General features: G+C 62.4%; 51 protein-coding genes (2 of these 51 only partly in view). 24 read left to right on the top strand and 27 right to left on the bottom strand.

Features of this window, described 5'->3' with window-relative positions:
* A protein-coding gene (locus L6639_RS03565; protein ID WP_237858955.1) for a MarR family winged helix-turn-helix transcriptional regulator crosses the window boundary here: on the bottom strand, positions 1–186 show its 5' portion. It extends 321 nt beyond the left edge of the window; 186 of the gene's 507 nt are visible here — the first part of the coding sequence; the start codon lies at positions 184–186; the stop codon falls past the left edge of the window.
* A gap of 256 nt (positions 187–442) precedes the next feature.
* Between L6639_RS03565 and L6639_RS03560 the strand changes: the two genes are divergently transcribed.
* The 3 genes from L6639_RS03560 to L6639_RS03550 are packed head-to-tail and all read left to right on the top strand — an operon-like array spanning position 443 to position 4,403.
* Complete coding sequence (locus L6639_RS03560) at positions 443–2,761, top strand: bifunctional salicylyl-CoA 5-hydroxylase/oxidoreductase (RefSeq protein ID WP_237858954.1); 2,319 nt, start codon at positions 443–445, stop codon at positions 2,759–2,761.
* Positions 2,762–2,777: 16 nt separating this feature from the next.
* Entirely contained in the window at positions 2,778–3,956 is a 1,179-nt protein-coding gene (locus L6639_RS03555; protein ID WP_237858953.1) for an acyl-CoA dehydrogenase family protein, read from the top strand.
* Between the two features lie 18 nt (positions 3,957–3,974).
* The gene (locus tag L6639_RS03550; protein WP_237858952.1) at positions 3,975–4,403 is read left to right on the top strand and encodes a RidA family protein; all 429 of its coding nucleotides are present in this window, start codon (positions 3,975–3,977) and stop codon (positions 4,401–4,403) included.
* Here the strand turns inward: L6639_RS03550 and L6639_RS03545 are convergent, their stop codons facing one another.
* From L6639_RS03545 to L6639_RS03525, 5 genes are read right to left on the bottom strand one after another with little or no spacing between them, the layout of a single operon-like run.
* Positions 4,404–5,168, bottom strand: coding sequence for an ABC transporter permease (locus L6639_RS03545; protein ID WP_237858951.1), 765 nt, complete (start codon positions 5,166–5,168; stop codon positions 4,404–4,406). It abuts the gene before it with no gap.
* Positions 5,165–5,929 (bottom strand): ABC transporter permease, encoded by a 765-nt coding sequence (locus tag L6639_RS03540; RefSeq protein ID WP_237858950.1) that lies wholly within the window; start codon positions 5,927–5,929, stop codon positions 5,165–5,167. The genes L6639_RS03545 and L6639_RS03540 overlap by 4 nt, the downstream gene beginning before the upstream one ends.
* Positions 5,926–6,732 (bottom strand): ABC transporter ATP-binding protein, encoded by an 807-nt coding sequence (locus tag L6639_RS03535; RefSeq protein WP_237858949.1) that lies wholly within the window; start codon positions 6,730–6,732, stop codon positions 5,926–5,928. Before L6639_RS03535 ends, L6639_RS03540 begins: the two co-directional genes overlap by 4 nt.
* Positions 6,729–7,433, bottom strand: a complete 705-nt coding sequence (locus L6639_RS03530; protein WP_237858948.1) for a GntR family transcriptional regulator — start codon at positions 7,431–7,433, stop codon at positions 6,729–6,731. The genes L6639_RS03535 and L6639_RS03530 overlap by 4 nt, the downstream gene beginning before the upstream one ends.
* An 11-nt stretch (positions 7,434–7,444) precedes the next feature.
* The gene (locus L6639_RS03525; protein WP_338076521.1) at positions 7,445–8,341 is read right to left on the bottom strand and encodes an ABC transporter substrate-binding protein; all 897 of its coding nucleotides are present in this window, start codon (positions 8,339–8,341) and stop codon (positions 7,445–7,447) included.
* Between the two features lie 138 nt (positions 8,342–8,479).
* On the opposite strand from L6639_RS03525, the gene L6639_RS03520 reads away from it, so the two are divergent.
* Both L6639_RS03520 and L6639_RS03515 read left to right on the top strand, forming a co-directional pair.
* Positions 8,480–9,469 (top strand): fumarylacetoacetate hydrolase family protein, encoded by a 990-nt coding sequence (locus L6639_RS03520; protein WP_237859431.1) that lies wholly within the window; start codon positions 8,480–8,482, stop codon positions 9,467–9,469.
* 37 nt (positions 9,470–9,506) lie between these two features.
* Entirely contained in the window at positions 9,507–10,283 is a 777-nt protein-coding gene (locus tag L6639_RS03515) for a cyclase family protein (protein ID WP_237858945.1), read from the top strand.
* Positions 10,284–10,311: 28 nt separating this feature from the next.
* On the opposite strand, the gene L6639_RS03510 is transcribed toward L6639_RS03515, so the two are convergent.
* Genes L6639_RS03510 through L6639_RS03490 form a run of 5 tightly spaced genes read right to left on the bottom strand, consistent with a single transcriptional unit; the run spans position 10,312 to position 15,209 of the window.
* Entirely contained in the window at positions 10,312–11,409 is a 1,098-nt protein-coding gene (locus L6639_RS03510; protein WP_237858943.1) for a Gfo/Idh/MocA family protein, read from the bottom strand.
* Positions 11,410–11,429: 20 nt separating this feature from the next.
* Entirely contained in the window at positions 11,430–12,563 is a 1,134-nt protein-coding gene (gene nagA, locus L6639_RS03505) for an N-acetylglucosamine-6-phosphate deacetylase (RefSeq protein ID WP_237858941.1), read from the bottom strand.
* Positions 12,563–13,588, bottom strand: coding sequence for an SIS domain-containing protein (locus L6639_RS03500; RefSeq protein WP_237858939.1), 1,026 nt, complete (start codon positions 13,586–13,588; stop codon positions 12,563–12,565). The genes nagA and L6639_RS03500 overlap by 1 nt, the downstream gene beginning before the upstream one ends.
* Positions 13,585–14,340, bottom strand: coding sequence for a GntR family transcriptional regulator (locus L6639_RS03495; RefSeq protein ID WP_237858937.1), 756 nt, complete (start codon positions 14,338–14,340; stop codon positions 13,585–13,587). The genes L6639_RS03500 and L6639_RS03495 overlap by 4 nt, the downstream gene beginning before the upstream one ends.
* Positions 14,331–15,209 (bottom strand): glucosamine kinase nucleotide-binding domain-containing protein, encoded by an 879-nt coding sequence (locus L6639_RS03490; RefSeq protein WP_237858935.1) that lies wholly within the window; start codon positions 15,207–15,209, stop codon positions 14,331–14,333. The genes L6639_RS03495 and L6639_RS03490 overlap by 10 nt, the downstream gene beginning before the upstream one ends.
* Before the next feature lie 93 nt (positions 15,210–15,302).
* Here L6639_RS03490 and L6639_RS03485 point away from each other — a divergent pair, with 93 nt between their 5' ends.
* From L6639_RS03485 to L6639_RS03460, 6 genes are all read left to right on the top strand, one after another.
* Entirely contained in the window at positions 15,303–16,247 is a 945-nt protein-coding gene (locus tag L6639_RS03485) for an N-acetylmuramic acid 6-phosphate etherase (protein WP_237858933.1), read from the top strand.
* A gap of 1 nt (position 16,248) precedes the next feature.
* Positions 16,249–17,511, top strand: a complete 1,263-nt coding sequence (locus L6639_RS03480; protein WP_237858931.1) for an ABC transporter substrate-binding protein — start codon at positions 16,249–16,251, stop codon at positions 17,509–17,511.
* A gap of 132 nt (positions 17,512–17,643) precedes the next feature.
* Positions 17,644–18,594 carry a carbohydrate ABC transporter permease gene (locus L6639_RS03475; protein ID WP_377802675.1) on the top strand — a complete coding sequence of 317 codons (951 nt, stop codon included), beginning with the start codon at positions 17,644–17,646 and terminating at the stop codon, positions 18,592–18,594.
* A gap of 9 nt (positions 18,595–18,603) precedes the next feature.
* A complete protein-coding gene (locus tag L6639_RS03470; protein ID WP_237858929.1) occupies positions 18,604–19,437 on the top strand; it encodes a carbohydrate ABC transporter permease in 834 nt (277 codons plus the stop codon).
* 9 nt (positions 19,438–19,446) lie between these two features.
* Positions 19,447–20,535, top strand: a complete 1,089-nt coding sequence (locus tag L6639_RS03465; protein WP_237858927.1) for an ABC transporter ATP-binding protein — start codon at positions 19,447–19,449, stop codon at positions 20,533–20,535.
* Between the two features lie 10 nt (positions 20,536–20,545).
* Positions 20,546–21,124: a histidine phosphatase family protein gene (locus tag L6639_RS03460; protein WP_237858925.1), complete on the top strand. Its 579-nt coding sequence runs from the start codon at positions 20,546–20,548 to the stop codon at positions 21,122–21,124.
* A gap of 893 nt (positions 21,125–22,017) precedes the next feature.
* Here the strand turns inward: L6639_RS03460 and L6639_RS03455 are convergent.
* From L6639_RS03455 to L6639_RS03430, 6 genes are all read right to left on the bottom strand, one after another.
* Complete coding sequence (locus tag L6639_RS03455) at positions 22,018–23,379, bottom strand: FGGY-family carbohydrate kinase (RefSeq protein ID WP_237858923.1); 1,362 nt, start codon at positions 23,377–23,379, stop codon at positions 22,018–22,020.
* A 76-nt stretch (positions 23,380–23,455) separates the two neighbouring features.
* Positions 23,456–24,571 (bottom strand): autoinducer 2 ABC transporter substrate-binding protein, encoded by a 1,116-nt coding sequence (locus tag L6639_RS03450; RefSeq protein ID WP_237858922.1) that lies wholly within the window; start codon positions 24,569–24,571, stop codon positions 23,456–23,458.
* 49 nt (positions 24,572–24,620) lie between these two features.
* Complete coding sequence (locus L6639_RS03445; protein ID WP_237858921.1) at positions 24,621–25,613, bottom strand: ABC transporter permease; 993 nt, start codon at positions 25,611–25,613, stop codon at positions 24,621–24,623.
* Entirely contained in the window at positions 25,610–26,587 is a 978-nt protein-coding gene (locus tag L6639_RS03440; protein ID WP_377807478.1) for an ABC transporter permease, read from the bottom strand. Before L6639_RS03440 ends, L6639_RS03445 begins: the two co-directional genes overlap by 4 nt.
* Before the next feature lie 5 nt (positions 26,588–26,592).
* Positions 26,593–28,134 (bottom strand): sugar ABC transporter ATP-binding protein, encoded by a 1,542-nt coding sequence (locus L6639_RS03435; RefSeq protein WP_237858919.1) that lies wholly within the window; start codon positions 28,132–28,134, stop codon positions 26,593–26,595.
* Between the two features lie 2 nt (positions 28,135–28,136).
* Entirely contained in the window at positions 28,137–28,949 is an 813-nt protein-coding gene (locus L6639_RS03430; RefSeq protein WP_237858918.1) for a DeoR/GlpR family DNA-binding transcription regulator, read from the bottom strand.
* 185 nt (positions 28,950–29,134) lie between these two features.
* Between L6639_RS03430 and L6639_RS03425 the strand changes: the two genes are divergently transcribed.
* On the top strand, positions 29,135–31,231 hold the full coding sequence (locus L6639_RS03425) for a bifunctional rhamnulose-1-phosphate aldolase/short-chain dehydrogenase (protein WP_237858917.1): 2,097 nt from the start codon (positions 29,135–29,137) through the stop codon (positions 31,229–31,231).
* Positions 31,228–32,526 carry an L-rhamnose catabolism isomerase gene (gene rhaI / locus L6639_RS03420; RefSeq protein WP_237858916.1) on the top strand — a complete coding sequence of 433 codons (1,299 nt, stop codon included), beginning with the start codon at positions 31,228–31,230 and terminating at the stop codon, positions 32,524–32,526. The genes L6639_RS03425 and rhaI overlap by 4 nt, the downstream gene beginning before the upstream one ends.
* A gap of 53 nt (positions 32,527–32,579) precedes the next feature.
* On the opposite strand, the gene L6639_RS03415 is transcribed toward rhaI, so the two are convergent.
* From L6639_RS03415 to L6639_RS03400, 4 genes are read right to left on the bottom strand one after another with little or no spacing between them, the layout of a single operon-like run.
* Positions 32,580–33,695: an SbmA/BacA-like family transporter gene (locus L6639_RS03415; protein WP_237858915.1), complete on the bottom strand. Its 1,116-nt coding sequence runs from the start codon at positions 33,693–33,695 to the stop codon at positions 32,580–32,582.
* On the bottom strand, positions 33,688–34,638 hold the full coding sequence (locus L6639_RS03410; protein WP_237859427.1) for a 1-phosphofructokinase family hexose kinase: 951 nt from the start codon (positions 34,636–34,638) through the stop codon (positions 33,688–33,690). The genes L6639_RS03415 and L6639_RS03410 overlap by 8 nt, the downstream gene beginning before the upstream one ends.
* Position 34,639: 1 nt before the next feature.
* A complete protein-coding gene (gene glk, locus L6639_RS03405; RefSeq protein ID WP_237858914.1) occupies positions 34,640–35,614 on the bottom strand; it encodes a glucokinase in 975 nt (324 codons plus the stop codon).
* Positions 35,611–36,945 (bottom strand): GH1 family beta-glucosidase, encoded by a 1,335-nt coding sequence (locus L6639_RS03400; RefSeq protein ID WP_237858913.1) that lies wholly within the window; start codon positions 36,943–36,945, stop codon positions 35,611–35,613. The genes glk and L6639_RS03400 overlap by 4 nt, the downstream gene beginning before the upstream one ends.
* Before the next feature lie 185 nt (positions 36,946–37,130).
* Here L6639_RS03400 and L6639_RS03395 point away from each other — a divergent pair, with 185 nt between their 5' ends.
* A complete protein-coding gene (locus tag L6639_RS03395) occupies positions 37,131–38,471 on the top strand; it encodes an agarase (RefSeq protein WP_237858912.1) in 1,341 nt (446 codons plus the stop codon).
* A gap of 16 nt (positions 38,472–38,487) precedes the next feature.
* Here L6639_RS03395 and ppsA read toward each other — a convergent pair whose 3' ends face one another.
* Positions 38,488–40,899: a phosphoenolpyruvate synthase gene (ppsA, locus tag L6639_RS03390; RefSeq protein ID WP_237858911.1), complete on the bottom strand. Its 2,412-nt coding sequence runs from the start codon at positions 40,897–40,899 to the stop codon at positions 38,488–38,490.
* A gap of 61 nt (positions 40,900–40,960) precedes the next feature.
* On the bottom strand, positions 40,961–41,647 hold the full coding sequence (locus tag L6639_RS03385) for a CBS domain-containing protein (protein WP_237858910.1): 687 nt from the start codon (positions 41,645–41,647) through the stop codon (positions 40,961–40,963).
* A 229-nt stretch (positions 41,648–41,876) separates the two neighbouring features.
* On the opposite strand from L6639_RS03385, the gene L6639_RS03380 reads away from it, so the two are divergent.
* Both L6639_RS03380 and L6639_RS03375 read left to right on the top strand, forming a co-directional pair.
* Positions 41,877–42,698 carry a universal stress protein gene (locus L6639_RS03380; protein WP_237858909.1) on the top strand — a complete coding sequence of 274 codons (822 nt, stop codon included), beginning with the start codon at positions 41,877–41,879 and terminating at the stop codon, positions 42,696–42,698.
* 25 nt (positions 42,699–42,723) lie between these two features.
* A complete protein-coding gene (locus L6639_RS03375; RefSeq protein WP_237858907.1) occupies positions 42,724–42,906 on the top strand; it encodes a hypothetical protein in 183 nt (60 codons plus the stop codon).
* Positions 42,907–43,121: 215 nt separating this feature from the next.
* Here the strand turns inward: L6639_RS03375 and L6639_RS03370 are convergent, their stop codons facing one another.
* Positions 43,122–43,643 (bottom strand): Hsp20/alpha crystallin family protein, encoded by a 522-nt coding sequence (locus L6639_RS03370; RefSeq protein ID WP_237858905.1) that lies wholly within the window; start codon positions 43,641–43,643, stop codon positions 43,122–43,124.
* Positions 43,644–43,809: 166 nt separating this feature from the next.
* Positions 43,810–45,432 (bottom strand): chaperonin GroEL, encoded by a 1,623-nt coding sequence (gene groL, locus L6639_RS03365; protein ID WP_237858903.1) that lies wholly within the window; start codon positions 45,430–45,432, stop codon positions 43,810–43,812.
* A gap of 247 nt (positions 45,433–45,679) precedes the next feature.
* Between groL and ftsH the strand changes: the two genes are divergently transcribed.
* Positions 45,680–47,482, top strand: a complete 1,803-nt coding sequence (ftsH, locus tag L6639_RS03360) for an ATP-dependent zinc metalloprotease FtsH (RefSeq protein WP_237858901.1) — start codon at positions 45,680–45,682, stop codon at positions 47,480–47,482.
* A gap of 77 nt (positions 47,483–47,559) precedes the next feature.
* On the opposite strand, the gene L6639_RS03355 is transcribed toward ftsH, so the two are convergent.
* Positions 47,560–47,898, bottom strand: a complete 339-nt coding sequence (locus tag L6639_RS03355) for a hypothetical protein (protein WP_237858899.1) — start codon at positions 47,896–47,898, stop codon at positions 47,560–47,562.
* Between the two features lie 176 nt (positions 47,899–48,074).
* On the opposite strand from L6639_RS03355, the gene L6639_RS03350 reads away from it, so the two are divergent.
* Both L6639_RS03350 and L6639_RS03345 read left to right on the top strand, forming a co-directional pair.
* Positions 48,075–48,254: a hypothetical protein gene (locus tag L6639_RS03350; RefSeq protein ID WP_237858897.1), complete on the top strand. Its 180-nt coding sequence runs from the start codon at positions 48,075–48,077 to the stop codon at positions 48,252–48,254.
* 187 nt (positions 48,255–48,441) lie between these two features.
* Positions 48,442–48,654 (top strand): DUF6894 family protein, encoded by a 213-nt coding sequence (locus L6639_RS03345; RefSeq protein WP_237858896.1) that lies wholly within the window; start codon positions 48,442–48,444, stop codon positions 48,652–48,654.
* A 167-nt stretch (positions 48,655–48,821) separates the two neighbouring features.
* Here L6639_RS03345 and L6639_RS03340 read toward each other — a convergent pair whose 3' ends face one another.
* Complete coding sequence (locus L6639_RS03340; protein WP_237858895.1) at positions 48,822–49,697, bottom strand: ferritin family protein; 876 nt, start codon at positions 49,695–49,697, stop codon at positions 48,822–48,824.
* Between the two features lie 164 nt (positions 49,698–49,861).
* Here L6639_RS03340 and L6639_RS03335 point away from each other — a divergent pair, with 164 nt between their 5' ends.
* The 5 genes in view from L6639_RS03335 to L6639_RS03315 are tightly spaced (at most 17 nt apart) and all read left to right on the top strand, a layout consistent with a single transcriptional unit that may run on beyond the window.
* The gene (locus L6639_RS03335) at positions 49,862–52,123 is read left to right on the top strand and encodes a NosR/NirI family protein (protein ID WP_237859425.1); all 2,262 of its coding nucleotides are present in this window, start codon (positions 49,862–49,864) and stop codon (positions 52,121–52,123) included.
* A 17-nt stretch (positions 52,124–52,140) separates the two neighbouring features.
* Complete coding sequence (gene nosZ / locus L6639_RS03330) at positions 52,141–54,090, top strand: TAT-dependent nitrous-oxide reductase (protein ID WP_237858894.1); 1,950 nt, start codon at positions 52,141–52,143, stop codon at positions 54,088–54,090.
* A gap of 13 nt (positions 54,091–54,103) precedes the next feature.
* Complete coding sequence (locus tag L6639_RS03325; RefSeq protein ID WP_237858893.1) at positions 54,104–55,465, top strand: nitrous oxide reductase family maturation protein NosD; 1,362 nt, start codon at positions 54,104–54,106, stop codon at positions 55,463–55,465.
* The gene (locus tag L6639_RS03320) at positions 55,462–56,373 is read left to right on the top strand and encodes an ABC transporter ATP-binding protein (protein WP_237858892.1); all 912 of its coding nucleotides are present in this window, start codon (positions 55,462–55,464) and stop codon (positions 56,371–56,373) included. Before L6639_RS03325 ends, L6639_RS03320 begins: the two co-directional genes overlap by 4 nt.
* Positions 56,370–56,702: the 5' portion of an ABC transporter permease subunit gene (locus L6639_RS03315; RefSeq protein WP_237858891.1), read on the top strand. 495 nt of this gene lie beyond the right edge of the window; 333 of the gene's 828 nt are visible here — the first part of the coding sequence; its start codon is at positions 56,370–56,372; its stop codon lies beyond the right edge, outside the window. Before L6639_RS03320 ends, L6639_RS03315 begins: the two co-directional genes overlap by 4 nt.

The following is a 56,702-nucleotide window of genomic DNA, read 5'->3' as shown; positions in this document are numbered from 1 at the left end:
GGCGAGAACATCGAAGCGCGGCATCGTGAAATCGAACTCTTCGCGAAACCGGCGCCGCAGCTCGCCCTCGATCAGAGTTGTGCAGGCGAGCAGCCGGAGCCAAACTCGCGTTTGAGCCCTGTACTCAGCTTCCTGATCCGCCCCATTCTTGGCCGAAACAGGCGTGGGCTCCTTCGCGAGTGCCAATCGAATCTCCCGGGCTTCGTGGCCATTTGAAAGCTGGAGCAGCTCTCATGGACATGGGCAAGATAGTTCGTGCCAAAAGTAAATTCAAGGCGGAGCCCGAGGGTCTCGGAATCGGCGCCGCTGCTGCGGCTTTGAGCTGCCGCGTCGGGTCATCGCAGAACCGCCTTGACAATGCATGCGCCGACGAAATACTTTATGCTTAAAATAATTTGAGTGAGAGCTCGACACACGGCGCGACGCGCGAAAGCGAGGGATCATGCGCATAGTCTGTATCGGCGGCGGCCCGGCCGGCCTTTATCTGGGCCTGCTGATGAAGCGTCGGCATCCAGAGCACGTCATCACGGTCGTCGAGCGCAACAAGCCCTACGACACGTTCGGCTGGGGGGTCGTGTTTTCCGACGCCATGATGTTGGCGATGCGCGTTGCCGATCCCGAGAGCGCCGCCGAGATCGAGGATGCCTTCAATCACTGGGACGACATCGAGCTGGTCTTCAAGGGGACTCGCCAGCGTACCAGTGGCCATGGCTTCATCGGCATTGGCCGCAAGCACCTGCTCAACATTCTCCAGAGGCGCTGTGAGGCGCTGGGTGTCGAGCTCGTGTTCGAGCGCGAGGTCGAGTCCGATCTCGAATTTCCTGACGCCGATTTGATCGTTGCCTGTGACGGCGTCAATTCCAGGATTCGTGCCCGCTATGCCGAGCAATTCCAGCCAGACATGGTGATCCGGCCGAACCGCTTCATCTGGCTCGGCACAAAGAAGGCGTTCGACGCCTTCACGTTCGATTTCCAGAGGACCGAGCATGGCTGGTTCCAGGCGCACATCTACAAGTTCGATGCGGAGACCTCGACCTTCATCGTCGAGACCACGGAAGAGACCTACAACGCCCACGGGCTTGGCGAACTCGATCAGCAGGGGTCGATCGAGTTCTGTGAGAAGATCTTCGCCGGGACGCTCGACGGTGCAAAACTCCTGACCAACGCACGCCATCTGCGCGGCTCGGCCTGGCTGAATTTCAGCCGCCTGATCTGCGGCAAATGGAGCGTCTTCAATGGCAAGTCGCATGTCGTTCTGATGGGCGATGCCGCGCACACCGCGCATTTTGCCATCGGCTCGGGCACCAAGCTCGCGCTCGACGACGCCATCGAGCTCGCCAATCAGTTCGACCGCCATGGTCACGGTCGCGAGGGCATCCCGACTGTTCTGGAGGCCTATGAAGAGGTGCGCCGCGTCGATGTCGCGCGCATCCAGAATGCTGCGCGCAACGCCATGGAATGGTTCGAGGTGGTCGGCCGGCGCTATGCCGACACGCTCGAGCCGCCGCAATTCTTCTATTCGATGCTGACGCGCTCGCAGCGCATCAGCCACGAAAACCTGCGTCTGCGCGACCGCACCTGGCTGGAAGGCTTTGAGCGCTGGTTTGCTGCGCGCGCAGGGATCGCACTCAAGGACGGCGAACGGGTGCCGCCGCCGATGCTGACGCCGCACCGCGTGCGTGGCCTGTCGCTGGCGAACCGCATCATGGTCTCGCCGATGGCGATGTATTCGGCGCAGGACGGGCTCATCAACGACTTCCACATCGCCCATCTCGGCGCGCGCGCCATGGGCGGCGCGGCGCTGATCTTTGCCGAGATGACCTGCGTCTCGCCGGATGCGCGGATCACGCCGGGATGTCTCGGGCTCTGGAACGATGCGCAGGCTGAGCAATGGCGCCGCCTGGTTGAGCTCGTCCACAGTGTTGGACATGGGAAGGTCGGGATTCAGCTCGGCCATGCCGGGCGCAAGGGCGCGACCCGAGTGCCGTGGGAAGGAATCGATCAGCCGCTGGCATCAGGAGATTGGCCCCTGATGTCGGCCTCGGCCTTGCCGTATCTGCCCAACAGCCAGTTGCCGCGGGCGATGGACCGCACCGACATGGACCGTGTGCGCGACGATTTTGTCGCAGCGACACATCGTGCCGCTGCCGCCGGCGTCGAGTGGCTCGAGCTGCATTGCGCCCACGGCTATCTGCTGTCGAGCTTCCTCTCGCCGCTGACCAACCGCCGCACGGACGACTACGGCGGCAGTCACGAGAACCGGGCGCGCTTTCCGCTGGAGGTGTTCAAGGCCATGCGCGCGGCGTGGCCCTCCGATCGGCCGATGTCGGTGCGTCTGTCGTGCCATGACTGGACCGACGGCGGCAACATTCCGGCCGACGCGGCGATCTTCGCCGCGATGTTCAAGGAAGCGGGGGTGGACGTGATCGATTGTTCCTCGGGGCAGGTCTGGAAGGAGGAGCGGCCGATCTATGGACGCCTGTTCCAGACGCCCTTCGCCGATCTGATCCGCAACGAGGTCGGCATCGAGACGATCGCCGTCGGTGCGATCTCCGAGGCCGATCACGCCAACTCGATCCTAGCTGCCGGCCGTGCCGATCTCTGCGCGATTGCGCGGCCGCATCTTGCCGATCCGGCCTGGACGCTGCACGAAGCCGCGCGTATCGGCATCACCGCGGTGAGCTGGCCGAAGCAATATCTGTCCGCCAAGGGGCAGTACGAAACCAACCTGGCACGCGCCGCCGCGGCGGCCGCCCCATGAACGGAGGAGATGACAAATGAGCTCCGTTGCGAAGGTCATCAGGCGCGACTGGCTGGACTGGCCGTTCTTCGAACAGCGCCACCACACGATCGGCGAGAAGCTCGATCGCTTCGTGCAATCGGGGGCGCTCGACACGGTCGACCACGATGATGTCGACGGCGCCTGCCGCAGCCTCGTGCGCGCGATGGGCGAGGCGGGGCTGCTCGATTGCGCGGTCGCGCCACCCGATGGCGATGCGACCACGATCGATTCGCGTTCAATCTGCCTGTCGCGCGAGTCGCTCGCCTATGCCGATGGCCTTGCCGATTTCGCCTTCGCCATGCAGGGGCTCGGCTCCGGCGCGATTGCGCTCGGCGGCTCAGTTGAGCTGCGCAAGCAAGTGCTGCCAAAAGTTCGCTCCGGCGAATGGCTCGCGGCCTTCGCGCTGTCCGAGAAGGAGGCGGGGTCTGACGTCGCGGCGATGTCCTGCACCGCGCGCGCCGACGGCGACGATTATGTCATCGACGGCGAGAAGACCTGGATCTCCAACGGCGGCATTGCCGACGTCTACACGCTGTTTGCCCGAACCGGCGAGGCGCCGGGCGCCCGCGGCATCTCGGCCTTCGTCGTCTTTCCCGACGATCCCGGCTTCGGCATCGCCGAGCGCATCGATGTCATCGCGCCGCATCCTTTGGCTACGTTGCGCTTCACCAATTGCCGGATTCCGGCGAGCCGTCGGCTCGGCGCGCCCGGCGGCGGGTTCAAGCTTGCGATGCAGACGCTGGATATTTTCCGCGCCTCGGTCGCGGCCGCGGCTCTCGGTTTCGCCCGGCGGGCGCTCGACGAAGCCCTGTGGCACGCGCGCAGCCGGCACATGTTCGGTGCGACCTTGGGGGATCTCCAGCTGACCCAGGCCGCGCTCGGCGACATGGCAACCGACACCGATGCCGCCGCACTGCTGACCTACCGCGCGGCCTGGCGCCGCGACGTCCAGAAACTTCCGACGACGCGCGAAGCCGCCATGGCGAAGCTGACCGCGACCGAGACCGCGCAGCGCGTCATCGATCGCGCTGTCCAGATGTTCGGCGGTCGCGGCGTGCGCAAAGGAGAGGTCGTCGAAAGCCTCTACCGCGAAATCCGGGCGCTGCGCATCTACGAGGGCGCGACCGAGGTCCAGAAGCTGATTGTCGCTCGCGAGCTGTTGAAGCCGCGCTGAGAAGATAGAGAGTTCCGCATGAGTACGATGAGAAAACCGGAAGCTGTCGCGACCGGTCTGCAAGTGCTCCAGCCCAGCGGCTGGCCGCAGCCGAAGGGATATGCCAACGGCATCATGGCCGAGGGACGCCTTGTCGTGACGGGTGGTGTCGTCGGTTGGGATGTCGCGGGGCGGTTTGCCGACGGGTTCGTCGCGCAGGTTCGCCAGACGCTCGAAAACATCGTCGCGATCCTGGCCGAGGGTGGCGCGCAGCCGCACCATCTCGTGCGCCTGACCTGGTACGTCGTCGACATGGACGAGTACGTCACGAATCTGAAGGCGCTTGGGAAGGCCTATCGCGAGGTGATCGGCACCCACTATCCAAGCATGGCGCTGGTGCAGGTCGTGCGTCTCGTCGAGCCCTCGGCGCGCCTCGAGATCGAAGCGACCGCCGTCGTCTCAAGCTGATCAGCGCATCGACTGCCAGGCCAAGAGCCTGCGCTCAGCCAGGGACATGGCAACCGACGTCACATAGCCCATTGCCCCGAGCAGGATCACGCCGGCAAAAAGATCAGCCGAGCGGAATGCGCGCGCTGACAGCAACACCCAATGGCCGAGGCCGTCGAGCCCGGCCAGCACCTCGCACACCACCGAGAGGATCAGCGCGACGGTGAGGCTCAGCCGCATGCCGGCGAGGATGTCGGGCAGGGCTGACGGCAACGCGATCTTGAAGACGACCGCGGGCCTCGACATCTGCAACGCGCGCGCGACTTCGTAGAGGCGCGGCTCGACGGCGGCAAAACCGTGAATGGTCGCAAGCATGATTGGCCAGATCGCACCGAAGGCGATCACGAACAGGGCCATGCCCTCCGTCAGGCCGAACAGCGCGATCGCGACGGGGATGATAGCGGAGACCGGCAGCGGGCGCAGAAATTCCAGCGATGGCGCGATGTAGGTGCGCATCAGGCGAGACGATCCGATCAGAGCGCCGAGCGCGATGCCCGCGATCGAGGCGGCGAGCCAGCCATAGGCCATGTGCTCCAGCGTGCCGACGAGCTTGCTTGCGAGATCGCCGCTCGCAAAGCCACGTACCAGCGCGGTCCAGGCGCGGTCCGGGCCGGGCAGAAACACAGGCGAGACCAGCTTGAGATTGGCGATGAGCTGCCAAAGACCGACAAAGCCGGCGGCGACCGCAAAGCTTGCCATGCGCCAGATCATTGCGGTGGCGCTCATGACCCGGCTCCGGCGGTCGCTGCACGGCCGAACAAGCGGTGCTGGACGACGATCAAAGCGAGGTTGAGTCCATAGCCAATGGCACCAATCCAGACGAGATAAGCGAGCATCAAATCGGGTCGCAGCGCCTGCTGGGCCAGCATGATGCCGGCGCCGAGGCCGAGCGGATTGATCGCGATCTCGACCGTCACCGCGACGATCAGTGCAATACCGGCGGACAGCCGGAACGCGACGAAGATACGCGGCAGCGCGGCCGGAATGATGATCTTGATGGTCCGCTGCACCGGCGTCAGGCGCAACGCGCGTGACACTTCCATCAACCGTGGCTCGATGCCGCGGACGGCGGTGCGGCTCAGGATCAACATCGGCCAGACGCAGGCAAAGGTGACAATCACGATCTCCATGCGATAGCCGAAGCCGAGCGCGATCAGTGCGATCGGCAGCAGCGCGATCGACGGAATCGGCCGGATCGCCTCGACGGTCACTTCCATGAGACGATCGAGCATGCTCGAAACGCCGAAAGCGATCCCGAGCCCGAGCCCGATGATGCTGCCGATCGCGAGCCCCGCAAACGCCGCCAGCAGAGTGTCACGGGTGGCAATCGGGATCGTGAGGTCGGCGAGTGCTGCGACCAGAGCGGCGAGGACCGCACTCGGAGGCGCCAAGCTGTCGCTCTGCAAATGGGCAAGGCGGATCCAGAGCTCGAAGGCGAGAAGTGCCGCCAGCGGCAGCAACAGCGGCTTGGTGCGCGCGAGGCTCAATGTTCGGTCGCCTTGATGAAGTCGAAGAGTTGCCGGCGCAGCCGCAGGAATTCCGGGTGCTCGCGGGTGGCAAGCTGGTCGCGCGGGCGCGACAGGTTCACGTCCAGCTCGATTCCGATCCGCCCCGGATGCGGCAACAGACCGACGACGCGGTCGCCGAGATAGATCGCCTCGTCGAGATCGTGGGTCACGAAGATGACGGTCGTGTTTGTCGCCGCCGTCAACGACAGCACCTCGTCCTGCAGACCTTGCCGTGTCATCGCATCGAGCGCACCGAACGGCTCGTCCATCAGAAGCGTGGTTGGCTCCTGTGCGAGACAGCGCGCGATCTGCAATCGCTGCTGCATGCCGCCGGACATTTCCGCCGGATATTTCTCGGCATGGGCGGGCAGGCCGACCTTGCGTAGCAACTCAGCGATCCGGCCGGGTCGCTCGCGCGCGGGAATCCTAGAGGCCTCCAGCGCAAGCGAGATGTTGCCGGCTGCGGTTCGCCAGGGCAGCAGCGCCTTGCCGTAGTCCTGGAATACGATCGCGACCTCGCGGCGCGGTTCGAGCATCGCCTGGCCATCGAAGGTGACGGCGCCGCCGGTCGGACGATAGAGGCCCGCCGCGAGACGCAATGCAGTGGTCTTGCCGCAACCGGAGGCACCGACAATGCAGAGGAATTCGCCGGGACGCACCGTGAGATCGAGATTTTCGATAATGGTCTTGCCGCCAAGCCGGAGCGTTGCGCCATTGAAGCTGATCAATGGCTTTTGCTGCCGCGCCGCCTTTGCGTCGTCAAGTCTTGCAAGAAGGATCATCGGTTGCTCTCGCTGGCGGGCGGATAGACGAAGTTGATGGTCGAGTGTAGGTGTGCTTCCAGCATCTTTTGTGCACCTGGCACGTCTCGCGCCAGCACGCGGTCGGCAAGCATTTGATGGCTACGGATAAAGTCCGCACCGCTGTCAATTCCGCTCATCATCACGCGGCGGTAGCGATAAGCCTGGTCGTAGAGGTCGGAATGCGCGCCGAGCATCCGCCCCGAACCGCAAGCCGCGAGGAGGGCGGTGTGAAAGCCCTTGTGCAGGCGGTCGAAATCGGCGGCGCCCTCGCGGAATTCGTTGCCGGTGCGCTCGATGTGGCGACGCATCTGGTGCAGCGCGCTGACGATGCCGGCCTCCCATGCGTCATCCCCATGGATGATGGCTAACCGGATTGCCTCCTTCTCGACGGCGGTGCGCATGCAGGTGATGTCGGCCAGGTCTTCGCGGCTGACGTCGGCGACGCGAAAGCCACGTTGGCCGATGCCCACGATCAATCCGCGTGACATCAGGCGCGATAGACCCTCGCGGAGCGGCGTGGCGCCGATTTCATAGCGCTGCACGAGATCGACGATGCCAAGCCGCGACCCCGGCGCCAGGCGTCCGGCGAGAATGTCTTGCTCGAGGAGGGTAGCCGCGCGCTCGCTCAAGGTGCCGGCTTCGCCGTTCGGACGTTCGACAGGGCGTTCGGAAGCCGGCATCGCAGGGGTCCTCAGTTCAGCACCAGTTTGCTTGTATCGAGCTTTGATTGCAGCATCTTCTGCGACGACATCACCTCGATCCACCAGGAGAGGTTCTCCGGCTTCAGGCGTGGCTCGGACTGATTTGGAGGCGTCGCCTTGACGAGATCGAGCGGCTGTTTGGTGAACTTTGCGATCGAAGCGGAGGCCTTCTCGCGGTCGCTGTTGACGATCACTGCCGCTTCCGCGATCGCATCGCGAAACTTGGTCACGGTCGCGGCGTTCTTCTCCGCCCATTCGCGCGAGGCCGCATAGAAGATGATCGGGTCGGTGCGGGCGAGCTCGACGGCGTAGCGTGCGCCGACCGAGCCGAGGCCCGCATTGGTCATGCGGGTGACAAATGGCTCGGCGGTGAGAACGGCATCGACGCTGCCGGACTTGATGATGTCGGCCATCGTCGGGAACGTCACCTCGACGAACTTGACGCTCTTGGGATCGACACCTTTCTCCACCAGCCACTTCACGAACAGCACATGCAGGAACGCGTTAAGGCCCGGTGCGCCGACTTTCTTGCCGACGAAGTCCTTGGGCTCGTTGATGGTGATGCCGTTCCGGACGAAGGCCGTGATGGCGTTGTTCGACGTCGTGTTCATCACGGAGGCGCCGGCAATGCCGACCAGATCGAGGCCGCCGTCAACCGCCTGGAGGAAGACGGTCGAGGTCGGTCCGCCAATCTGGATGGAGTTCGACAGGATCGCGGCAGGGATGTTCGAGTTGATGGCGATCGGCGTCATCTCGACGTCGAGCCCGTGCTTTTTGAAAATGCCTTCGTCGACCGCGACCATGGCGGACGCACAGTCGGAGGTGGCCGTGCAACCGATCTGGATTTTCGCTTGTGCCGCCGCCGAGCCCGCCAATGCGCAAGCCATCTGAAGCGAAATTCCGAGCGTGATCGCCAATCTTGCCAACTGCCTCTTCAAACTATCCTCCCAAGGCGCATTTTTTTATCTTGATTATCGATATTTTATTCGATCATATATTTTCAATCAGAGCAAGGGGTGTCCAAGGTGAAACTCGCTACATTCAGGTCGGCTGGTCAGGACAAGATCGGCATCGTGCATTCCAAGGACGGTCGGATATTCGACATCGCCGCGTCCGCTGCGCGCGATGGTCAGGATCATCCGGCCTTCGCCTCGATGCTGGCGCTGATCGACGCGGGGCCCGGCGCGCTGGAGCAGGCGGCGGCGCTGTTCGAGAAGCACGGCGCGGATCCGGCGCTGTCCTCGGCGACATCAGCGGTGGACATCCTCGCGCCGGTGCCGGAGCCCCGGCAGATGCGCGACGGCATGTCGTTCCCGCTGCACATCCTCCAGGCGCCGCGCGGGCAGCGCAAGCTCGCGGCGCGCGCCAAAGGCGACATGGAGGAGCTGGCGCGGGTCGACGCCGAGCCGCTCGGCGAATTGCCCGAGGTCTATCGCAAGCAACCGATCTTCTACATCACCAACCGCTTCAGCGTTCGCGGCACCAACACCACCGTCAAATGGCCGCGCTATAGCAAGGTGATGGACTACGAGCTCGAATTCGGCATCATCACCAAGAACAGGGGCGCGAATATCCCTGCGGCGAAGGCGAGGGATCACATCTTCGGCTACACCATCTTCAACGATTTCTCGGCGCGCGACGCGCAGCGCATCGAGATGGAAGGACGGCTTGGCCCCGCCAAGGGCAAGAGCTTCGATGGTGGCAATGTGATGGGGCCGTGGGTCGTGACGCCGGATGAGATCGGCGATCCCTACAAGTTGAAGATGGAAGCGCGTGTCAACGGCGAGACCCGTTCAACCGGCGTCTCAGACGGGATGCTGTTCTCGTTCGAAGAGATCATCGCCCATGTCACGCAGGACGAGACGCTGATGCCGGGTGAATTCATCGGTTCAGGCACGGTGGGCAATGGCTGTGGACTCGAGCTCGGCTGGTATCTCGAGCATGGCGACACCGTCGAGCTCGAAGTCGAGAAAATCGGCGTCTTGAGGAACAGGGTCGAGCGGCAGGACGCCTGAGCTCGCAACGGACTGAAAAAATCAACGAGGAATCACCATGGCGCGCAAACTGATCGATATCTCCGTACCGCTGCAAAACGACGTGCCGGCCGATCCGCCGGGCAACCATCCGACCATTCAATACATCGATCATCAGCAGGGCTTGCCGCGCATGCTCCAGTTCTTCGATGGGCTGAAGGCGGAGGATCTGCCCGACGGTCAGGGTTGGGCGGTGGAAATGGTCAATCTGTCCACCCATAACGGCACCCATCTCGATGCGCCCTGGCACTTCCATCCCACGATGAACCGTGGCGAGCGCGCCTGGACGATCGACGAGGTGCCGCTGGAATGGTGCTTCCAGCCCGGCGTGAAGCTCGACTTCCGCCATTTGCCCGACGGATATGTGGCGACTGCAGGCGATGTCGAGGCGGAGCTGAAGCGGATCGGGCATACGCTGTCGCCGCTAGAGATCGTCGTCGTCAATACCAGCGCCGGCGCCAAATACGGGCGGCAGGACTACGTCACCTCGGGCTGCGGGATGGGCTATGAGGCGACCATGTATCTGCTCGAACGCGGCGTGCGGCTGACCGGGATCGATGGCTGGAGCTGGGACGCGCCCTTTGTCTACACCGCGAAGAAATATGCCGAGACCAGGGATGCCAGTTTGATCTGGGAGGGTCACAAGGCCGGACGCCACATCGGCTATTGCCACATCGAGAAGCTGCACAATCTCGAGCTTCTGCCCTCGACCGGCTTCATGGTGTCGTGCTTCCCGGTGAAGATCGAGCGGGCATCCGCGGGCTGGACGCGGGCGGTGGCCATCGTTGACGGCTAGAGGTCGCAAGCGTTCGATCGGTGTGGATCTACAGGCGTACGACTTCCCCCGTTCGAACGCTCTCGTCGGCGGCAAAGACGATGCGGAGCGAGTTGATCGCGTCCTCGTGATGCTCGGACAGATCGATTTCGCCACGGATCGCACTCAGAAACATCAGCTGCTCGCGTTCGCAGAGTTCCTGATGGCCGGGCTCATCGGCGGTCGAGATTATTTCGTCCGGCTTGGCAAAGCGGTCTTCGCTGTCACGCGCCGCGTGATGGACGCGAAGCGCGTTGGTGCGTGTATGCGAGTCATGTTCCGCCGAACCGGCGCCCGCATCGCCGCTCTCTTTCGCGACGATCGACACGCTGCCATCAGGGCCGATCATGTCTTTCACGAAATGGGCGGTCTCGCTCATCATCGGACCCCAGCCGACCTCGTACCAGCCGACCGAGCCGTCGTCGAACATGATGTGGAGATGGCCGTAATTGTACATGGCCGGCGCGATCTCGCTCGTCAGTCGCGCCCCGACTGCGTGAACCGCGACGGGGCGGGCTCGCGTCACCTGGCACATGATGTCGACGTAATGGACGCCGCAGTCGACGATCGGTGAGGTCGACCGCATAAGTCTCTTGTGCACCTCCCAGAAAGAGCCCGCGGACTGCTGGTTGAGATTCATGCGCATCACGAGCGGCTTTCCGAGCGTTCGTCCGATTTCGACGAACCGCGACCATGCGGGATGGACGCGCAGGATATAGCCGACCAGCAGCGCCTTTCCGGCTGCGTGTGCAGCGCTCACGACGTGCCGCGCGGCATCCAGCGTGTCGGCCAGCGGCTTTTCGCAGAAAACATGCGCGCCGGCGGCGAAAGCCCGCAACGCCATGGCGGCGTGATGCTCGGTGTAAGTGCAGATCGCGACCGCATCGGGACGCAAATTTGTGAGCGCCTCCTCGTAGCTTTCGAAGCGCGGAAGAGCAGGAAACTCGGCCTCGAGATCGTCGCGATCGGCCGCGCGAGAGGTGCAAAGACCAACGAGCTCGAAACCCTCGATCGATCTGTAGGCGCGGGCATGGCTTGTTCCCATGGTGCCGAGGCCAACCACGAGAACGCGGATCTTCTGTGGGGACGAAACGGAGAGCGAGGACATGGCTCGATCGCGTCCTTCAATCAGGTGTTAAGGGGGCAGCCCTCGATCCAGGTTTCCTGCACGCGCAGCTCGTCGTCGAGATGCACGAGGCTGGCGAGATAGCCTGGTGCGATACGGCCGAGGTCAGTATCGCGCCGGAGAAACGTCGCCGGAATGCGCGACGCCATTGCGAGGGCATTGGCGAGCGGAAGCCTGAGGACGTTGACGGCATAGCGCACCGCCTCATCCATGGTCAGAACCGAGCCGGCGAGCGTCCCGTCGTCGAGCCGCAGGCAACCGTCAACGGACGTCACGCGCCGGCCCTGAAGATCGAAATGATCGGGGCCGCCGGCCGCCGGCGGCATCGCGTCGGTAATCAGCATGAAACGATCGTGCCGCTTGGCGGCTAGCGCAACGCGCAAATTCGCCTCGTGGACGTGATGACCGTCGGCGATGAGGCCGACGAACACATCGTCCAGATCGAGTGCGGCACCGACCATGCCCGGCTCGCGTCCCGTCGGCGGGCTCATCGCGTTGAACAAATGGGTGAATGCGCGCGCGCCTGCTTCCACGGCCCGGCGCGCCTCCTGGTAGGTTGCGTCGGAATGGCCCAGCGAGACAAGCACGCCCTGCCGCGTGAGCTCGGCGATGCTCTCGGCTCCGACCCGGTTGGGCGCGAGCGTCAGCATGATCGCGCCACATTCTGCCTTGGCGATTGTCGCGATGTCGTCGGGTTCGAGATTGCGGATGTAGTTGAGTTCATGCGCGCCCTTGCGGCGCGGATCCAGGAAAGGGCCTTCCAGGTGAATGCCAAGTGCCGCAGGGGTCAGACGCCGCGCCTCGCGCGTCGCTGCGATCGCGGTGGCCATCACCTGCGGCGTGTCGGTCACCAGCGTCGGCAGCAGCCCGATGGTCCCATGGTCACGGTGCGCGGCCGCGATGCGGGCGATGCCTTCGGGCGTCGGGTCCTCGTTGAACAGGACGCCGCCGCCGCCATTGACCTGAACGTCGACATAGCCGGGCGCAAGCAGGCCGCCGCCGAGATCCCGCATGGCGCCGTCAGGTCTCTGCGAGTGGGGAACGATTGCGGCAATGCGCGCGCCGTCGACGACGACCGCATGGTCATCGAGAAAGCGTTCGCCATCGAAGATCCGCGCGCCGGACAGAACGATCATCAGACGGTCTCCGTTACCTTGCGCAGATTGCGCGGGCGGTCGGGATCGCGCCCGAGCCGGAGCGCGAGCGCTTCGGCAAGCCGGTAGAAGCGGTGGATCATGACGATGGGCTCCAACAGGGGCGCCTCGACTCGTGCGGTCGCGAGTCGATCCGGCTCATCGTCGCCGCCTGCTTCGATTGCGATTACCGTCGCGCCGGCGTCGGCCAGCGCCGCGAGCGCCGGCAGCATGCCTTCGCGCGCCGGATCGGACGGCAGGAAGGCGATGATAGGGAAGCCCGAAGCAACGAGTTCGGCCGGGCCGTGCAACACCTCGGCCGCGGAGTAGGCCTCGGCGTGAATCGCGCACGTTTCCTTGAGCTTGAGCGCCGCTTCCGCGGCGATCGCAAGCGTCGCGCCGCGACCGAGCACGAAAGCGCTGCGGGCATTTGCAAGTCTGGCCAGCATCGCCGCGGGCGGCGGCGTTGCCTGGGCGCGCAGGACGTCCGGGAGGCCGGCGAGGGCGTCTGCGAGCTGCCGATCCTCGCGCCAGGCGGCGACGAGGCTTGCCCCGGCGACAAGACCGGCCACCATCGACTTGGTCGCGGCGACGGAACGTTCCGTCCCGGCGCAGAGCGGCAGCAGGATTTCAGCCTCTTGCGCGAGTGGCGAGGCGACGTCATTGACCAATGCGAGGGCCAGCGCACCGCCGCTGCGCGCGGCGCGCTGCATTTCCACAATGTCAGGGCTGCGCCCCGATTGCGAGATCGCGACGGAAACGCTGCCTTTGAGCCGCATCGGCGTCCGGTAAAGCGTCGCAATGGAGGGGCCGATCGAGGCGCAAGGCACCCCCGATAGAATCTCGACGAGATATTTCAGATAGAGCGCGCAGCAATCCGACGAGCCGCGGCCGATGGTTGCAACGAGCGGCGGATCGAGCGCGCGCAGACGGGCGCCGACTTCAGCAAGCCGATCAGCATTCTGACCAAGCTGGCGCGCAGCCGCTTCACCCGCCTCGCCGATCTCCTGAAGCATGTGGGTCGTCATCGCTGCGTCTTTCGGGCCGGGGGCGACAGCGTGAGTTCGGAGACGAAGTCATAGGCGTCGGCGCGGTACCAGGACTTCGTGAACTCGACGCAGGACCCGTCGGCGAGGTAGGCGATGCGCTGGATGTAGAGCGCGGGGCTGTCAGGCGCGACGCCAAGCAGTTCGGCATCCGCATGATCGAGGAGGGTCGCACGCAAGCGCTGCAGGCCCCGGGTTGGTCTGAAGCCCCTTGCGGAGAGCGCCTCGTAGAGCGAATCGCCGACCGATTCCTGCTCAGGAAGAAAGCGTATCGGCACGGCAGCGCGTTCGATCGCCATGGGCGAACCGTCGGCCAGGCGCAGGCGTCCGAGCCGGAACACGCGGTCGTTCGGCCGTACACCGAGCATCATCGCCTCTTCCGGCGTCGGCAGGAAGACGCCGCGTTCAAGCTCGCGCGAGCTCGCCTCCAATCCGCGCAGCCGCATGTCTTCGGTGAAGCTCGTCAAACGCGAGGAGGGCTGTTCGACCCGCGGCGTTGCACGATGGATGAAGGTGCCGGCGCCGTGACGGTGAAACAGCACGCCTTCGGCGATCAGATCAGCGATCGCCTTGCGCAGCGTCGTGCGCGATACCTCGAGCAGCTCGCACAACACGCGCTCGGCCGGAAGCAGCTGCGTCTCCGCGAAGCGTCCGGTCTCGATCTCGCGCCGAAGCGCATCGACCACGGCACGATAGAGCTTTTGGCCGGGCGCCGTCTCGACCGTCATGGACATGCCGCGTCCTCCGCGAGCGTTCCGCCGGCAAGAAGGATCGCACCGTCGACGGCGTCGCGTCGCGGCTGGGCGAGACGCTTGGCCACATCGGGCGGCAGGAAGGGGCGCAAGGGCTCTCCGAAGCCGCCCGCCAGCGCAATGCGCTCGGCGCCGAGCGCGTTCAGCGCGTTCGCGAGAGCCGCTATCGCGGACGCTGCTTCCGCGACGATTTCGCGCGCGCGCATATCTCCGGACCTTGCGACGTCAAGGATCTGGGGCGCGAAGGCTCCGTAGTCTCTGGGTCTGGCGTCCGCTGCCCAGCGGCTCATCCGCAATGGATCGTCATCAAAATGTCGACCGAGCGCCTGTGCCAGTCCGCTCATCGGCTCCAGGCCGTCGATCGCACGCAGCGTCGCGCGCAGCGCGGATTCGCCGAGGCGCGCGGCGGATCCGTCGTCGCCGAGCCAGAAGCCGCGTCCGCCGATGATCGTCGTTCGGGTCCCTACGCGCGCGATGCCCGCCGAGCCCGTGCCCGCGATGATCAGGCCGCCATCGCCGACGCCGTTGGCGCCGACGCAAGCGGCGACAGCATCATTGACGGCGACGACCCGCCCGAAGCCGGGCAGGGCGGCGGAGACACGCTCCGCTTCATTGTCGTCCGAAAGACCGGCAAGGCTGAGGCCGAGGGCGATCTCCTGCCGCGGTGCGCCGGCGCTGATCGCGGATTCGATGGTGTCGCGCACGACCAGCATCGCCTCGTCGAAGTCGAGATAGATGTTCGAAGCCGGCCCTACGGCGCGCCCGAGTTCGCGGCCGGACGAGTCCCGCAATCTCGCGCGGCAACGGGTGGCGCCGCCGTCTACTCCGAGAAAGAACCGGGCTGTCGCCAAGGGGCCTCCTAAAAAAATTCTTAACGGCTCTAGACAAGTGGTATGTCACGTGTCTAAAACGAATACAAGAGGTATCTACCATTGGTATTCACGATGCTGGTACTGCCGAGTGGAGAGACGGTCGGAGAGAGGTGCGGCGACACCGCCGACGTCGTGACGACCGATGAGGCGATGTTTGCGGAGGCAATGCTCGCCTCCTATCGCCGAGCGATTGCTTCGGTCGCGGCTGTTTCCAGTGATATCCGTACGGCGGCACTTCGGCTCGCCGCCGTTTGGCGAGCCGGCGGACGTCTGGTCTATGCCGGCGCAGGGTCGTCGGGCCTTGCGGCGGCCGAAGATGCCGCCGAGCTTCCCGGGACGTTCGGCCTTGACCAGAGCCGTATCGCGATTGTCCTGCCTGGCGGAGCCGTTGAGCCATTTCGCATCGACGGCGCGGCCGAGGACGATGCTGCAGCCGGTGAGCGTTCGATAGCCGAGCTTGGTGATCTCTCCGGCGACGCCGTGATCGCTGTATCGGCGAGCGGCTCGACGCCGTTCACTGTGGCCGCGGCCGCAGAGGCGCGTCGCCGCGGCGCCTTCGTTATTGGCATCGCGCATCGTCCCGCCTCGCAATTGCTCGTTGGCGCCGACGCGTCGATCCTGCTCGAAAGCGGGGAGGAAGCGCTGCGGGGCTCGACGCGGCTCGCGGCCGGAGCCGCGCAGAAGGCCGCGCTTGGCATGCTCTCATCTTTGATGGGACTCGATCTCGGTCACATCCATCAAGGGCTGATGGTCAATCTGAAGGCCGATAACGCCAAGTTGCGCGAGCGGGCGCGCGGGATCGTCGCGGCGATTGCTGATGTCAGCGATGCCAAAGCGGCAGCGGCGTTGCGTGAGGCTGACGGAGACGTCAAGCCGGCGGTGTTGATTGCGTGCGGCATCCCCAGCATGAGTGAAGCCGTCAATTGGCTCGCCGCTGCTGAAGGCCGCATCGACGACGCATTGCGCCGCGCAAGGGGTAACGGAATCAAGGGCGAAGGCCCGAACAAGGGAGCGTAGCATGAGACGGACATTCAAGGCCGGATTGGGAGCTGAGGTTGCCGCGTTGGCGTTGCTCGCGGGGCTGGCGTCGGCCCAGGCGGGCTCGTTGAAGATCGAGAGCTGGCGCAATGACGACGCCGACATCTGGAACTCCAAGATCATTCCCGCCTTCAACAAGCACTATCCCGACATCAAGATCGAATTCGCGCCTTCGGCGCCCAAGGAATACAATGCTGCCCTCAATGCGCGGCTCGATGGCGGGACCGCCGGCGACCTCATCACCTGCCGTCCGTTCGACGCCTCGCTCGCGCTCTATCAGAAGCATCAGCTCGATAGCGTCGACGCCATCAAGGGCATGGACAATTTCTCCGATGTCGCAAAGGCCGCGTGGCAAACCGACGACGGCAAGACCACTTTCTGTGTTCCGATCGCCTCCGTCATCGCCGGATTCATCTACAACAAGGAAGCCTTCGCCAAGGTCGGCGTGACCGAGCCGAAGACGCTCGACGAATTGCACGCCGTGCTCGAGAAGTTCAAGAAGGACGGGACCTATGTCCCGCTGGTGATGGGCACGGCCGACCAGTGGGAGGCCGCAACCATGGGCTTCCAGAACATCGGTCCCGACTATTGGAAAGGCGAGGCAGGGCGGGCCAATCTGATTGCCGGCAAGGAGAAGCTCACCGACCCGCAATACGTCGCGGCCTTCAAGGAGATCGCAAGCTGGGCACCCTATCTCGGATCGGGCTTCCAAGCGCAGACCTACGCCGACAGTCAGAACCTGTTCTCGCTCGGCAAGGGTGCGATCTATGCCGCTGGCTCGTGGGACATCTCGACGTTCAGGGGCCAGGCGAAATTCGCCATGGGTGCTTTCCCGCCGCCGCAACCCGCCGGCACGACGGATTGCTATATCTCCGATCACACCGACATCGCGATGGGCATCAACGCAGCCTCGAAGAACAAGGAGGATGCCAAGAAATTCCTGGAATGGTTGACGACGCCGGAATTCGCAACGATCTACGCCAACGCGCTTCCCGGCTTCTTCCCCCTCGCCAAGACTCCGGTGAAGGTCGAGGACGACGTCGCTGCAACGATGGTCGGATGGCGGCAGACCTGCAAGTCGACGATCCGCAATTCGTATCAGATCCTGTCGCGCGGAACGCCGAATCTCGAAAACGAACTCTGGAACGTGTCCGCGCAGGTGGTCAACGGCAAGCTGACGCCCGAAGCTGCCGGCAAGCAGCTCCAGGATGGTCTCGACAAGTGGTACAAGCCCGCCAAGTGATATGAGGTCTCCCTCTCCCCGCTTTTGCGGGGAGAGGGACCGTTCTTGGTCGATAGTTGCTGCACGCTTCGCCAGGAGATGGCACCAGCAAACAGCGGCGATAACGCATGTTAGGTTTGTTCTTTCCCCGTCATGGCTGAACCGGTCTCGCACGTCACGGCCCAGATGCCCCGCGCAAAGCTCGCGGGCCTTCTGCTGTTCTTTCTCGGGCCTGCGGTCGTGATCTACACCCTGTTTTCGATCTACCCGCTCGTCGCGACGATGGCGCTCTCGACGTATACGAGCGATACGTCCGGAGCACGATCTTTCGTCGGCCTCGCCAATTTCCAAACGCTGCTCGGCGATGCGCTTTGGTCGAAGCCATTCTGGAATGCGCTCGGCAACAACCTGATATTCTTCGTCGTGCATATGTGCGTGCAGAATCCGGTCGGTATTGCGCTCGCTGGATTGCTCAGCCTGCCGGGTGTGAGGCTCAAAGGCTTTTATCGCACCGTGATGTTTCTCCCGACGATGTTGTCGGTTGTCATTGTCGGCTTCTCCTGGAATCTGATCCTTTCGCCCCTCTGGGGCGTGGCCTCCGGCGCCCTGAAGGCGGTCGGATTGGGCTCGCTCTTTGCCCCATGGCTCGGGCTCGAATCGAGCGCGCTCGTCACCCTGTCCCTCATTTCAGTCTGGCAATTCGTCGGCATCCCGATGATGTTGATCTACGCCGCGCTGCTCAACATCCCCGAAGAGCTAATCGACGCGGCACGGGTCGATGGGCTCGGACAGTTCCGCATTTTCTTCCACATCAAGCTGCCGCTCGTGCTGCCGACGATCAGCCTGGTCTCGGTCCTGACCTTCGTCGCCAACTTCAACGCTTTCGATCTGATCTACTCGGTCAAGGGCGCGCTTGCGGGGCCGAATTTCGCCACCGACATCCTTGGCACGTTTTTCTACCGCACCTTCTTCGGTAATCAGCTCCAGCTAGGCAATCCGACGATGGGCGCTGCGGTCGCGACCGTGATGTTCTTCATCATCCTTCTCGGCCTCTGCCTCTATCTCTTCCTCGTGCAGCGGCGCATTCGCCGTTACGCTTTCTGAGGGGGAGGCATGACTAGGGATCAGCGCGCAAGGAGCATCGGTGTCCATCTCGTCCTGATTGCCTATAGCCTTCTGGCGGTAGGTCCGATCCTGCTCGTCGTGATGAATTCGTTCAAGGTGCGCAGCGCCATCTTCGGCAGTCCGCTGACGCCGCCGGACGCATCAACCTTCAGCCTGATCGGCTACGAGAAGGTGTTCCGGTCATCGCATATCCTTTTGTACTATTCGAACTCGCTGATCGTGACTCTCGTCAGCATGGCGCTCGTCCTGCTGTTCGGGGCAATGGCGGCCTGGGCGCTGACCGAGTACCGTTTCCGGGGTTCGACGGCGCTGGCGCTGTTCCTGTCGATCGGCATCATGGTGCCGATCCGGCTTGGCTCCGTCGCAATCCTGAACATGATGCGGTCCGCCGGCCTCAACGACACGCTGACGGCCCTGGTCCTGGTCTATGTCGCGCAGGGCCTGCCGATGTCGATCTTCATATTGAGCGAGTTCATCCAGCAGATTCCCAAGGATTTGCGCGACGCCGCGCGCTGCGACGGCGTGCCGGAAACCCGCATCTTCTTCGAGGTGGTCGCCCCGCTGCTGCGACCGGCCATTGCCACGGTCGCTGTCTTCACCATCGTGCCGATCTGGAACGACCTCTGGTTTCCCTTGATCCTGACCTCGAGCGATTCAACCCATACGGTGACGCTCGGCGTGCAGCAGTTTCTCGGCCAGTACATTACCGACTGGAATTCCGTGCTCGCCGCACTGTCGATGGCGATCCTGCCGGTCGTCGTGATCTACGTCATCCTCTCGCGCCAACTCATCGCAGGCCTCACCTCCGGCGCGGTCAAATAGGTTGTCAGAATGGCCAATCTGAGCATCGAGCACCTCAACAAGCGCTATGGCGCGACGACGGTGCTCAACGACGTCAATTTGAGCATCGAGGACGGCGAATTCGTCGTTCTCGTTGGTCCCTCGGGCTGCGGCAAGTCGACCCTGCTGCGGATGATTGCCGGGCTCGATGGTGCATCGGGCGGGGACATCCATATCGCCGGCAAGCTTGTCAATACGCTCGCGCCGGCCGAACGCGGCATCGCGATGGTGTTCCAGTCCTACGCGCTGTATCCGCACATGAATGTGCGCAAGAACATGACGTTCGGCTTGAAGTTCACTGGCGTGCCGCCGACCGAGCGCGAGCGGCGCGTCACGGAAGCGGCGCGCATGCTGCGGCTCGAGGAGCTGCTCGAGCGCTATCCCCGCGATCTCTCCGGCGGCCAGCGTCAGCGGGTTGCGATCGGCCGCGCGATCGTGCGCGAGCCTGAAGTGTTCCTGTTCGACGAGCCGCTCTCCAATCTCGACGCAGCCCTGCGTGTCTCGACCCGCGTCGAGATCGCGAATTTGCACAGGCTGCTGAAGTCGACGATCGTCTATGTTACGCACGATCAGGTCGAGGCGATGACGCTTGCCGACCGCATCGTCGTGATGAACAAGGGCTGCATCGAGCAGGTCGGCAAACCACTCGACCTCTATTATGAACCCGCCAATCTGTTCGTTGCCGGCTTCATAGGCTCGCCTGCGATGAATTTCTTCGAAGCTGAGGTCGAAGGCATCGAGGGCGGACGAGCGCGCGTCACCGGTGCCGCATTTCGCACCCTTGACATATCAGCGGCATCGCTGAAGGTCGGCGACAGGCTGACGGTCGGCGTCCGCCCGGAGCATCTTGTCCGGGGAGAAGCCGGTGCTTTCACCGCCGAAGGCATCGTCGAGCTGGTCGAACGGCTCGGCGAGGCCTCCTTCGCCTATCTGCGCCGCGTCGACGGCAAGATGTTCGTTGCGGAGGTTCGTGGCCGCCAGACGCCGGCGCCGGGCGAGACGGTGACACTAGTTGCTGCGAGTCCCGATGTCCACGTCTTCGATGCCTCTGGCTTGCGTGTTGCGACAGAAACCCGGTGATCATTCGCCCATGACGAATGTCGTCCGCTATCTGACCCATCCTCAGGTCAATATCGATCCGTCGATTCCCGTTCCGCGTTGGGGCCTGAGTGAGGTCGGCAGAGCGCGTACGGAAACCGTGATGGCCACTGGGCCGCTGTCAGGTACCACGCAGGTCATCTCCAGTGGAGAGCGAAAGGCGATCGAGACCGCTGAGATCATCGCGGCAAAGCTGGGGATCGACGTGGAGGTGCGCGAAGCAATGCACGAGAACGATCGATCGGCCACAGGCTTCCTCGTTCCCGACGAGTTCGAGGCGATGGCCAATCAGTTTTTCGGGCAACCCCACGTCAGCATTCGTGGCTGGGAACGCGCGGTTGACGCCCAACTGCGCATCGTCGGCGAGGTCGAGCATGTGCTGGCTCGCGGCACGCCTGGCGACGTGCTCTTTGTCGGCCACGGTGGCGTTGGGACTCTCTTATTTTGCCATTACTCCGGTTTGGCGATTGATCGCGTCCATGACCAGCTTGCTGGCGGCGGCTGCTGCTTCGCATTCACTTCGCATGGACGCCGCGTGCTGCATGGCTGGCGCCGCCTCGAAGAGCTGTGATTGTCCTAGCAGGCACGGCGAGGCAATAGCGAGGGCTGGTTGGCGCGTGCGGCGGAAAGGCTGCACGCGCCGGGAACAGGTTAGATGTCAGCGCGTACCGATACGTTGATGTCGTGGGCAGAAACCGGAAAAATGCGCCACGTCCATCGTTCCCTGTTGTGTCCGGTTGTCACCCGGCGGTGCCGGGGTTAACGCCATCAGGCGGTTTTGGTTCGATGGATGGGCTACAAGACCTCGCGTTGCCCGACGGGCAAAACACGCGAGGGGTGGGCAATATCCGTCGGCAAAAACATTCCACTTTACCGAAATTCGGAAACGGCGCATGTGTCGCGCAACCCGGCCCAAGGAAGAGGGCGTATCGCGATCGTCACGACGCGGGCCGGACGGCGGTGGGCGTGGATCACATCGGCGCGAAGGGCTTTGCAGGGCGGGCAACCGTGAGCGAAGACCTCGCGCAAACGACCGGTGTGATCCGCGTACGGCAAAACCGTGTGGTCCTGGCGCCCGGAGCCTGTGCGCCAAGGCTCGTGGTGATGTGCGATGTCCAACCGGGCGTGCACATCAGTCATCTGCGAGACGTCTGGGGCAATAGTGCATCGCTCCCCGGGGGGATCACGACATAAGCCGTCAAACCACTGCGCAGGGAAGGCCGGATGTTTCGGCTTCACCTGTATGCCGCTGTGCAGCCTGTTGTAGCGCAGATATCGCACAGTGGACCGCGGGTGCCAGCCTGGCACCCGGTCTTCCCTGCGCCCTCTTTCAGAGGAGGGTGAGAACGATGCAAAGCTCGGGCGCACTGCGCCGCGAGAATGCGAACGCGAGTCCTGAGCGTGGGGGTTGGATTGGCGGAGAGTCGCGGAGGAACTGCACCGCGGCCTCTCGGGTTGGCCCGGTCATACGATCCTGTCGACTGTTGCCGTCCAGGCCTTGCGATAAGAATCCAGGCCGGAAATCGAAATCGGAGCGATCGGGCTCGGCTCCGCAATAAGGTAAGAGGGCGGCCATTGCGCGAGCATTGCCGCGCCGCGTGCCGTGCCCGCGGCATCCTCAGCCCCGAAGACACGCTGCGTCGGTCGTAGCGCGCCAAGAGTCTGACAGAAGGGACGATTACGAGCGAAGGTTCCTTCGACGATGAGATCGCCGATGGTCGCTCCCATGCGTGTCAGCAACAGATCGCTGACCAGCGCGCAATAGAGGGTCGCAAGTGCGGCCCGATCTCGCGCTGCGACCTCGCCGCGGACCACGCCCTCGGTCGTCGCATAAGGCCCGCCCTGACCGGAGAAGCAGGGCAGGGCTATCGTGCCCGAGGCGATCACGCGCTCGATCGCGTCGATATCCGGGTTGCCACCCCCGCCTGCGATGACGGCGTATTCGCGTCCGCCCATGAAGCGTCCGCAGGCGATCGGACGACCCAGCACGTCGACGTTGGCGAGCGTGTCATCGCGAGGATCGAGCTGGTCGAGCGAAAGGCCCACGCTCATCAGGATCACCCAGGTGCCCGTCGACAGCACCGTGAACGGCGCCTGGCGCGAGACGAGGTAGGGCAGAAGTGAAGCGTTGGAATCGTGGATTCCGCAAAAGACCGGAGTTTCGGGCGCAAGCCCGGTCGCGGCAGCGATGTCAGGCTGAATCGGACCAAGCGGGTCGAAGGCGCGGCGCATCGGCGGCAGCAAGTGGCCAACGTCGAGGGCGCCGACGAGGCTCGAGACCTGTCCCTGCCGCGGTAGCCAGAGATCACCATGGGCGCCGAGCGTGGTGACTTCCGAGACCGCGACGCCGCTCAAGCGCCAGGCCCAATATTGTGGATAGCCAACGAAATGCTTCGCTTTGGCGAAGAGATCCGGACAGCGCCATTTCTGATAGGCCAGCTGCCGCCCGAGATTGAGGCCAGCGGGCAGTTTCGGAGACAGGCTCTGCGAAAAAGGTGGTCGCAGCTTGGCGTAGTCGGGCTCGATCTCGTCTATGCCTTTGAACTCGTAGTCCATGACCGGAGCCGCGAGGTTGCTCTCGCCGATCAACGCGCCGGCTGCGCCATGCGCCGTCGGAACAATCGCGCCGATCCGATGCGTGCGTGCGGCCTCGCGAAGCGCATCGAGGAAGAAGCTCCATCCGCTCTCGACGTCTTCGTGCGGATATGGCGATCCCGGCAGAACGCGATTGGGCGCCGACTTTTCCCAGAGAAGGCGGCCTTCGTCGAACAAGGCAAGCTTTACATTTGTCTTGCCGATGTCGAGCACCGCGACCGTCTGGCTCATCGTCAAGCTCACGGCAAGAGGGCGATTTCGATAAGCGTCGCCCGACCGCGCTCGGCGGCCGGGCGACGAGTTCAGATCAGAAATCGAAGTCCTTGATGTTCTGCTTGGTGAAAATAAAGGGAGAACCAAGCAGGATCTCGCTGCCATTGACCACGTTCAGCTTACCGAGCTTGCCCGCGTCGACCGAGGTCGCGCCCGGCTTCAGGCTGCCGTCGACCACGGCACGCATCACGTAGGTTGCGGCATAGCCGAGATCGACCGGATTCCACAGCACGACCGACTTGACGCAGTCCGCGTTGACATACGGCTTCATCGCGTTGGGCGTCGCGAGGCCGACCACCGCCACCTTGCCGCAGAGCTTGGCCTTGGTGACGGCTTCCGCCGAAGCGGGCGTCGCGACCGACGTCATGCCGAACAAGCCCGCGAGCTTGTCACCATGCTTGTTGATCAGCGTCGTCGCCTGGTTGAAGGACAGGTTGTTGTCCTCCTGCGCCTCGACCGTTTCGAGCCATTTCAGCTTGGGATGGCACTTTTGCGCATAGGCCCACATTTCGGCGATCCAGCGTGCCTGGTTCGGCGTCGTGAAGGTCGAGGTGACGATCGCAAAGCTCTTGTCCTCGCCGGCCTCCTTGGCCATGGAGTCGACCATCGACTTGGCGATACCGTTGAACTCGGCCTGGTTGACGAACCATTCGCGCGCGTCCGGCGACGAGTTGGCGTCGTAGCCAACGACATGGATGCCCTTCGACAGCGCCTTCTTCAGCACCGGCGCGATCGCCACCGGATCGTTGGCGGCGAAGAGAATGCCGTCGACGCCGCTGGTGATGTAATTGTCGATGAACTTGATCTGCTCGTCGATCTTGGCCTCGGTCGGGCCGTCGGTTTTCACCGTGACGTTGCCGAGCGCCTTGGCGGCATCCTGCATGCCTTTCGAGGTCGCGTTGAAATAGCCGATGCCGATCAGTTTCGGCACGTCGACGAGCGTGATCGGTTTGCCGGCTTTGTCGGCCGCATTCGTTGGCTTGCCACCGTCATAAGGCTTGGCCGCGGGCGCGGCACTGGCCTCGCCAGCCGAACAGGCGAGCGGATTGACCGGCAGGTCGTCCGCGCCGTCCCATCTCTTGTCCGCCGCCGAGGCCGTTCCGGCCAGCAGCGTCGCGCCGAGGAATGCAGCAGCTAATCCGAGCTTCATCTTGTTTTCCTCCCATTTTGATGCCGCTTTTTTGCGGCTAGACACGCCGTCAAACGCCCTCGCGTCTCCGCTGGAGCGAACTCGCCACAAGAGTTGAAAGGATGAGGACCGTGCCGATGACGACGATCGTCGCGTCGCCCTTGACGCCGGTCAGGGCCAGCCCGTTTTTCAACAGCTGGATCATCGCGAGGCCGACCACGGTACCCCAGATGGTGCCGACGCCGCCGAATATGCTGGTGCCACCGAGCACGACCGCCGCGATCACGTCCAACTCATAGCCGATCCCCATGTCCGAGCGGGTGGTGGTCACGCGCGAGACCAGAACACAGGCGGAAAGGCCGGCCATCAGGCCCGATAGCGTGTAGATCATCAGCTTGACGCGATCGACCGGCAAGCCGGAAAAGCGCGCCGCAGTCTCGTTGTTGCCGATCGCATAGAGTGTCCGGCCGAAAGTGGTGCGGTCAAGAACGATGGCCGTGACCACGATCGCAATCAGCAAGAGCCAGAGCTGCGCCGGGACACCGAAGAGGTTTTCCTGTCCGACGAAATAGAACCATTCAGGGTAGCCGCGCACCGAACGCGCCTGGCTGATCCCCTCGGCGAGGCCGCGGTAGAGGGCGAGCGTCGCGATGGTCATGATCAGCGGCGGCACTTTCACTCTGGTGATGACGATTCCGTTGAGGAACCCCGCCGCTGCACCGACGAACAACGAGAAGCAGATTGCCAGCGGCAGAGGAAGGCCGAAAACCTTCCAGGAATAGCCGAGCAGGATCGCGCAGAGGCCGACGATCGAGCCCACCGAGAGATCAATGCCACCGGTGATGATGATAAAGGTCATGGGCAGCGCGATGAGCCCGACCTCGGTCGTCAGCCTGCCCTGGTTGAGCAGATTGTCGAGCGTGAGGAAACGGCTGTTCAAGCCCCCGAGCACGATCAATGCGACGAGCAGGATCACCGCGAGCATGGTTTCGTGGCGCAGCAGCCACCAGGGCACGACGCGCTTGGCGACCTGGGGGAGAGGGATCTCGCTCATGGCGCTCATGCTCCGGCCATGCGCCGGCGCCGCAAGATGTCGGCGATCACGGTCACGAGGATGAGAACGCCTTGCACCGCGCGGATCCAGTAGGGCGAGACGTCGATGAAGACGAGCGCGCTGGCAATCTCGGCGATCAGGACGGCCGCAAGGGTCGAGCCGACGACTGTGCCGACGCCGCCAAGAATGCTGACGCCACCGACGACCGACGCAGTGATGATTGTCAATTCGAGATTCGGCGGTACGGTCGACTGGATGACGCGCAGTTGCGTTGCGTAGAGCAGGGCGGCCGCTCCGGCAAAGAGTCCGTGGAGCGCGAAGACCATGACGATCGTGCGCGGTTGCGAGATGCCGCAGAGCCGTGCCGCTTCGGCGTTGCCTCCGACGGCATAGATCGCACGGCCCGAGGCCGAATAGCGCATCCACAACGCGGCCAGGATCGTCACCAGGATCATGAGAAAGACCGGGAACGGCAGTAGGCCGAAGAGCTCGATATCGGCGAGATGGAAACTGTCGGGCAGATCGGTGATCCATTTGCCTCCGGTGACGCTTATCAGGCCGCCTTTGAGGATCGACAACATGCCGAGCGTCACCACGATCGCCGGAATGCGCAGATAGGCTATAATGACGCCCTGCAAGGCCATCACCACAACGCCGGCAACGAGTGCTGCCAGCCAGGCGACCACGATCGGTGCGCCATTCACGGCCAAAGTGCCACTGAACGTCGCCAGGACGCCGATCAGCGCGCCGACGGAAATATCGATGTTGCCGGATACGATCACCATCGACATGCCGACTGCGGCGACGGCAATATAGGCGTTGCCTAGCAGCACGTCGGCAAGATTGCGTGCCGCCAGAAAACGCGGATTGTAAAGCCCGACGGCGATGGCAAGGCCGATCACAGCGATCGCGAGCAAAGCCTCCTGCGAGGCAAGCACCTTCAGCCGCCGTCGCGGATCAGCCCCGGCACCGGCCAAGGTCATCGCCGTCATGCCGCTTTCTCCGCGCTTTCATGGCTGCCCATCATTGCTGCGCCAACCGACTCCGGGGTTGCCTCTTCGCGCGGAAATTCGGCAACGATACGGCCTTCGCGCATCACCAGCACGTGGTCGCTCATGCCGAGCACCTCCGGCAGTTCGCTCGAAATCATCAAGATAGCGAGCCCTTGGGCCGCAAGCTCGCCCATCAACCGATGGATCTCCGCCTTGGCACCGACATCGATGCCGCGCGTCGGCTCGTCGAGGATCAACAGCTTCGGCCCATTGGCGAGCCATTTGCCTAGCACGATCTTCTGTTGATTGCCGCCGGAGAGCTTGCCCGCGATCTGCTCGAGCGAGCTCGTCTTGACGGCAAAGCGCTTGACGCCATCGCCGGCGAGCTTGCGTTCGGCGCCACGATCGATGAAGCCGCCGAATGCGACCTTGCCCAGCGCGGCGAGGCTGAAGTTCTCGCGCACCGTCATCGGCCGCACCAGACCTTGCGTGCCGCGATCTTCGGGAACGTAGGCGACGCCCAAAGACCGCGCCTGGGCGGGTGAGCGAATGTCGGCCTGCTGCCCATCGATCCGGATCTCGCCGCCATCGGCCGGCGTGACGCCGAAAATGGTTTGCGCCAGCTCGCTCCGACCCGAGCCGACGAGGCCGGCAAGGCCCACGATCTCGCCAGCGCGCACCGTGAGCGAGACGCTCCTTGTCAGCGGCCGTCGTTCGAGGCCCTTCACCTCGAGCACCGGCTTGCCGATCGGAACCGTGACCTTCGGGAACAGGCTTTCGATCCTGCGGCCGACCATCAATTGCACGAGCCCGGCTGCGTCCGTATCCGCGACGCGCCTGGTTGCGACATGAGCGCCATCGCGCAGCACGGTGACCCGATCGGCGATCGCAAAGATCTCATCGAGCCGATGGCTGATATAGATCACGGCGACGCCGCGGGCTTTGAGCTTGCGCACGATATCGAACAGCCGCGTCACGTCGTATTCGGTCAGGGCCGCGGTCGGCTCGTCCATGATCAGGATGCGCGCATCCTGTGACAGCGCGCGCAGGATTTCGACGCGCTGCCGATTTCCGACACTGAGGGAGCCGACGATACGGTCGGCTTGCAGATCATGAATCTCCAGCGAAGCAAGCAGGGCATTGGTCTTCTCGCGCATCGCCCGCCAGTCGATCCGGCCAAGGCGAGCGCGCGGCGCATGCCCCATGAAGATATTCTCGGCGACCGTGAGCTCCGGAAACAGCAGCAGCTCCTGATAGATCGTGGCGATGCCGGCGCGCCTGGCATCGTCCGGCCGCGCGAGGTCGACCGGGCTGCCGTCCACGAGCACCTCGCCGCGATCGGGCGGGAACACGCCGGAGATGATCTTGATCAGAGTCGACTTGCCGGCACCGTTCTCGCCGAGCAGGGCGTGGACCTCGCCCCTGGCGGCCTCAAACGAGACGCCTGACAGGGCCCGCACGCCCGGAAAGGACTTTTCGATCGCACGCACCGACAGGAGCGGTGCTGTCGGAGTTTCGCTATGCGGGCCGGTTGTCATGATCACGCCGCCGCAGTGGTTTGAGCGCTCGCATCGACGACAACGACGCGGACACCGTGTCCGCGCAGCATGTCGAGTGCGTCGTTTGGTGCGTCGGCATCGGTGATCAACGTGTCGATGCGCGAGAGTGGGCAGACGACAAGGCTGCCGCGCGAGACGAATTTTGAGGAATCAGCGAGCACAATCAGCTTGTCGGCGCGCTTCAGCAGCTTGGATTCGGCGCGGGCGAGCAGGGGATCGCCTTCGATCACACCGAGGGGGCCGATCGAGATCGCACTCATGAACATCCGCGTCGCCGAATAGTGCTGAATCGCATCCTCGTCGAAAGGCGAGACGATCATACCCTGCTCCCGGTAGACCTCGCCGCCCGGCAAGGCGACGCGGCATTTCGATGTGTGGATCAGCGCGTCGGCGAGGAGATAGGAATTGGTCAACACCTTCAGGCGACGCTCGCGCAGATACTCGCCCATCTGATAGGTGGTCGTGCCACCGTTGATGATGATGGTGTCGCCGTCGGCGCAGAGGGCGACGGCCGCTTTCGCGATGGCGCGCTTGGCGTCGATGTTGAGTGTCTGGCTGACGTCGAAGGAGCGCGTGGCAAGGGAAACGACGTCGCCCGGTGCGTTGGCGGTTTCCGGCAGGGCTTCGAGCCCGCCGTGCACTCTGATCGCGACACCTTGCTCGGCGAGCCTGGCAAAGTCGCGCCGGATCGAGGCTTCGGAGACGCCGGTCGCGCGACAAGCGTCGGCGATGCGCACCAGCGACCGCTCGCGCAACAGTGCCTTGATGACCTGCCAGCGTTCCCGCTCGTGCACGTCGCCCTCCCTTTTGCCGGTAAATAGGTCACGCTCTCGCGCGACGGTCAACTGCAAACCATCACATTCGCTCAATATCGCGCTGCATCAATCATATTGCGTCGCGGCTGTGAGTGTGAGTGATTGACCTTGATTGAATCCCCGGCCTAAGCTGCTCGAAAGATCAAGCACAGGGAGGATGCGTCATGAGCGAGGTTGCGGCCACGCCCCTGCCAAATCTGTGGGACGACGCGCGCGCCGCCGGGCTCGATGAGGCCGGTCAATTGCTCTACCGCTCGAACCTGCTCGGGGCTGATCTGCGCATCACCAATTTCGGCGGCGGCAACACCTCGGCCAAGATCGAGATGAAGGATCCGCTGACGGGCGAGAGTGTCCGCGTGCTCTGGGTCAAAGGGTCGGGCGGCGACATCGGCTCGATGAAGCGCGACGGCTTTTCGACGCTGTATCTCGATAAGCTGGAGGGCCTGAAGGGCCTCTATCGTGGCCTCGCCCATGAGGACGAGATGGTCGCCTTGTTCAATCACTGTACCTTCGATCTCAATCCGCGGGCGACGTCGATCGATACGCCCTTGCACGCCTTCGTGCCGCACCGGCACGTCGATCACGTCCATGCCGATGCGGTGATCGCCATCGCCGCCTCGGAAGACGCCGAGCATCTGACCCGCGAGGTGTTCGGCGGCAAGCTCGGCTTCTTGCCGTGGCAGCGGCCCGGCTTCGATCTTGGCCTGAAGCTGGGCGAGATGGCGGCGCGTCATCCTGACTATGTCGGCGTGGTCCTCGGTGGGCACGGGCTGTTCACTTGGGCTGAGACGTCGAAGGCCTGTTACGAGATGACCTTGCGGGTGATTCAGCAGGCCGCGGATTGGCTTGCCGCACATGAGCAGAAGCCGGCCTTCGGCGGCGCCAAGGTCCAGACGGCCGCACCGGACAGGCGCCGCGCGATCGCGGCGAGGCTGATGCCGCTGATCCGTGGCAAGATCTCTGCGGATGAGCGCAAGATCGGCCATTTCACCGATGCGCCGGAGGTGCTGGAGTTCGTCAACTCCAGCGCGCTGACGAAGCTGGCGCCGCTCGGCACCTCCTGTCCGGATCATTTTCTTCGGACCAAGATCCGTCCGTTGCTGTTGCCCTACGATCCCGCGCGCGACAACCTCGACGAGGTGGTCGCCGGTCTCGACGACCTCCTCGCCGCATACCGGCGCGACTACGCCGCCTATTACGAGCGCTGCAAACACCCTGACACACCGGCCATGCGCGATCCCAACGCGGTCGTGTATCTTGTGCCGGGAATCGGCATGTTCACCTTCGCCAAGGATAAGGCGACGGCGCGCGTTGCGGCCGAGTTTTACGTCAACGCGATCAACGTCATGCGCGGCGCCTCGGGCGTCAGCGCCTATGTCGGCCTTGCCGAGCAGGAGGCCTTCAATATCGAATACTGGCTGCTGGAAGAGGCCAAGCTCCAGCGCATGCCCAAGCCGAAATCGCTTGCGGGGCGTATCGCCTATGTCACAGGCGGCGCCGGCGGTATCGGTGGGGCGACCGCGCAGCGGCTGCTCGGCGAAGGCGCTTGTCTCATCATCGCCGATATCGACGAGAAGGCGCTCAACGAGCGCGTTACGGCGATCACGAAGCGCCATGGCCGGGATGCTGCGATCGGCGTGAAGCTCGATGTGACCGACGAGGAGGCCGTGGTGGCGTCGTTCGAAGAGGCCGCGCGCGCCTTCGGCGGTGTCGACATCGTCGTCTCGAATGCCGGGATCGCCTCGGCCTCGCCTGTCGAGGATACGAGTCTTGGGCTCTGGCAGAAGAACATGGACATTCTCGCCACCGGCTATTTCCTCGTCTCGCGCGAGGCATTCCGGCTGATGCAGCGCCAAAACATCGGCGGCGCCATCATCTTCGTGGCCTCGAAGAACGGCCTTGCCGCTTCGGCCGGCGCCTCGGCTTATTGCGCCGCCAAGGCCTCGGAGATCCATCTCGCCCGCTGCCTCGCGCTGGAAGGCGCAGTGCATGGCATCCGCGTCAACACGGTCAATCCGGACGCGGTGTTGCGCGGCTCGAAGATCTGGGAGGGCGAGTGGCGCCAGCAGCGTGCGGCGTCCAACAAGGTTGCGGAGGACCAACTCGAGGAAGTCTACCGCCAGCGCTCGATGCTAAAATTGTCGGTCTTTCCTGAGGACATCGCCGAGGGTATCTACTTCTTCGCGTCCGACCTTTCGGCCAAGTCGACCGGAAACATTCTCAATGTCGATGCCGGCAACGCCCAGGCCTTCACGCGATGAGCCCCTCGTTCTCGATCAGTGCGGATTTCGTCGCCGAGCACAATGCGCGGCTCGAAGGTGCGATCAGCGAAGACTATGACGCCCTGAAGCGCGCGCTGGCGCGGCATGGCATCGATGCGGACGCCCTGGTGCAGAAAGTCATGGCCTTTAGCGTCGCCATTCCGACCTGGGGCGTTGGCACAGGGGGCACGCGGTTCGCGCGATTTCCGGGGCCGGGCGAGCCGCGAAATGTTGTCGAGAAGATCGACGATTGCGCGGTGATCCAGCTGTTGGCACGGGCAACTCCGACGATCTCGCCGCACTTCCCGTGGGACAAGGTCGACGATTATGCCGCCTTGCGCGAACAGGCCGCGGGTCACGGCCTGGCCTTCGACGCAGTCAACTCGAACACCTTCCAGGATCAGCCGGGCCAAGAGCTTTCGTACAAGTTCGGCTCGCTGTCGCATACCGATGCGCGGGTGCGCGCGCAGGCCATCGCCCATAACGTCGAATGTATCGAGATCGGCCGCAAGCTCGGCTCGAAGGCCCTGACCGTCTGGATCGCCGACGGCTCGAATCTTGCCGGCCAGTCGAATCTGACCAGGGCGCTCGACCGCTACATCGACGCGATGCGTGAGATCGTCGCGGCACTACCTGCCGACTGGCGGGTGTTCCTCGAGCATAAGCTGTACGAACCGGCGTTCTACTCGACCGTGATCTCGGATTGGGGCACGAGTTTTGCGGTCGCGCAGGAGCTCGGGCCCAAGGCGCATTGCCTCGTCGATCTCGGCCACCACGCGCCGAACGTGAATATCGAGCAGATCGTGGCTCGGCTCGTTCGCTTCAACAAGCTCGCCGGCTTTCATTTCAATGATTCAAAATACGGCGATGACGATCTCGACAGTGGCTCAGTCGAGCCGTTCCGACTGTTTCTCGTCTTCAACGAGCTGATCGACGCCGAGCGTCGCAGAGTGGAAGGTTTCGCGCCTGCCTATATGATCGACCAGTCGCACAACGTGACCGATCCTATCGAGAGTCTGATGCAATCGGCGATCGAGCTGCAGCGCGCTTATGCGCAGGCTCTGATGGTCGATCGCGCCGCCATTGAAGCGGCGCAGGACGCGAACGACGCGCTCGGTGCTCATCTCGAATTGAAACGCGCCTTCACCACAGATGTCTCGCCGCTCCTTGCCGTCGCCCGCATGCGGGCCGGCGGGGCCATCGCCCCAATTGCTGCCTATCGCGCATCCGGCTACCGGGCGCGAAAGGCGAGGGAACGTCCCATCGTCGGTGGGACTTCGGCTGGCATCGTCTAGGAAGGTGGTCTCTCGTCTTGCCAGAATTGTGGCTACGTTCCTGCGCGCTCCGATCAACTGCCTGTGCGCGCTGACTCGTCGTGTCTATGACACTGATCGATCTTGTCCAGCGCGAGCAGCAGCGACGCAACGCGGTTGGCCGACGCGGCCCATTCTGCCAGACGCGGATAGTTGTCCGTGAACCAACTGCAGGCGCTTTGGACCACGACGAACGCCGCAGCAGCCTGAACGACCTCGCCGAGGAGCATCGTCCCGGCAACGTATTTCGGCGTGCAGAGCAACAATCCAATGACTGGCGTCACCAGAGAGTTTGTGTGGGTTATGACTGTCAGGCGCATGAGCTGCCAGCAATAATCCAGCCACGCGGCGATCACCGCCTTGAGGGCAAGGCGAATGGCGCGGAGTCCATCCTCGCCTTCGGTTTCGGACGCCACGCCCTCTCCGCGTTCGCGCACATGAGTCCCGATGGCCCTCAATTGCGCCTCAGCCCGCTTGTTCTCCTCAAGTACGTGCGTCAGCCGCTGACCGATCAGTATCGTCATGGCTGCCACGACAATCGAATAGATAATGACGGCGACGACGAGATATCCGGGAATGGTCACAACGAAGGTCCCCACGTCGATTGCGAGGCTGCCTCCAACCACCCAGAGGATCCCGATGAAGGTCGTCCCTGTCAGGAGTGAGGCAATAAGCCCTAGAACGAGGTCGACCGGAAGGTCCGTCGCCAGCCTGCCGTCCTCGGCGATCCGATATTCAGGAGCCTGATAATCTCCTGCCACGGAGTTCAGTCGCACGAAGCGATTCCGCTCCAGCCAGTACCAGTAAAGTTCGTCGCTGAGCCATGCTCTCCACATCCGCTGCAGTGTCATCCGGCCCCAGACCGAGAAAACGACGAGCGACAGGCTGGCCGCGGCAAGTGGGATGAATCGTATCGCCTGGCTTAGAAGCTCCTTTCCGTCCCTGCGTTCGATCGCGTTGAAGAAATCGCGGTTCCAGAAGTTCAGCGAATACTGGGTCAGCAGTTGCAGGAGAACCGTTGCAATGAGCGACACGGTGAGCAGCCAGGCCCAACCCGCCGACCGGCCAGCCCAAAAGCCGCGGGCACTTTTCCAGAAGCGCACCAGCAACTGCTGTTCACCCGGCGAGTGGCGTGCCACGTTGCTAGGCATGATAGCCAGCAACGCTTGCGACGTTCACGCTGGCTGCGAGACGATGAACGTCCGCACCAAGACAAAGTCCTGTTCCGGGGCTGAGCAGCGCCGCCGAACCGCCGGCAACGCCATAGCGCAGCGCGCTATCGAGCTTGTCGCCGTTTGCGAGGCGCGACACCATCGCCCCAAGGAAGCTGTCACCTGCTCCGGACACGCTGACGGGCTCCATAACAAGGCCGTTCGCACGCAAGACGACGTCGCGCGAGATGAGCAGGGCCCCGCTGGGGCCCATCGAGAGAGCAATGATCTCGATTCGATAGCCTTGGAGCAGGCGGCGGCCCGCATCCACCAGCGAGAGCTCGTCGGTGCGGCTGATCCCGGCAAGCTCCTGAAACTCCCGAAGGTTGGGCTTGATGAGATAGACGCCGGCTTCCAGCGCTGGTTTGAGCGATGCGCCGGACGTATCCACAATGACCTTGGCGGCCCCTTTCGATGCCCGGACTACTCTGCCGTAGAAATCGGCCGGTGCGCCGGGCGGCAGGCTCCCGCTCGCGATGACAAACGCAACTTGTGGACTGAGACGCGCAATTGCGTCGAGACATTGCTGCCATTCAAAATCGCTCAGGCAGGCGCCCGGAAACACCAGCCTGAATTGCTCCCTGCTGGTTTCGTCGAAAACGGTGATGTCTTCGCGCGTATCGTTCGATATCGGGATCACGATGCTGCGCACGGCCTCGCGTTCAACCAGTGCCGTCAGGGTTTGCCCGGTTGTACCCCCAGCGGGATAGACTGCGGTTGCGTCAAGGCCGAGCCGTTTCAGGACCCGGGCGACATTGATTCCACCACCGCCGGGATCGCGCTGAGGTTCGGCGCAGCGCATCTTCGTGTAGGGCACCATCTTCTTGACCGAGGTCGACAGATCGACCGCCGGGTTGATCGTCAAGGTCACGATGTGCGGCATGTCAGACAAGGCCTTCCACCTCCATCAGGTTACGAAGGCCGACGAATGCGACGTCGTCGTCAAGGATCAGATAGGCCGGGATCGGTTTGAGGAATGTTCGGAGCCGCCCCTTCTCCTCGAAGCGTCGGCGAAACTGGGAAGCGGCGAGATAGTCGGGCATGTGGCGCAAAATGCCGCCGCCGATGAATATCCCGCCTCGCGCGTTCAGCGCGAGCGCCAGGCTGCCTGCGACGGACCCCAGCATCGCGCAAAACATGTCAACGGCGCTGTGGCTGATCGCACAAGTCCCCTCAATGGCGGCCCGTGTGATGTCGGCGGCCCGACGCTTTGGCAGGCTCGCGCCCTCGATCGTGGCCAGGGCGTCATGGAGGTTTTCCAGCCCTGCGCCCGACAAGATGCGTTCGGCAGACACATGTCCGAAGCGGCGGCGCAAGTGCTCGATAACGGCATCCTCGCGCAAAGAGCCGCTTGCCATCGTGGAATGGCCTCCCTCGCTGGATAATACGATTTGCCCGCCGGGGTGCGGTATGCTGATGGCCATTCCCAAGCCAGTGCCGGGGCCGATTGCAGCGAGAGGCGCTCCCGGTTGGCGCTGCTGTCCCCCCAGCTGCAGCAGACTGCTCGGGCCAAGGCGAGGCAGGGCCCACGCGACCGCTTCGAAGTCGTTGATCAGGCGTACGGTCGAGAATTCATGGACTCGGCGCAGTTCCTCTGCATCGACCACCCAGGAATTGTTCGTGAGCGCGCAGCGCCCATTATGAACCACACCGGAGGCGGCAAGGATTACGTGAACCGGTCGTTCGGCCGTTGCCACAGCGCCGAGGTAGGTAGCGAGCGCCTCCTGAAAGGTGTCGTAGTCGCTAACGGCCATGTGAGTGATCGCGCTGAGTTCGCCGTCAGTTTGCTGCGCGAAGCGGGCATTGGTCCCTCCAACATCTGCAAGCAGAACTCGGCCTGGCGTGGTTGCTTTCATCATGGCCGCGTCGCCTTGATCAGCCCGGCATACCAGCCGAAAGACGATTTCGGGGTTCGCCGAAGCGAAGCATAGTCGACGTATGTCAGGCCGAACCTGTTGCTGTACCCGAAGTCCCATTCGAAATTGTCGAGCAGCGACCAGACGAAATAGCCGCGAACGTCGACGCCGCTGGAAGCGGCATCGTTCATCGCGTCGATATAGGCCCTCAAAAAATCTATCCGCCCCGGGTCGACCACCGCGCCGATCTGGTCAGGCTGGCCGAAATCGCCGTAGCCATTCTCGAGCACGTAGATGGGCAGGCCATAATTTGTGTGGACCTCCTGCAGCGTCTTACGGAACGCGTCGGGCTCGATCGGCCATCCGATCGGGGTCAAAGGAACGGCGGGCGGCTTGTCGCCAAAGTCGTAGCCGAGCATCGAATCCGGTCGCGCCTTCACGTAGACCGGGCTGTAGTGGTTCAGTCCAAACCAATCGAGCGGACGGCAAATCCGCGCCAGGTCGCCTGGCTGCATATGCGGTTCGATCGCCCCTCGCATCGATATTGGATATGTGCCACGGCATTGCGGATCCGGATAGGCCGCATTCCAGTACACATCCAGGCGTCGCGCAGCCGCTGCGTCGGCTTCGCTTGCGCTGGAAGGCCGGCATGGCTGTCGATTGTGGATACAGCCAATCGAGGCGTCGATCACGTTGGCGCGGAGCGCATCCACAGCCGCTCCGTGCGCGAGATTGACGTTATGGATCATGAGGTGGAGCTTGTCCTCGCAGCCGCGATCCGGCTTGCCGAGTGAACGGCTGAACAGGCTGAACATCGACGGCTCGTTGAATGTCGCAAAGCGCTTGACCCGGTCGCCAAGTCGCCTGGCGATCAGACTCGCATAGTTGGCGAACCAGAAGACCGAGTCCCGATTGAGCCAGCCGCCATGCTCCTCCAGAGCCTGCGGAAGGTCCCAATGATACAAGCACAGCCACGGTTCGATACCGGCGGTCAGGAGCTTGTCGATCAGCCGGTCATAGAATGAGAGGCCGGCTTCATTGGCGGACCCGCGTCCTAGCGGTAGGACGCGCGGCCAGGCGACCGAGAACCGGTACGCCTGTACGCCGAGCGTCTTCATGAGGCCGACGTCCTCTCGGTAGCGATGATAGTGGTCGCAGGCGACGTCACCGGTATCGTGAGTTCTGATTTCACCGGACCGACAATAGACGTCCCAGATGCTTGGTCCGCGCCCATCCTCCTGCGTTGCACCTTCGATCTGGAAGCTGGAGGTCGAAACGCCCCAGATGAAATCGGGGCGCAGACAAGAGGTGTTCGGCAATTGAGTTGTCGGCATGAACGACCTGCTTGGCCCTGCAAGATTGGCGACGGGACTATGCTGCCTCGCCAGCCACCGCTCGGGCGGGTTGCTCCCCTGCGACATTGGTACCGCGCCGGTTCGGGGCGGTATTGAGATAGCTCAAGTAGCCTCGCCCGGACTGTGCGATGGGTTTGAGCTCTTGGACCGTTGCGGGGGCGCGCTTGCAAAGAACAAGATGGGGAGGGGTCATCGACGACGATCTCAGCGGAAACGGCTTCTTCCGCGTGGTCGAGCGTGGTGGCGTATTCTGGCTCGTCGATCCTGACGGCGGTCGCTTCCTCTCAAAGGGGGTCAATACAGTCCGTTTCGATCAGGATCGCATCGGCCGCACCGACCGCGTGCCTTACGCCGAGGCTTGTCGCGCCAAGTATGGCAGCCTGCAGATCTGGCGCGCCGCTGTGTCTGATCGGCTGGCAAGCTGGAGATTCAACACGGTCGGCTGCTGGTCAGACGAACTCGTCGCCAGTTCGGGATCGCAATTGCTGGCGACCACGCCGACCGCGGAGCTCGGCGCATCCTTTCGCCTGCATCGTCGCGATCAGATCTTTCCGGATGTCTTCGATGCGGAGTTTTCGGCGCATATCCACGCAAGCGCCGATCTTCGTTGCAGGCACCGGCGCAATGATCCCGGCTTGCTCGGCACCTTCATCGACAACGAACTCTACTGGTCGCCCGATTGGCGAGGCACAGACGAGCTCCTGACGCTGTTCCTGAACCTGCCGTTTCGCCGACCAGGCCGGGTTGCCGCCATCTCGGCTCTGCACGCGCATTATCGGGATTTTGCTCAGTTCAATGCGATATGGCGTACGCAGGCGCGATCATGGGACGAGCTCGACCGGATCGAACATGTTGTGGCGCCGTTCGTCAGGCTTCGACCCGGCGTCCTGAACGACGCGCTCGAGACGAAGGCCAATCTGGCAGATCCTGCCCGCGAGGCATTCTCAGCGGATTGCGATGCCTTCGTGGCCGTCGTGGCGGACAAGTATTTCGAACTGTGCGTCTCGGCAATCAAAACGGCCGACCCCAATCATCTCGTGCTCGGATCCCGATTCGGCTATCAACCGCCGGCTGGCGTTATTGCAGCAGCCGGCCGCCATCTCGACGTGATCTCCTTCAATTGCTACGAGCTCGACCCCGGACCGCTCGTTGACGCCTATGCTGCCACCGGCAAGCCATGCCTGATCTCCGAATTCTCCTTCCGGGGTGATGACGCGGGCCTGCCAAATACCAAAGGGGCGGGGCCAAGGCTCGCTACTCAGCTCGATCGGTCCCGGGCTTTCGAGGGCTACGTTGCGGCCGCCCTCAGCAAGCCGAATGTGGTCGGCTATCACTGGTTCGAGCATGCCGATCAGCCGGCACAAGGGCGCTTTGATGGTGAGGATTCGAATTTCGGAACGGTGACCATCGACGACCAAGTCTATGACGAGCTGACGAAGACGATGATCGAGGTGAACGCTGCCGCAGAGCGTATTCATTCCGCTGCCGTTCCGGCCGTGGTCTGAACCGCCCGGCGATGCGTCACGTCGCGGATTTTGGCGGATTGGCTTCGGCGTCCGCCACCACAGCCATGGTGCGAAACACGCTCGAAGGATTGACGCTGATCGAATCGACCCCAAGCCGGGTCAAATATCTCGCGATCTCCGGATAGTTCGCAGGCGCTTCGCCGCAAATCCCGATATGGCGACCGTTGCGTTTCGCGCCGACTATCGCCAGCCGGAACATCTCCAGCATTCCGGGATCGCGTTCGTCGAAGTCGAAGGCCACGATATCGGAATCCCGGTCCACCCCCAGCGTGAGCTGGGTGAGGTCGTTGGAGCCGATCGAAAAGCCGTCGAACAACCGGGAAAACGCGTCGATCTGGATGACATTATTTGGGATCTCGCACATAACGTAAATCTCGAGACCGTCTTCACCGCGCTTCAGTCCGTTGACAGCCATCGTCGCGATCACGCGTTCGCCCTCCTGGACGGTTCGGCAGAACGGCACCATCACGCGGAGATTGGAAAGGCCCATCTCTTTGCGCACGAGGCGCAGCGCGGCGCACTCCAAGGCAAAACCTTCGAGATAGGCGGGATGACTGTAGCGGGAGGCCCCCCGGAAGCCCAGCATCGGGTTGTCCTCCCTGGGCTCGAAATTGTCCCCGCCAAGCAGCCTGGCGTATTCGTTGGTCTTGAAATCGGAAAGCCGTACGATCACCGGCTTGGGATAGAAGGCTGCGGCGATGGTACCGATGCCTTCCGCCAAGCGCTGAACAAAAAAGTCCGCCGGAGTCTTGAAACCCCTGACAAGGCGCACGATCTCGGCCCGCGCCTTGGCTGATTTTATCTTGTCCGGCTTGAGCAATGCCATGGGGTGGACGCCGATATGCGCGCTGATGATGAACTCCATCCGGGCGAGCCCAACTCCTGCCTGTGGCTGCATCGCCGTGCGGAACGCCATCTCAGGCGTTCCGACATTCACCATGATGGCCGTGCGCGGTTGCCGAAGCTCGCTCACGGACGTCTTGGTCACGTCAAACGCAACCTTTCCCTGATAGACGCGTCCCACATCGCCTTCGGAGCAGCAGATCGTAACCTCGGTTCCGCTCTTGATCCTTTCTGTCGCGAGAGTGGCTCCTACCACGGCGGGAATGCCCAGTTCCCGGGCGATGATCGCCGCATGGCAGGTCCGTCCGCCCTTATCGGTAATGATTCCGGCCGCAATCTTCATGACCGGCTCCCAATCGGGACTGGTGGCGGACGCCACCAGGATTTCGCCCGGCCTGAAGGCAGCGAGATCGCGCGCAGACACGACGCGGCGTGTACGTCCTGAAGCGATTTTCTCTCCGACCGCTCGCCCCTCGACGATGACCGAGCCGCGTTCCCTCAGATTATAAATCTCGTACACGTCCGCCGAACGCCGCGAGGCAACGGTCTCAGGTCGCGCCTGAATGATATAAAGCTTTCCGTCAGCGCCATCCTTAGCCCATTCGATATCCATCGGCATCGCCGCGCCGGCGTGTTCGGAGTAGTGGGCCTCGATCCGGACGGCGATCTCGGCAAGGCTGAGCACTTCCGGGTCGGAGATGCAGAACTTTTGGCGCTCAGATTGCGAAACTTTGCGGGTGAGGGTTGCATGATCAGCGCCCCGTTTGCCGTAGATCATGCGAATCTGCTTGGCTCCGAGCCGGCGCCGCAGCACGTGGCGGTATCCCTCGCGTAGCGTCGGCTTGTGGACGTAAAATTCGTCCGGATCGACCTGGCCCTGCACGATGGTCTCGCCGAGACCGTAACAGCCCGTGACGAAGACGACGTCACGAAATCCGGATTCGGTATCGAGCGTGAAGATTACGCCGCTGGCCGCCAGATCGGATCGAACCATCTTCATCACGGCGACCGAAAGCGCGACCTTGAAATGATCGAATCCGTTGTCGATCCGGTAAGAGATCGCGCGATCGGTGAAGATGGAGGCGAAGCAGCGGCGGCAAGCTTCGAGCAAGTCGTCTGGCCCGCGTACATTGAGAAAGCTTTCATGCTGCCCTGCAAAGCTCGCTGTCGGCAGGTCCTCGGCGGTCGCAGAACTGCGCACGGCGACCGCAATTCCCGCCCCGGCTTCGCGCTCGAGCTGCTGGTAGGCGTCCACGACCTGCTTGCGAAGGAGGGGTGTGTCCGTCGCCTCGTATATGAGCGCACGAGCCTTCGCCGCGTTTTTGGTGAGCTGTCTGATGTTGCTCTTGTCGATCGCATCGAGGAGCCGATGCAGATCGCCCGCAACGTTGTCGCGCGCCAGCGCTTCGCGATAGGCGTCGGCGGTGATCGCAAAGCCGTTCGGGACCGCAATTCCCTGGGACGAGAGCGCCGAGTACAGTTCGCCCAGGGAGGCGGTCTTGCCTCCGACCAAGCCCACGTCGGCCAAGCCGATCTCATGAAACGATCTAATATACCCGCTCATGAAGGCAGCAGATCATGTCGCAGCATTCCGGGCTTGAGCCAAGTCAAGTTGTCCCTGCAGGTCAATAGACGAAGGCGGGAGTTTCCAGCAGGTGGTCATTCACCGCCACCACGCCTGGGATCGCTTCTGCGGCAACGCGAACGGCCGTACGTTCGGCGAGCGATGGCGCGAAGCCCCAGATATCGATCACACCATTCTGCACGGTCGCATTCAAATTGAACGTATGTGCCCATGGCTGCTTCCTGATTTCCTCGAAGAATCGCTTTCGGATGGCTGAATCCGGCAGCGATATCTCGAGCTTTGGCCTGGCGCTTGCGACCGCCTGGAGCAAGTTGGCTCGGCTGACGATTCCAATGAGCTGGCCTTCCCCGTTGACGATAGGAACGCGTTTGATCTTACGCTCTTCGAGAAGCATCGCGATCTCATACAGGGGCGTCTCGGGTGCAGCAGTCGCTATATCCTGCGTCATGATATCCTGTACCTTGATCGAGTGCGATTTGACATAGTCGGTCGCGAGTTGGGCGTCGCCGATCAACAGGCGCAACCACCAGGAGGAAGAGCGTTCGGTCGCGCTCTCGGCCCTGTGCAGCAAATCACCTTCGCTCACGATTCCGAGAACCTTGTTGTCGGCATCGACGACCGGTACGGCGCTGATCCGACGCTCCAGCAGCATTTGCGCGACTTGGCGGACGGTTGCGGTCGGTCCCACGGTAATTACCGGTGATACCATCACGTCTCGTGCTTGCATGGCAAACCTCCATATCGCCGTACAGGTCTGGACGATCTTGTCGGATCGCGAGTCGCCTGGTTTGATCGGGATCAAGCGGCGCAGCCTGCCAGGCGAAAGGAGCGGAGACGACCACCCCCGTCGCCTGTCACATCGGCGGCAGGCGAAACCGGCTTGTTTGATTTCAGTCAATCGTCTCGCCGATCATGGGCCGATAAAGGGGCGTCGCATACTTTGCCGGAGCATTATCATGTCTGTCGCAAGCGTCATGGTCTACGTCGATTCGGAACAGCAGGAGGCAGGACAAGTCGCCGTTGCGAGGGGTATCGCGAGGACGTTCGAAGCGGCCGTCCTGGGTGTTTCCGCGGTGGCTGTGGAGCCTCCCTTTGTGGCGGAAGGTGTCATCATCGAGCAGACCGCCGAGGAAGACATCAAGCGCATAAAAGCAACGCTTTCCGCAAAAGAGGCTTGGTTCAAGAGGGTGCTCGGCACGGCGGGTGAGACGGCCGAATGGCGCTGGGCGCTCGATTATCCGACCGACTTTTTGGTCGAGCAGGCCCGCGCGGCGGACCTGGTGATCCTCAAGCGCAGGCCGCACACGTCAAGCCACTCTCATTTTTTCGATCCCGCCGGCGCCATGCTACGGATGGGACGACCGACGTTATCGGTGCCGGAAAGCGTAACGGAGTTGTCCGGTGACCGCATCGTGGTCGGTTGGAAGGATACACGGGAGGCGCGCCTCGCTGTTCGCGACGCGATGCCATTTCTGACCAGGGCTTCGCAGGTCACAATCGCGGAAATCTGCACGCCGAGCGATCAGGATGCGGCTCGTAAGCGCGTACGCGACGTGGCTGGTTATCTTCAGCGGCATGGAGTGCAGTGCCAGCACGAGATTCGTGTTCATACGGCGGAGCCGGACGGAGGCTATCTCGTTCGGTTGGCGTCCGAGCTTGGCGCCGACCTTATTGTCACCGGCGGCTATGGACATAGTCGATTGGGAGAATGGATCTTTGGAGGCATGACACTGAGCCTGTTGCAACAGGCGCCGGTCTGCCTGCTGATGTCGCATTGAGACCAGCGCAACAGGGGAGTGCGTGATGAACAAGAATCGTCAAACGGCGCAGGAAAGCGCGGCTGAGCAGAAACCAGAGCTACCCGCATCCAATCGTGATGAGCAGGTGATCGTAACTGGGCAGGAGGATCGCGCGATCAAGGAAGCCCTGGAAGACGACGAGGTGCGTGAAATGCTGAAGCTGTATAACCGGGGCAAGCATCTGTAGGCCGCGACCGCAGCCCCGAGAGAACGCGTCGAAAATGCCCTTCGAAGAAAGCGGTCGTTGCACGAGCCATCCAAGCGTGGTCGCCTCGAGGCTGCGGATGTGCATTCAATTCCGATCGGCCGCCTGTCGGTGGCGTTGACCGCGCGTGTGACCCGCTCGTGCTCATCACCGTCGGCGAGGCTGCGACAGTCGCAGCCTCACCTCGGCGGAGGCGTTCAGGCGGCTTTTACATTGATGGTCTTGGCCGGCTTCTGGGCTTCTTCGGTCTTCGGCAAGACAACCTTGAGCACGCCGTTCTTGAACGTCGCCTCGATCTTGTCGGCATTGACGCCGTCCGGCAGTGCGAAGTAACGCTCGAAGGAGCCATAGCGGCGCTCGGAGACGTAATAGTCCTTCTTCTTCTCTTCAGTCTCTTCCTTCTTTTCGCCGCGGATGGTGAGACCGCCATTGACGAGCTTGACGTCGATGTTCTTCTCGTCGAGACCGGGAAGCTCCGCCGTGATCTCGTAAGCCTTGTCGCTCTCGGCAATATCAACGGCTGGTGCGTTGAAGTTCTTGGACAGATCACGCTCCAGCCGAGCGAGCGACGGGAATGGCCGCTTCCAGAAGCCGTTGCCGAAGTCGTCGAAGATCTGATCGATTTCGTTTCTCAGCGCCTGAAATGGCTGCCATGCCGTGCCAGCAGCTGCGGGCGCAGTGGATGTCTTGGTGACGGGTAGCTTGGTCTCGGTTGCCATGATCATCTTCTCCTGAGAGGTTGACCATATCGGTCACCGGAAAGAATAGTCATGGCTGTGGCGCGCTGGTTGATTTCCCTCAAAAGTCTACAGCAATTCCGGCAAGTTCCAGATGATCGTATTGTCGATCTTCCGGCGTTGAAAAATGATGTAGCTGGGGCGTGCCCTACATCGCCATGTCGTGCTCTGCCAAGCGCTCACGCTTCGGTTCCGGAAGTTCCGTCATCGTCGCTTCCGTCAGAAGCAGGACGCTTGCCACCGAGACGGCGTTTTCAAGCGCGGTCCGTACGACTTTGACGGGGTCGACAATGCCGGATTCGACGAGATCGACATAGACCTTGCGGGCAGCATCGAAACCGAAATTTCCCTCGCTGCCGAGCATCCGCGCGACCACGACGCCGCCGTCGGTAGCAGAATTCTCGGCAATCTGACGGGCCGGTGCTTCGAGTGCTCGCCTCAGGATTTGAACACCAGTGCGTTCGTCTCCCTCGCAAGCAGCTTCTTCCTTGGCTATGGCCGCAACCGTTCGAAGCAGCGCAAGTCCGCCGCCAGGTACGATGCCTTCTGCAACCGCTGCCTTGGTGGAGCTGATGGCATCGTCGAGGGCCTCCTTCTTCGCCTTCATCTCGGCTTCGGTCGGTGCCCCGACCCGGATCACGGCGACGCCGCCGGACAGCCGGGCCAAACGTTCCTCGAGCTTCTCCCGGTCGTAGTCGCTGGTGGTCTTCTCGATTTCGACCCGAATCTGCGCAACCCGCGCGTCGATGCGCGAACGATCGCCGCCGCTGCCGATCAGGGTGGTGTTCTCCTTGTCGGCAACCACGCGCGAGGCGCGGCCGAGCTGCTGCAGGGTAGCACTTTCGAGCTTCAAGCCGATCTCTTCCGAGATCACTTGTGCGCCGGTTAGAATCGCTATGTCTTCCAGCATGGCTTTGCGCCGATCGCCGAACCCAGGTGCCTTGACCGCGCAGGCCTTGAGCACGCCACGTAGCTGGTTGACGATGAGAGTCGCTAGAGCTTCGCCCTCGATGTCTTCGGCGATGATCAGGAGCGATCGGCCGCTCTTGGCAACTTGCTCGAGGACGGGAACGAGGTCGCGCAGTGCTCCGATCTTGTGGTCGCAGAGTAGGACGTACGGATCCTCCAGCACCGATTCCATCCGGTCGGCATCGGTGACGAAGTAAGGGGACAGGAAGCCACGATCGAATTTCATCCCTTCGACGACGTCGAGGAGGGTTTCGGTTGTCTTGGATTCTTCCACCGAAATTACACCATCACCGCCAACCTTTTCGATCGCGTCGGCGACCAGCTCACCGATGGAGGTATCGTTGTGGGCCGAAATCGTCGCGACCTGAGCCCTTTCGGCTCTCGTCTTCACCGGTTTTGCCATCGCGCGCAGCGCCGCGATCGCGGCCTGTGTGCCTCGATCCAGGCCACGCTTCAGGTCGATCGCGCTCGCGCCGGCAACAACGTTACGAACTCCATCCGACAAGATCGCATGCGCAAGGATAGTCGAGGTGCTGGTGCCATCTCCGACGACATCACCCGTCTTTTCGGCGGCCTGGCGAAGAACCTGGGCGCCAAGGTTCTCCTCGGCGTCCTTGAGATCGAACTCCTTCGCGATTGTGACGCCATCGTTGCAGACGATCGGCGCTCCCCATCCTTTCTGGATCAGAACAGATTTTGACTTCGGGCCGAGCGTAACGCGCACCGCGTCCGCGAGGAGGGAAGCGCCGCGCAGGACCTTCGCGCGCGCGGCTGAATGGAACAGAACTTGTTTGTGTGCCATTGAAATGCCTCGGGTGTGCTGCGGTTTGCGGATATTTCGCTGCACAGTGTGTACGACTGTATTTGGCAGCGATTGATCTCGGTCAACAGGGGGCAATGTCGATGTTGTGGTTTCCACCCGTGTTGGTGACCGAGTTGACCTGAATCAATCCGACGCAGCCGTCTCCCATTACCAATTGAGTGTGAGCTGATGTTGACGGGAGGGACAGTTGGAGTCAGGTCAAGGGTCGCGGAAGCAGACCGTCGCGATGGCCATCATCTTCGCCGGCAGCATGTTGCTCGTTGCCCTGCAATTCCTTTTCGCAACCTATAATTCGATCGAGACTATTCCCTACAGCCAGTTTGAGCAGCTGCTCGCCCAGGAAAAGATCGCCGAGGTATCCGTGGGGCCGGATACCATCCAGGGAAAACTGAAGGAGCAGCTCCCGAGCGGAAAGTCCGCGTTCGTCACGGCGCGAGTTGATATGTCCCTGGCAGATAAGTTGGCGCAGAAGGGCGTGAGCGTCACTGGCGTTCCCGGCAGCGGAGCATTGCAAAGCCTGTTGTCCTGGATCTTCCCGGTCGTCGTCTTTGTCGTGATCTGGTACTGGATCGGACGCGGCATGACCGGCCGGCAAGGGTTCGGCGGACTCATGGCGATCGGTAAATCGCGCGCCAAAGTCTATGCCGAGAAGGACATCAAGGTGACCTTCGCCGACGTCGCCGGGGTTGATGACGCGAAGTTCGAGCTTCAGGAGGTGGTTTCGTTCCTCAGGGATCCCGGGAGCTACGGCCGCTTGGGTGCGCATGTGCCGAAGGGCATTCTGCTGGTGGGACCGCCTGGAACCGGCAAGACGTTACTGGCCCGCGCTGTTGCGGGCGAAGCTGGCGTTCCGTTCTTCTCGATTTCGGGCTCCGAATTCGTTGAGATGTTCGTCGGCGTGGGCGCCGCGCGCGTGCGGGACCTGTTCGAGCAAGCCCGTAAGGCTGCCCCATGCATCATCTTCGTCGACGAGCTCGACGCGCTTGGACGTAGCCGCGGGCCGCTGTCGTTCTCGAGCCACGACGAGAAGGAACAGACCCTCAACCAGCTCCTGTCAGAGCTTGACGGCTTCGATCCGAGCGTCGGCGTGATCCTGCTGGCAGCGACCAATCGTCCCGAAATCCTGGATCCCGCACTGCTACGGGCAGGACGGTTTGACCGGCAGGTCCTCGTCGACCGGCCGGACAAGACGGGGCGCATTGCCATTCTCAGGGTGCACGTCCGCAAGATCCGGATGGGCGAGGAAGTCGATCTGGAGAAAGTGGCCGGCCTCACAACCGGCTTTACCGGAGCTGATCTTGCCAATCTCGTCAATGAAGCCGCGATAGCTGCGACCCGGCGGGGCGCCGCCGAGGTCTCTTTCGTTGATTTCGTCGCCGCGATCGAGCGGATCGTCGCCGGAGTGGAAAAGAAGAGCAGGGTGCTCGGCAAGGAGGAGCGGCGTAGGGTCGCATATCACGAGATGGGCCATGCTCTCGTGGCAGCGAGCCTGCCGGGGGTCGATCCGGTGCAGAAAGTATCGATCATCCCGCGCGGAATCGGTGCGCTGGGCTACACCATTCAACGTCCCACCGAAGACAGGTTCTTGCTGACGATTGAAGAGCTGAAGAACCGTATCGCGGTGCTGATGGGTGGACGTGCGTCGGAGCGCCTGATTTTCGATGGTGCGATTTCGACCGGGGCCGCCGACGATCTTCAACGTGCGACCGAGGTGGCCATTGAGATGGTGACCAAATACGGCATGGACGAGACGGTCGGGCAGCGCACCTATGCCCCCAAACCCCAGGCATTTCTCGCGGCCCAGGATGCGGTCGTTACTGCCGCTGAAGCCACCGGCCGCGAGATCGATCTTGCTGTGCGCAATTTGATCGAGGATGGTGATCGTCGTGCCCGCGATATCCTGCAGCGACGCCGCGCCGACCTTGACGCCGGTGTCGAACTGTTGATTGCAAATGAAACCGTGACCGCAGAGCAGTTTACGCCGCTACTCGGCAAGAGCATCGAAAAGAACGAATCCATCGCTGCCTGATCGCAACCGACCCGGCCACCATCTACTCAGCAGTTCGCAGCTTGGTGTCACGTTGCCAGCGCGACTTCCGTCCCCTCTCAAGCGGGCCGTGATCCGATTCTGTGGCGAAGGCGGTGGCAGAAATCATCCAGTACCGTGTGAACATTCTCAAGGTGGATCAGGCGTCTTTCCGCGTCTTCCCGCTCTGACGTGCCGAGGGCGAGAGAATCGCGGCGGGAGGCTGCTTGTGCGACCAATTGGCGGCTCCCTGCAACTTTGGTTTCTGCAAACTCCAGATGTTCGCCGTCCTCGCCGAGCTTGTCGAGCTCAGCGATAAGCAGTGCGATAGTGGTACTTCGGCGCTGCGTCGTGAGGTTCGTGTCTTTCAAAATCTCCAGGTAGTGATCGACGTTTGCCCGGGCGACGTACCTATGCATGGTGTGCTCCCCCGCTACGCGCAACTGTTAAATGTTACCACCAACGGATGGGGCGGCTAAATCGGATCAGGTGTAGATGGCGGTATTATGATGCGGAATTGGCTCCGGCAACCTACGTGATCTTCCTGAGTTGATGTTCGGGCGGGGGAGAGACAGGTCTGTGTAACGGAGCTTCCATGTCCAACATCCTGTTTCGCTGCCCCAATACGGGCATGAACGTTCAACGTCCCATCAGTGAGCCCGCCTCAGGCACGTCCGCCGGCGCGGTCGCGGTCGTGGATTGCCCGGCTTGCGCGCGGATTCATTTGATCAATGTGTCGACAGGTGAATTGTCGCGCGATGTCCGGAGCAGATGATGATCGAGATGTCCGTTGATCCCGATCAAGCCGAGCCTGGGAGAGGTGGCTAGTATCTTCTGGCGTAACTGGCCCACGACTACGCCCCCCAAGCCGCCGCCGAGGCCCATTCCCCAAGGCTCTCGGCGGCCTTTTTGCTTCTTGGGATGGGATAACCCGTTTCGCCGTCAGCCGCAGGACTGATATGATGCGCATGTACTACTTCGACATGAAGGACGGCGTTCCGGTTCGGGACGAAGCCGGCCTGGCGCTGGTGAGTGATGGCGCGGCCATTGCACACAGCAAGCGTCTTGCGGACAAGGTGCGCAAAGAAAAACCCTCAGGGAATCCGGATCTTCGGATTGTCGTTATCGATGAAAGCGGCCGAGAGGTCCACCACGAACACGTCTATCCGCGGTGACCAGTGCGACTGTTGCGACCGTGGCTCATCAGAAGATTTGGTTAAGGGTTCGAGACGCTGTGCGCTACCAATGGCCACGATCACTTCTGATGGATGGAGACCGCCGTCTTTTTCGACTACGTCGAGACTCCGAATAGCTTGCGCACTGCGGAGATGTTCGTTCTCTATCATTCAGGTGTTGATGCGATGGTCCGAAGGTCTGCCAGCCGAGCGATGGAGTGGGCCGCAAGCTGCTGGGCCAGCTCCAATCGCGACGGGTCGACGGCTTTGTCGGCCTCATCCAGATAAATCGAGGACAATTGCTCCGCGCGGCGAAGCGCGCGACGCTTGATCTCGTCGAACGCTTCAGCGCGCGGCAATGCGTCGTTTGCCTCGGACATCTGTGAGCCGTCCCCAATCAGGGACAGGAGGTGTCTTCGCTGCGGCGCGGGTGCGTCCTGCGACCATCGAAAGATGTCCTTGAGAAGAAGGCTTTCAAGCAGCGCCGCCGAAGACAGCTCGGTGGCTCCGGGCGCGTCTCCCGCAAGAGCGTCTCTTCGCTCAGCCCGCCATGCCAATCGGCGTTCGCGTCGAAGCAGATTACCATCGCGCAGCGCCTCGCGAGCCATACTCTCAGCGGCGGTACGTACGATTCCGATGTCAGCGCGTGCTGCAATATAAGTCCAAAATATGAAGGCACGTTCGCGGTGCCGGACCGCCAGGGCCCATGCGCCATAGGCGGCCGAGAGAAGCGAGTTCTCGATGTCTGAAAGCTCTTCCGCGAGAACCAGCTCCATCGGCATCCAGCGGAGATCGGCCTGAGCCGGCGCGCGTCCGATAGCCGCGATACAGGCTTTTTCGATTGCTTCGGCGCGTTCCTCTTCGCGTTGACTCAACGCTTCGAACACGCGACGGACGGGCGCGAAGGCCTCGTCGCTGGCTGCGGCGAGCTTGCCATAACGCTGCGCAGCTCTTTCGGTCAGTGTAAGTGCGATCGCATAGAGTTCGCCGATGTTCCGGACGGGAGCGGGCGGTTCTATTGCCAATAGGGGTTCGCTGCGCATCTTCAGTTCCAATCAGATTGTAAAGTTTGACCTGATCTGGATCGCGTCAGTTTGAGATAGCTCAAAATCGAGCCCAGTCGCGCTTGTTAGAAGGAGTGGGACTCAGAACAACGGCGTTCTGCTAACTGAAAGCAGCGCCCTTGCGTGAATTCTTCAACATCCGTCTGTTCTTAGGGTTTGCCTTGGCCATTGTTGGCTGGATCGGCTTCGGCTGTCCGGCTCACGCCGCTGGTAGGTTGAGCGACTATCTGTCGAAGGCGCAGCCGGGCGAACTGGTTCCCGGTGCGAACAGGCTGGGAGCGATGCAGGGCGATCCGGCGATCGCACCGGCATACAAAGATGACCTGCTTCTCGGGTTCGTCTACCTGAATTCGGACTTCGCCAACGCAATCGGGTATTCCGGCAAACCGATTCAGCTCCTGATCGGGATCAACCCGAGGGGTGTCCTGACCGGCCTGAAGCTGGTTGAGCACAAGGAGCCCATCGTCCTAGTGGGCATTCCGGAAAAGCGCATCCTGGAAGCCGTCAACAAATTGATCGGCACCGACATGGAACCTGTCGTGCGCGGGGCGGTCCCCGCGCCGCAGGTCGATATTGTGAGTGGCGCGACGGTCACTGTTCTGGTGATGGGGGACAGCATCGTCCGCTCCGCGACGAAGCTCATCAAGAGCGGTCGTCTCGGTACACAAGGCAATGCGCAGGCCGGCACTGCGCCCCAGTCTACCAAGACGATTGATCCCGGTAAGAGCGAGACCCGAGACTGGCAAGGCTTGCTCGGTGACGGCTCAGTTCGCCGCCTGACCATGACCCTTGCCGATGTCAACCAGGCCTTCGAGAAATCCGGCAACGCGGGCGCGGTGGCCCATCCCGAAGAGGGAGATCCTGGCAACATCTTCATCGACCTCTATGTTGCCGACGTCGCGGTGCCGACGATCGGCCGCAGCCTGCTCGGCAAAGATGGATACGAGCGCCTGACTGCAAGGCTCAAGCCGGGCCAGCAGGCTCTCGTCGTTGCTGGGACAGGCCGCTACTCCTTCAAGGGAGCCGCCTACGTGCGCGGTGGGATATTCGATCGGATCGAGTTGATCCAGGAGACCAACAGCACCCGATTTCGCGATCGCGACCACACCCGGCTGGGGAGCCTCGAAGCCGAGGGCGCACCCGACCTTCCGGAGATCGCCCTTTTCGTCGTGCCGGCTGAGTTCAATTTCGATCCAACCGAACCATGGACGCTGCAACTGCTCGTGCAGCGCGTGGTGGGCACGCGTGACAAGGCATGGGTAACCTTTGAACTGGGATATGCGCTGCCCGACGCCTACGTAAAGCGCGAGCCGGTGGCGCAACCGCCCGCCGCATCGCCGGCAAAGATACCGGAAGCGACTGCAAATCGGCGCGGTGCTGCTCCTCCGCCTGCCGAAGACGAGCCGCTGTGGATGAAGATCTGGCGAGGCAACATCGTCAAGATCGGCGTGACGGTCTTCGCGCTGGGCGCGCTCACGCTGATCTTCTTCTTTCAGAATCAACTCGTGCGGCGCCCAAACGTCTACACCTGGGTGCGCCGGGCCTACCTCGCGTTCATCCTGGTTTGGCTGGGCTGGTATGCGAATGCTCAGCTGTCGGTTGTCAACGTTCTGACGTTCGCCAATTCACTGTTGACAGGCTTCAGCTGGGAATACTTCCTCTCCGCACCGCTGATCTTCCTGCTGTGGTGCTCGGTCGCTGCCGGCCTTCTGTTCTGGGGGCGCGGTCCATTCTGTGGCTGGCTGTGTCCGTTCGGCGCGTTGCAGGAACTAATCAACAACGTCGCACAAGCGCTGAAGATACCGCAATATCGATTGCCATGGGGTCTTCATGAGCGGCTGTGGCCACTCAAGTACATCATCTTCCTCGCCCTTTTCGGCATGTCGTTGTATTCGACCGCATTCGCCGAGCAGCTTGCGGAGGTCGAGCCCTTCAAGACGGCGATCATCCTGAAGTTCGCGCGCGAATGGCCGTTCGTCATCTACGCCCTGACACTTCTGTCGGCCGGATTGTTCGTCGAGCGCTTTTTCTGCCGCTACATGTGCCCGCTTGGTGCGGCACTGGCGATTCCGGGGCGTATCCGCATGTTCGAATGGCTGCGCCGCTGGCCTGAATGCGGCTCGCCCTGTCAGCGCTGCGCCAACGACTGCCCGGTGCAGGCGATCCATCCTGAAGGGCATATCAACGTCAATGAATGCATCTACTGCATGCACTGCCAGGAACTCTACTTCGACGACCACCGCTGCCCGCACATGATCCAGGTGCGGCTGAAGCGCGAGAAGCGCGAAGCACTCTCGTCTCAGTCGATGCGCAGTGGCGGCAAAGGCCCGAGCACGATCATCACCGCGGGCGGCAAGCCGGTCGAGCTGCCGCGCGTGGAAGCTATCACCCCACCGCCAACTTGATGACCCAGGAGGCTATCATGAGTGAGAACAAGAATGGAAAATCCGTCAGCCGACGCACGTTGTTGGGGACCACGGCTGCGGCTGCCGGTGTAGGCATTGCAGGCGGGGTCGGCCTGTCGAGCGACGGCCGCGGCCTCGTTGCGGCTGCGGACGCGCAGACCAACGCGGCACCAAGGGCGCCGGCGGCGCGGACCGCGGTGCAAAAGACCGAGGTGGCGCCAGGCGAATTGGACGAATACTACGTGTTCTTTTCCAGCGGCCAATCCGGCGAAATGCGCATCGTTGGCTTGCCCTCGATGCGCGAACTGATGCGCGTTCCCGTGTTCAATCGCTGCAGCGCTACGGGATGGGGACTGACCAATGAAAGTCTGAAGGTGCTGACTGAAGGGTTGCAGCCAACGACCCGCGAATTGCTCAAGAACCGCGGCGGCACGTTCATGAACGGCGATCTGCATCACCCGCATATCTCGTTTACCGATGGTACCTATGACGGCCGATACGCCTTTATGAACGACAAGGCCAATACCCGGGTCGCGCGTGTGCGCCTTGACGTGATGAAGTGCGACAAAATCATTGAGCTGCCTAACCAGCATACCGTCCATGGTCTTCGAGTGCAAAAGTATCCCCGCACAGGATACGTGTTCTGCAACGGTGAGGACGGCGTACCGCTCCCGAACGACGGCAAGGTGCTCGACAAGCCGAAGGAATACCATGCGATCTTCACGGCTCTGGACGGCGATACCATGAAAGTGGCCTGGCAGGTGATCGTCGACGGCAATCTCGACAACGTCGATGCCGACTACCAGGGCAAATACGCATTCTCGACTTGCTACAATTCGGAGGAAGGCGTGAATCTGGCCGAGATGACGGCCAAGGAGCAGGATTGGGTCGTTATCTTCAACCTCAAGCGGATCGAAGAGGGCGTAAAAAAGGGCGACTTCAAGGAAATGAACGGCGTTCCGGTGCTCGATGGCCGCAAGGGCTCGCCCTACACGCGCTACGTCCCGGTCTCGAACAATCCGCACGGCATGAACACCGCGCCCGATGGTATCCATATCGTCGCGGCTGGAAAGCTGTCGCCGACCGTCACGGTGATGGACGTCCGGCTGTTCGATCAGTTGTTCGACGACAAGATCAAGCCGCGCGACGTCGTCGTGGCCGAACCAGAACTTGGCCTCGGACCACTGCATACCGCCTATGATGGCAAAGGCAACGCCTACACGACGCTGTTCCTCGACAGCCAAGTCTGCAAGTGGAACATCGACCTCGCAAAACGCGCCTTCAAGGGCGAGAAGGTCGATCCCATCATCCAGAAGCTCGACGTTCACTATCAGCCTGGTCACAACCACTCCTCCATGGGCCAGACCAAGGAAGCCGACGGAAAGTGGCTCATCTCCCTGAACAAGTTCTCCAAGGACCGCTTTCTCAATGTCGGTCCGCTGAAGCCGGAGAACGATCAGCTGATCGACATATCGGGTGACAAGATGATTCTCGTCCACGACGGTCCGAGCTTCGCCGAGCCGCACGATGCAACGATCGTTCATCGCTCCAAGATCAACCCGATCTCGATCTGGGACCGAGCCGATCCGATGTTCGCGGATGCGGTGAGGCAGGCGAAGGCCGACGGGGTCGATCTCGAAGCTGACTCCAAGGTGGTCCGCGACGGCAACAAGGTCCGTGTCTACATGACGTCGACCGCGCCCGCGTTCGGCCTCGAGACCTTCCAGGTCAAGCAGGGCGATCAGGTGACCGTCTATGTCACCAACATCGACGCCGTAGAGGACCTGACTCACGGCTTCTGCATCGTGAACTACGGCATCCAGATGGAGGTTGCGCCGATGGCGACAGCCTCGGTCTCGTTCACCGCGGATAGGCCCGGCGTGTACTGGTATTACTGCTCCTGGTTCTGTCATGCCATGCATATGGAGATGAAGGGCCGGATGTTTGTCGAACCCAAGATGGTCTGAACGAGGACAGAACGTGCGCCTCCTGCAACGACTCATTCCGGCGGCTATCGTTGCCGCCGGGGTTCTTGGTTCCGCCACCGCGGCGGAGCTGAAAGCTGTCGCGGACCAGCCGCTCCAGGCGGTGCTGGACCGCGCGCAGGAAGGCGACGTCGTCAAGCTAGAGCCCGGCCTTTACAAGGGTGGGATCACGATTGACCGTCGGCTCGTCTTGACTGGAGGATCTGATGCCGTACTCAGTGGTGTCGGTTCCGGCAATGTCATTACTGTGGCCGCACCGGAAGTCACCATCCGCGGCATCACCATCAGGGACTCCGGCCGCGATCTTCAGGCCATGAATTCAGGGATATTTCTCGAGAAGACCGCAGAGCGTGCGGTGATCGAAAACAACCGCCTGGAAGGAAACCTGTTCGGCATCTATGTTCACGGCGCAGCAGGCTCTCGCGTCGAGCGCAACGTCATCGAAGGATTGCGCGAGGGCCGCCGCAGCGAGAGCGGGAATGGCGTGTCGCTCTGGAACGCGCCTGACGTCACCATCGCGGAAAACACCTTCCGTTATGGCCGAGACGGCATCTTCACGATCAGCAGCCGCAAGGACCATTTCATCAACAACCGTTTCGAGCAGGTGCGCTTCGCGGTGCACTACATGTACACCAACGACAGCGAGGTCCTCGGCAACGTTTCCATCCGTAATACCGTGGGCTATGCCATCATGTATTCGAACCGACTGGTGATCCGGAACAACATCTCGGATCGCGACCGGGACTACGGGATACTGTTCAACTACGCCAACTACGCCGAGATCGACGGCAACCGAGTCGTTGGCGGACCGCTGGAAAATAATGTTGCAGTCAGCAGCGAAGGTGCGCCAGATGAAAAGGAGATGGTCCTCGACATAACGCCGACGCGTGACGTCCGCAGCGGGCCGGAAAAGTGTGTGTTCATCTACAACACCAACCACAACAAGTTCCGCAATAACTGGTTCGAACACTGCGGCATCGGCGTCCACTTCACCGCCGGCTCGGAAGGTAACGAGATTTCCGGCAATGCCTTCGTCGGCAATCGCAACCAGGTGAAATACGTCGGTACGCGCGATCTCGACTGGTCAAAGGGTGGTCGTGGCAATTACTGGAGCGACAACCCGGCGTTCGACCTGAACGGTGACGGGATTGCCGACACCGCTTATCGGCCCAATGATCTGGTCGATCGCGTGCTGTGGACGGCGCCGTCCGCCAAAGTCTTGATCAACAGCCCGGCGGTGCAGGTCTTGCGCTGGGCGCAGGCGCAGTTCCCGGCTCTTTATCCCGGCGGTGTCGTCGATAGCCATCCGCTGGTCGCGCCGCCACCGAAGCCCTCGCCCGAACGGAGTCCCAGATGACCGCTACCGTGTCGGTGACCGGTGTCGACAAAAGCTATCGCAACGTGCGTGCGCTCCGCGACGTCTCGTTCGCTCTCGTCCCCGGGCGGCTGAGTGCGCTTGTGGGCCACAATGGCGCTGGCAAGACCACGCTGATCAAATTGATGCTCGGTTTGATCCGCTCCGACCGCGGCGAAATTCGCGTGATGGGGCAGGATCCAGCGGCGGGCGAGTTTTCGGCACGCCAGCTTCTAGGCTATCTTCCTGAGAACGTCGCGTTCAACGCGGCCCTCACGGGGCGCGAGACGCTGGCGTTCTATGCGCGTCTGAAGCGGATCAGGCCGGCCTCGGCATGGGCGCTGCTCGACCGCGTCGGATTGAGTGATGCCGCCGATCGTCGTGTCGGAACCTATTCTAAGGGCATGCGGCAGCGATTAGGTCTGGCCCAAGCGCTGCTCGGGCAGCCACGCGTGCTGCTGCTCGATGAGCCGACCACGGGGCTCGATCCGGCACTGCGGCAGACATTTTACGAGATTCTGAGCGAATTGCGGGACGGGGGCGCCACCGTCCTGATTTCGTCTCATGCGCTCAACGAACTCGAAGATCGCGCGGAGCATGTTCTAATCATGAACCGCGGCCGGCTGGTCGTGCAAGGCACATTGGCGGAGCTTCGCTCGCTCTCGCAGTTGCCGATCCGGGTCTCGCTCGATCTAGCAGCCGGCACCGATAACGCAATTGCCGCTCCGATTGGGGACAAAACCATTTCAGCCGCGGGCCGCAGGACCGTGCTGGTGGCTGACGAAAAGGGGAAGATGGATCTGTTGCGCGCGGTTGCGAACGATCCTCGTGTCAAAGATATCGAAATTGCGGTGCCGACCCTCGATGATCTCTACGCACACTTTCTCAAGACGCAGGAGCGGGCCGCATGAGGACGGTCGCAATCATCGCTTTCAAGGAGATCCAGGAAGGCCTGCGGAACCGCTGGGTATTGGCGACCACGCTGCTACTGGCCGCTCTTGCCTTATCGCTGACGTTTCTCGGCAGCGCTCCGACCGGCAATGTAGGCGCCGGCGCCCTCGACGTGGTGGTTGTCAGCCTGTCCAGCCTGACGATCTTTCTGTTGCCGCTTATCGCACTTCTAATCTCGCACGATGCAGTGGTCGGCGAAATGGAGCGGGGCACGATGATCCTGCTGCTGAGCTACCCGGTAGGTCGCGGCCAGGTCATTCTCGGCAAATTCTGCGGCCATGTTCTGATC

This window comes from Bradyrhizobium zhengyangense (assembly GCF_022012555.1).
In the GTDB taxonomy this organism is placed as follows: Bacteria; Pseudomonadota; Alphaproteobacteria; order Rhizobiales; family Xanthobacteraceae; genus Bradyrhizobium; species Bradyrhizobium zhengyangense.
Note: the sequence above shows the minus strand (reverse complement) of the source record. Positions and strands in the feature narration are given on the sequence as shown.

Excerpts from the sequence above, each read along its gene's own strand:
- L6639_RS03455 (WP_237858923.1), bottom strand. The coding sequence starts at position 23,379 with ATGAGCCAGACGGTCGCGGTGCTCGACATCGGCAAGACAAATGTAAAG.
- L6639_RS03475 (WP_377802675.1), top strand. The coding sequence starts at position 17,644 with ATGGCTGAACCGGTCTCGCACGTCACGGCCCAGATGCCCCGCGCAAAG.
- L6639_RS03380 (WP_237858909.1), top strand. The coding sequence starts at position 41,877 with ATGTCTGTCGCAAGCGTCATGGTCTACGTCGATTCGGAACAGCAGGAG.
- L6639_RS03550 (WP_237858952.1), top strand. The coding sequence starts at position 3,975 with ATGAGTACGATGAGAAAACCGGAAGCTGTCGCGACCGGTCTGCAAGTG.
- L6639_RS03500 (WP_237858939.1), bottom strand. The coding sequence starts at position 13,588 with ATGACGACCCACATGCTTCAGGAGATCGGCGAGGCGGGTGAAGCGGCT.
- L6639_RS03510 (WP_237858943.1), bottom strand. The coding sequence starts at position 11,409 with ATGTCCTCGCTCTCCGTTTCGTCCCCACAGAAGATCCGCGTTCTCGTG.
- L6639_RS03495 (WP_237858937.1), bottom strand. The coding sequence starts at position 14,340 with ATGTCCATGACGGTCGAGACGGCGCCCGGCCAAAAGCTCTATCGTGCC.
- L6639_RS03375 (WP_237858907.1), top strand. The coding sequence starts at position 42,724 with ATGAACAAGAATCGTCAAACGGCGCAGGAAAGCGCGGCTGAGCAGAAA.
- L6639_RS03465 (WP_237858927.1), top strand. The coding sequence starts at position 19,447 with ATGGCCAATCTGAGCATCGAGCACCTCAACAAGCGCTATGGCGCGACG.
- groL (WP_237858903.1), bottom strand. The coding sequence starts at position 45,432 with ATGGCACACAAACAAGTTCTGTTCCATTCAGCCGCGCGCGCGAAGGTC.
- L6639_RS03485 (WP_237858933.1), top strand. The coding sequence starts at position 15,303 with ATGCTGGTACTGCCGAGTGGAGAGACGGTCGGAGAGAGGTGCGGCGAC.
- rhaI (WP_237858916.1), top strand. The coding sequence starts at position 31,228 with ATGAGCCCCTCGTTCTCGATCAGTGCGGATTTCGTCGCCGAGCACAAT.
- L6639_RS03340 (WP_237858895.1), bottom strand. The coding sequence starts at position 49,697 with ATGCGCAGCGAACCCCTATTGGCAATAGAACCGCCCGCTCCCGTCCGG.
- L6639_RS03530 (WP_237858948.1), bottom strand. The coding sequence starts at position 7,433 with ATGCCGGCTTCCGAACGCCCTGTCGAACGTCCGAACGGCGAAGCCGGC.
- nosZ (WP_237858894.1), top strand. The coding sequence starts at position 52,141 with ATGAGTGAGAACAAGAATGGAAAATCCGTCAGCCGACGCACGTTGTTG.
- L6639_RS03560 (WP_237858954.1), top strand. The coding sequence starts at position 443 with ATGCGCATAGTCTGTATCGGCGGCGGCCCGGCCGGCCTTTATCTGGGC.
- L6639_RS03440 (WP_377807478.1), bottom strand. The coding sequence starts at position 26,587 with ATGACCTTGGCCGGTGCCGGGGCTGATCCGCGACGGCGGCTGAAGGTG.
- L6639_RS03320 (WP_237858892.1), top strand. The coding sequence starts at position 55,462 with ATGACCGCTACCGTGTCGGTGACCGGTGTCGACAAAAGCTATCGCAAC.
- ftsH (WP_237858901.1), top strand. The coding sequence starts at position 45,680 with ATGGCCATCATCTTCGCCGGCAGCATGTTGCTCGTTGCCCTGCAATTC.
- L6639_RS03345 (WP_237858896.1), top strand. The coding sequence starts at position 48,442 with ATGCGCATGTACTACTTCGACATGAAGGACGGCGTTCCGGTTCGGGAC.
- L6639_RS03460 (WP_237858925.1), top strand. The coding sequence starts at position 20,546 with ATGACGAATGTCGTCCGCTATCTGACCCATCCTCAGGTCAATATCGAT.
- L6639_RS03515 (WP_237858945.1), top strand. The coding sequence starts at position 9,507 with ATGGCGCGCAAACTGATCGATATCTCCGTACCGCTGCAAAACGACGTG.
- L6639_RS03400 (WP_237858913.1), bottom strand. The coding sequence starts at position 36,945 with ATGCCGACAACTCAATTGCCGAACACCTCTTGTCTGCGCCCCGATTTC.
- L6639_RS03480 (WP_237858931.1), top strand. The coding sequence starts at position 16,249 with ATGAGACGGACATTCAAGGCCGGATTGGGAGCTGAGGTTGCCGCGTTG.
- L6639_RS03385 (WP_237858910.1), bottom strand. The coding sequence starts at position 41,647 with ATGCAAGCACGAGACGTGATGGTATCACCGGTAATTACCGTGGGACCG.
- L6639_RS03470 (WP_237858929.1), top strand. The coding sequence starts at position 18,604 with ATGACTAGGGATCAGCGCGCAAGGAGCATCGGTGTCCATCTCGTCCTG.
- L6639_RS03435 (WP_237858919.1), bottom strand. The coding sequence starts at position 28,134 with ATGACAACCGGCCCGCATAGCGAAACTCCGACAGCACCGCTCCTGTCG.
- glk (WP_237858914.1), bottom strand. The coding sequence starts at position 35,614 with ATGATGAAAGCAACCACGCCAGGCCGAGTTCTGCTTGCAGATGTTGGA.
- L6639_RS03545 (WP_237858951.1), bottom strand. The coding sequence starts at position 5,168 with ATGAGCGCCACCGCAATGATCTGGCGCATGGCAAGCTTTGCGGTCGCC.
- L6639_RS03350 (WP_237858897.1), top strand. The coding sequence starts at position 48,075 with ATGTCCAACATCCTGTTTCGCTGCCCCAATACGGGCATGAACGTTCAA.
- L6639_RS03555 (WP_237858953.1), top strand. The coding sequence starts at position 2,778 with ATGAGCTCCGTTGCGAAGGTCATCAGGCGCGACTGGCTGGACTGGCCG.
- L6639_RS03370 (WP_237858905.1), bottom strand. The coding sequence starts at position 43,643 with ATGGCAACCGAGACCAAGCTACCCGTCACCAAGACATCCACTGCGCCC.
- L6639_RS03355 (WP_237858899.1), bottom strand. The coding sequence starts at position 47,898 with ATGCATAGGTACGTCGCCCGGGCAAACGTCGATCACTACCTGGAGATT.
- nagA (WP_237858941.1), bottom strand. The coding sequence starts at position 12,563 with ATGATCGTTCTGTCCGGCGCGCGGATCTTCGATGGCGAACGCTTTCTC.
- L6639_RS03410 (WP_237859427.1), bottom strand. The coding sequence starts at position 34,638 with ATGCCGCACATCGTGACCTTGACGATCAACCCGGCGGTCGATCTGTCG.
- L6639_RS03450 (WP_237858922.1), bottom strand. The coding sequence starts at position 24,571 with ATGAAGCTCGGATTAGCTGCTGCATTCCTCGGCGCGACGCTGCTGGCC.
- L6639_RS03535 (WP_237858949.1), bottom strand. The coding sequence starts at position 6,732 with ATGATCCTTCTTGCAAGACTTGACGACGCAAAGGCGGCGCGGCAGCAA.
- L6639_RS03445 (WP_237858921.1), bottom strand. The coding sequence starts at position 25,613 with ATGAGCGCCATGAGCGAGATCCCTCTCCCCCAGGTCGCCAAGCGCGTC.
- L6639_RS03415 (WP_237858915.1), bottom strand. The coding sequence starts at position 33,695 with ATGCCTAGCAACGTGGCACGCCACTCGCCGGGTGAACAGCAGTTGCTG.
- L6639_RS03525 (WP_338076521.1), bottom strand. The coding sequence starts at position 8,341 with ATGGCTTGCGCATTGGCGGGCTCGGCGGCGGCACAAGCGAAAATCCAG.
- L6639_RS03425 (WP_237858917.1), top strand. The coding sequence starts at position 29,135 with ATGAGCGAGGTTGCGGCCACGCCCCTGCCAAATCTGTGGGACGACGCG.
- ppsA (WP_237858911.1), bottom strand. The coding sequence starts at position 40,899 with ATGAGCGGGTATATTAGATCGTTTCATGAGATCGGCTTGGCCGACGTG.